This is a genomic window from Neobacillus sp. B24, from assembly GCF_055381825.1.
Map to the genome: position 1 here is coordinate 4,527,247 of NZ_AP035777.1, position 57,671 is coordinate 4,584,917.

A 57,671-nucleotide genomic window follows, 5' to 3' on the forward strand; every position below is an offset into this window, starting at 1 on the left:
AGAAAAGCAGAGATGAAAATTTGTCAAATCCAATAACTATTAAGACGGAAAAAGCCAATAAAATAAAAGTAGCTTTCGACCAAGCCTTATATCTGACAATAAAATAAATAGGAATTAAAACAAGTGCACTTTCGTGTAAAGTTGAAGCTAACAAGACAACTAAAATATATTTAACCCAGTTTCCTTCAATTAAAAATTTGGTTGCAGTAAAAATAATTGCAGCGGTCATAACCTGCCTTATCCCATTCATAGAAACAATATACAAACCACCTGTAATATAAACAAAAGTACTTAGTTCAAACATTCTAGAATACTTATAAAAAATGCAAATGATTAAAACATTAGTAATAATTGCAGCAGATAAAATTAATATTTGAGGGTCTTCCGAAAGGTTCTTTAAAATCTTTTGGAATAACCAAAACCCTATATTGTCCTGATCACCAATTTGATCCCAATTAAAATTATTTACCATATAGGCGTGTTTGTAAAAATATGTATCACCAATGTTAGATCTTAGGCCAGAAACTAGCATTAATGATAGTAATGCTCCAATACTCAATATTATATTGGGACGATTATAAGGTAGTACTGATGTGAAATTTGGTGTAGAAAAGTACCTGGCAAAATAAGAAAATATAAAAACCATTAGAAGGTTAATCCATAAAATCGTCATTATACATTTCCTTTCATATGAAAATAAAAAAACTGCCTTTTGAGATATTTAAGCAGCTTTTGTTTTCGTATGAATATAATAATATAATAAAAAACCAAACGGGATAGCAAGGGTAGTAAGCCCTTTCTGAGGGCTCTCTAAGATAAAACGCCAATTTTTTAACATTAGGTTACTTGAGACATAATGAATCGCCTGTCTAAATTTAAAGGATGTACTAGTAAATGGGAGCTTCATTAATTCCTTGCGATAAAAAGAAAATCCTTTAGGATTTTTACGATACTGATTAAACATATTTAATGATGAACCATCAGGAAGGTACTCTACACAGCATAGTACTTCATTCAATAGTAGCAGTTTATAATCTTTATCAATCATGTAATACTTGTATGCAAGACCGACATATTTTTCACCATAAAAAATTGGATATGGATAATTTTTTGTTATTTCTGTTCTATAAACTAATTTTTTATCACCTTCTACACCATATTTATAATAAAGATCAAATAATTTTGATGATTCAAGTGTCTCAGGAAGTTTGGTTCCTATAATCATTCCTTCCGAATAGCTATCAAGACCAATGATTCCTGCTACTTTATCATTTCCCGATTTATTCCACTTCCAAAGAATTTTTTCAACTGCACGCTCCGGCATATAATCATCCGAATCAATACATACATTCAGCTCTGTTTTAATAAGCTCATAGGCTGTATTATGGGCACCATGCATTCCTTGATTGTCTTGGTAATAGTATTGTATTTCAATATCCTTTTCTAGAATCCACTTTTCAACTAATAATCTTGTGTCATCGGTCGAACCGTCATCTACAATTAACCAAATAAACTCCTTAGATGTTTGTCCCTTTAAACTCCCATACAATTTAGGGAGACAGTATCCACGATTATAAGTAGGTGTAAAAATAGTTATTTTTTTCATTCGTTCACCCCGATACATCACTATAAAAAACTTGTAATTGTTTAGTAGCTTCCTTTATATCGTACCCTTTATCTGATAAAGCATTAATGGATAAGCTACGATTATTCCACTGCTTTTCATTATTTTTCACTTTTTCAACCCATAACCTTTTATTTGACAATGGGATAAAGTCAACAAGATTTAACCCCAAATCCACTTCACGTGTGATAGAGTCGGAAACTAAACAATGAAGTCCCGCTGTCTGTGCCTCCACTAATGTAACGGGCAACCCCTCATACAAAGATGGAAATACGAAAAGATCAAATGCTTGTAATAGATTATCTACATCATTTCTGACACCAAGAAATTTTACTTTATCTTTTAAATTGTATTCTAAAACTTTATTTTTTATTTCTTGGAGCAACGGTCCATCCCCAACTAAGAGTAATATAGAATTAGAGTGATTTTTTTCTATTTCCTTAAACATCTCAATTAAAAAAAGATGATTTTTAGGGTGGGAAAACCTTCCGACGTGTCCCAACACTAAAGCATCATCATTAATTTCTAATTTTACTCTTACTTGATTTCTAATACCCTCTGAAAATTTAAACTTCTCGAAATCAATTCCATTCTTTAAAATTTGAGCTTGATTTGCCTTACCTAAAAATAGCCAATTTGCTGATTCGGTTGAACAGGCCATTAGGTTTGTTGCATAAAAAAATATCTGTTTTCCAGCATACCATTTATAACATCTTGCAACAAAGCTCCCTTCACTTCCTGTACTGTGACTATGAGAAATTCGAATTGGGATACCGGCTTTCTTAGCAGCTCGAAGGACGAATCCACTCATTTTATCCATATGGGAATGAATTATTTTATACTCCTTATGGGCAGAAAAAAACTGCTTAAGTTGTTTCATATACCCGAAATGGCCTACATCGGAAATATAAGAAATTCTATAGACTTTTCCTCCATATTGAGTAATTTCATCGTCAAATATCCCCTCTTTACATGTTAAAAAATCAAATTGAATCTTTGAACGATCAATATTCCTATAGAGGTTCATCAATAACGTTTCTGCTCCCCCTCTATTCATATTAACAACCACATGAAGTATCCTTATGGGGCAGCCCATATTACGTCCTCCAATTCTCTCATATAGAATTTATAAATAATGCTTTGTTCCTCTAATACTTTTTTTTCACTATACCTTTGTAATATCACATTTCTTCCACCGTCTCCCATCTTTAACCTTAATTGTTGATCTAAAGCAAGTATCTTCATTTTCTTAGAAAATTCTTTTGGATTCAAGTTATCAATGACCCAACCAACTTTATTGTTAATAATTAATTCTTTATGCCCACGATTTTCACTTGCTATAACGGGTAAACCGCAAGACATTGCCTCCATGATATTTACCGGTAGCCCTTCACGTAAACTTGAGGCCACAGCAGCGTCGGAGATTTTCAGCAATTGCTCAATATCTTCCCGAAACCCTAGGAAATTAATACTATCAGCAATTCCAAGATTAAGTGCAATTTTTTTGCATTCCCCTAATGTTGGTCCATTCCCTGCAAGTAATAGTTTAATTGCAGGAATTTCCTTTTTTAATAAAGCTATGGATTTTATTAGGAGCTTTTGATTTTTATTTTTATTAAATTCTGCAGCATAGAACATAATAAATTCACCAGGGGAGAATCCATATTTCTCTCTTAGTTCCTTTTTTTCTTCATAACTAATAGGACTAAATTCTTCTGTGTTAACACCAACACCATGAATATGCTCTATCCTCCTTGCATTAAAACGGTGTTTTACAGCTAGTTTATAATCTTCTTCATTAATCGTGATTAAACAATCAGTAAATCTTGCTAACCATCTCTCAATTGGATAATAAATCATCCAATTGATTTTTGGTGACCCTTTGCAAAAATGAAAACCGTGAGCAGTATATATTACCTTTGTTCCTTTTTTTCTTGCTTCTCGTGCAGCAAGGCGGGAAAGTACTCCCCCAACCGGTGTATGGCAGTGGATAATCTCATAATCATTTTTTTCAATAATATATTTTAATTGTTTATATGCTTGAAGGTTTTTTGAACTTATAGGAGAACGAGAAATAGGGATATTATACTTATAATCTACAAAAGGGAGTTCCATATTTCCTGATGCTACAACATGAACCTCCCAGCCCTGCTCCTTAAACCATTTCATACATGGTAAATGAAAGGCATTAAAGTGAAAATCAACAGTTGCACAAAATAATATTTTATTACGCATCAATTTTCATCCTTCGTCTCTATTTATTCCGAAAGGGAATTACGCAACCCACGATTGTTACATACATCCTTTTAGACCGGTACAGATAGCTTTGGTTTCGCTATTACTTTATAATTTGCTAAATTTATTAGTTTTTCCCTTATCTCTTCTTTACTCAGACTCTGAAAGGTTCCGATTATCCCTTCAATCTCTCCAATTAAAAGTTCAGACGTCTTACCAACATAAATCTTAGGATAAATTTGCTGTTCATGAACCTCATCTGCCTTTAATAATTCCTCAAAAAGCTTCTCTCCGGGTCTTATTCCTGAGAATTCAATTCCTATTTCATCAATTGAATTACCGGAGAGTTTAATCAAGTTTTTCGCGAGGTCTACAATCTTCACTGGGTCACCCATATCTAAAACAAATATTTCCCCTCCCTCTGCAAGTGCCCCCGCTTGAAGTACAAGTCTCGAGGCTTCGGGGATAGTCATAAAATATCGAACCATTTCTGGGTGTGTCACTGTTAGAGGACCGCCCCGTTCAATTTGCTTTTTAAAAAGCGGGATTACACTTCCCCTACTCCCCAACACATTTCCGAATCGAACCGTTACAAATTTCGTATCACTATCTCTATCCATATGTTGGATGATCATTTCTGCGAGCCTTTTTGTCGATCCCATAACACTTGTTGGGTTTACCGCTTTATCTGTTGAGATCATGACAAACGTACCAACTTCACTCCAACTGGCCGCTTTTGCAACATTCATTGTCCCAATAATGTTATTTTTAATCGCCTCTTCCGGATTCTCTTCCATTAGCGGAACATGTTTATGCGCAGCAGCATGGTAAACAGTATCTGGCTGGTATGTGTTCATAACAGACATCATTTTCTTGGCATCCTGGATGTCCGCTATAACCGAAATAAATTTAATTTTCGTATGTTTATATGTTTCCTTCAATTCCATTTCAATGGAATAGATACTGTTTTCTCCATGACCCAACAGTAAAAGCACACTCGGGTTAAAATTAGATATTTGTCTGCAAATTTCAGAACCAATAGAACCGCCTGCTCCTGTTACCAATACAACTTTATCCGTGATATTTTCAGAAATACTTTCCATATCTAGCTCAACCGGTTCTCTTCCCAGTAAGTCCTCGACTTGGACATCACGAAATTGGTTCACTGCAACTCTTCCAGTCATCAAATCTTCTAGTTTGGGCAAAATCTGTGTTTTTGCTTTTGTTTTGGCACACTCCAGGAAAATAGTATTTAATTCCCGTTTACTAAGTGACGGAATTGCTATTACAATGTTATTAATATTCAATTTTGAAACAGCAACTTCGATTTTGTTTATACCACCAATAACCGGAATTCCTAATATATCAAGCTTATATTTTCTTTCATCATCATCTATAAAAGCAACAGGAATTAAATCTGCACCGTTATTATTTATTAACTGCCTGGCCACCATGGTACCTGCAGAGCCTGCCCCAATGATTAATGTTCTTTTTTTGTTACTATTTCTATAAAAATGAAAATCACGTAAAAGCCTCCACAAGAATCGCGAGCCGCCAATTAATGACATATTCAGAAGCCATGCTACAGTCAGTAATCGGAAGCTGATTTCTTCTAAAATTATTTGCTGCATAAATCCTGCAATAATAACTGAGGCAGTAACAACCTTTATTATGGAAAATAATTCTCCAACACTAGCATATTCCCAGGCCTTATTGTATAAGTGGAATTTAAAGGATAAAAAATAATGACTAATAAGTATAACAATAGAGCTTATCACCATAGGTAAAGTAATGACATGTACCGTTCCATTGACTAAAAAACGACTGATAAATACAGCCGCTAATACAATACATGAATCAATAAAAATAAATAAAGATAACCTTTGTCGGTAGGTCATGACTTCAATCCTTTCTGAGAACATTACTAATTTTACCTTTGAGATCTTATTTTAATTGCATAATCAATTAATCTTTTAATTTCCGGTAATTGTTCTTTTGGAGCTTCCTGTTTAATATATCTCACGGCTTTTTTAATTGACTTTGGAAAGTGATCCATTTTTTTCATTTAGACAACTCCTTAAAAGTGTTAAGTATATGTACTTCTTAGAAGAGCATATACTTAACACTTTTAATTGAAATTGGGCATCTAACCCGCCCTCACATCACACTCTCGACGACGAGCGTCTAAGGTCTTACAACCCACAGCATGACCGAGTGCCTCCATTGATACTGGAAAGGAGACATCTCCAGAAAAAAAACGCAACATAAAAAGCACTAAACGTTCCCAATTAAGAACAAAATGACGCAACAAAACACTCTTTTTCCTTTTATTGTATTATTGATTTAAAATTGCTCCCACAAGTCTTGCCTTGGCAAACTCTAATACCTTCCTAGACTCTGAAGCTTTTTCCAGCTTAGTTTTCCCATTTTTAATAACCAGGATTACCCCGTCACAAATATTAGCCAAAAGCTTGGTATCTGTAACCTCTAAAACTGAATTTGAATCTAATAATACAACATCATATATTTGCTTGGCCTTCTTTATCAAATCATGCATCATTTGTGAACCTAATAATTCAACTGGATTCATTGGAACCCTTCCGCTTGATAAAAGATCAAATCGCCATATTTCTGTATGATGAACAGCCTCCGCCAATGTGATTTTTCCCGTAAGTACATCTGATAGACCAGTAGAGTTAGAACAATTAAAAAAAGAATGTAATACTGGTTTTCGCAAATTAGCATCAATTAGGAGTACCTTTTTCTTTTGTTGCGATATTGAAACTGCCAAGTTTACTGCTATAGTTGACTTTCCTTCTCCATCCCCTGGAGATGTTATTAAGAAGGTTTTACTGTTTAGTTCAGAGATCATAAATTTTAAATTTGCATATATCATCCTGTATTGTTCTGAAATAATTGATTCCGGGTGAGAGTAGGTAGTAATAGATTTATTTTTCTTCGATTCTTTTCTTTTATTTTGTACCAATTGTCTCACCTCTTAAATCTATGTCATGAGCAAATTTCCTCATTCTTTTTTTGACATTTCTCCTGTTTACTTTAGGAACCCTTCCTAATACAGGTAAACCTAGTTTTCCTTCAATCTCTTTTTTCGACCTAATCGTGTCGTCCAATGTTTCTAATAAAAACGCAAACCCTATTCCAATCACTGCACCGCCTATAAAGGCGATTAATATTTTATTATTGTTTTTTGGATTTATTGGGGATGAATTTACCTTAGCACTCGATAATAAACGCACATAATCTTGACCAACGATTATCGGCACCTGCTCCTTAAAAATTTCAGCTGTGGTATCGGCAATTTTAGCAGCCTGGACTGGGTCACTATCAATAACAGAAATACTTACAACCTGACTACCATCTACACTGTTAACAGTAATTTGCCCAGCAAGCTGGTCGGATGATTTATTAAGCTTCATCTTTTCAATCACTTTATCCAATATTATTGAATCCCTAACAATAACCTGGAGTGTCTTTTGAGAATCTGCATCGGCTCCTATTATAATTCGGGATGAAGCTTGATAAAGTGGAACAGTAGTAGAATTATTCAGAACTACACCGATTGTTGTTGCAATAATAGTTAAAGCAGCAATAAGCCAAAGTCGACGTTTAAGGACAAGAAATAGCTCCTTTAAATTAATTTCCTTCGCTACATTTTTAGATTGATTCACATTATCACCTTTTAATGGTATTTTTTAAAACTAGTTCTAAATAAAGAACATTGATAATAAAAAAAATAATTATGCCCAATTTATTCCCCTTTTGCTCTCTGAGAAATAAATTATTAAATATATTTTAGTTCTTTATAGTGAACATGTCAATACCATATGAGAAATATCTCTTTAAACACTTACACCCAATTGTTTTCTAAGCAAGGTATTAAACATTCCCTTTTTATCGATGGCCAGTTGATTGTATTGTCCTTGTTGTATTATCTCTCCTTGATCTAAAACGATTACCTGATCAGCATTCCGTATAGTCGATAAGCGATGGGCAATAACTATAATCGTCATGGACCCCTTAAGCCTTTCCAGCGCTTTTTGAATTTTAGACTCGTTTTCTGTATCAAGGGAGCTTGTTGCTTCATCCAAGATAAGAATAGCGGGTTTACGTAAAATAGCTCGAGCCAGAACAATACGTTGCCGCTCTCCTCCAGAAAGCCTAATACCTCTGTCTCCAATAATTGTGTCGAGTCCATTCGGTAATTGATTTACAAATGAAGCTGCAGCAGAAAATTCCAAAGCTTCCCAAAGCTGTTGTTCAGTTGCAGAAGGTTTTATTAATAAAAGGTTGTCTCTAATACTTCCATTAAATAGAAAAGGGTCCTGAGGCACGTAGCCGATTAATCTTCTAACTGATAATAAATTCTCTTTATTAAGGGGTGCTCCATCAATTAAAACGTTGCCAGACTCTGGTTTATTCAACCCCATTAATATATCAATTAATGTACTTTTACCTGCACCTGATCGCCCAACTATTGCTGTCATAAAGTTTATTGGGATTTTTAGATTAATATTATTTAAAGCATAATATTCTTCATTTTTATTATAACGGAAACATAAATTATGACATTCTATGCCTTTTTTAAGATTTATTTCTTTAATATGATTCTGAAAACCAATTTCCGCTTCTTCTGTGCATTCCACTTTTAAATCTATTAATTTTTTAAATGCTGGAATTGAAGAGGCTAATTGTTCTAAATTGGATTGTATTCCCGTCATACGGGGCCACAACCTTGAAAAAATAACTAATACAAGTAAAAATTGGTCGGGTTTTGAATGAAACATCTTAACAGAAAAAAATATAAAAAATGCAATAATTAAGGTAGAAAATACCTTATAAAAAAGTTGAGAGGATGTTTTTAATCGTATATGCTCTAGTTGCTCTTCAAATAATTTATTGGTTAACGATTTTAACCAAATCATTCGAGAATCCTCAAGATTATTACTTTTAATATCTTTTATACCATTAAGTTGATCGGTTATCCCTGATAGATATTCCTCAGCTAGTTTTGATGTCTTATTTCCCAATAATTTTGATTTTTTTATAAATCTGCGCGAAAAAAAGGAAAGAAGTAGTCCGCATAAAATCATAAAAATGGTTATACTTGGCGAAATCCAAAATGCAAGCCCTACTTGAATAAGTGTAAATATTGCTGACGATACTAGCTGAAGGAAAGTGTTTATCCCTCCAGTAACTCGTGGAATTTCTAGAGTCAACACATTAATCAAATCAGAATTTCTTTTCCTCAGAAAAAAACTCCAGCTGGCTTTTAATAATGATTGATAATTTTCCAATCTAATATTATTCATAAATCCGGATATTATTTTTACATTCCGTATTGTTAAATTTCGCTGTAAAAGGTATTGACCTATATTTAGAACAATGAAAATCATTAATATTAATGGTAGTAAAGCACTTACAGGCAAGCTTTGAAAGCCCTTTAGAAACTCGAAGAGAGGGTTTTCTATATTAAATTCTCCCAAGAACCCTCCAAAGGTTAACATCGGAATCAACAAGAATATCCCAATTCCATCAAGAAAGCTAACTAATCCCATTCCTAATAGATTAAAGTACAAAATACTTCCAGAATAAGAATGCAATCTTTTTATAAAATAAAATATATATTTCACTTTTATATCCTCCTAATTGGCCCCAAGTTTTTAGTAACTCTCCACGCACATAAGAAAGGGCGTAAAGGGAAATATAAAGGATGTAAAAATTTTGGTAAAGGTAAAGTTTCTGCATCAATAGGATAAGGGTAAAGAAAGCTAAAAATAAATAATAGTTTTTGCCTAAAAGACATTAATGAAAACAAGTGTTTTTGGTGAAACGCTCCTACCTCTGTTGGAAGTGGATATGAATGGAGGTTAATAGTTTGTCTAATATAAAATAAAGCTTCCTGTGCTAAGTATTTCGGTCTATTTCCTTTAGTTAATCCCTTCCAATCTTCTTCAATTTCTGTCCCTAATAGGTTTGAGGATAATAAAAGTGCTTGGCCCCCTAATTGTGAAAATTGATATCTCCTTAACAAAAAGAGAATTAGGCCCTTATCAAGTTTTTGTTTACTTAATTGGTCAATATCCTGTAACCATCGTAATCTTGACCATCCATGACGTGCACCATGCGAAACTAAAAATATAAACAAATCCTCTCTACTTAATATATGTACTGGAAAATTAGTAAGTTTACTAACTCTCTTGCGTTCCCACAAGTCATTAAAGTTGGGCTCTTTTGAAGGGCCAGGGTTCAGTCTCCAGTGAATTTCAACCTTAATATTCTTTTCCTTGTGAACAAATGTAAAATGATGGTGTCTCCATTTCCAATCTCCTAATACAGTTGATATATAATCATCTTTTACATAACCATTTTGTAAAAGAAGCTTTTCAGCTTTTTTAAGATCTTTTAAAGGGATAAGTATATCTAAATCTGAAGATGTTCTTAAGGATATATCACCATAAAGGTCTAAACCAAGAACTGGACCTTTTAAAAAGATTAGTCGAATCCCATTACTTGTAAAAATTTTGCTCAATTGTTCTATATCCCCACCCAAATATAGCATCTGAATTCTATTTAAATGATATAGTTGTTTAAGTTTTAAAAAAACCTTTCGTGGAATCTCTTTTTCTAGTTTTCTTAGATTTGAATAAATTACCGGATAAACTCGATGATGTTTTACAAGTCTAATGAATTCTTCCCAGTTAACATTATCAACCAAGTATTTATTTCCAAATGCTCCCTCCGTGTTATTACCCATTTTCAAAATCTCTAGTAATAACCTTAATTCATTAGAAAGTTCGGAAGTATTTATCAAACAATTCCCCATGAATATCCCCTTCATTTTAGGCAAACAGTTTCTTCGCAAATTTACTAACTTCATTAAACCGTCTCAACTCTTCAGCACCTGTTATATATAATGGACCACTTCGAAGCCATGCGTGTGCAATCATTTTCCCTTTGTCATCTTTGGCAATACCAAAATAAATGGTACTTTCAATATGACGCCTTTCTAACATCTTCATCCCTGCAATAGCCTTTACAATACATTTACTATCCCAAAAAGTATAATTGCTCATTATTGATATAGCATGCCTTATATTCTTTAATATCTTTTCATTATTAGGATTTATGTTGATAGCAGTTTCCTCCATTTGAACGCCTAAAAGAGGAGATATTTTAGAAAATGGAAAAGCAATAAGAATCCGTGCCCCACCCAAAAAAATAAATGCCTCAAATAATAATAACTTAGTTTTCATGTCTAAAAAAATGAAATATTTGATTTTTTTTAAAATCATTCTCCGCTACATTCCTTTAATGGATATTCTATATACCTATAATTATTTGAATGTAATTAACTTTTCAGTGAATAATTGTTGTAAAAAATCCTCAACATGTTCCTCACACTCATGTTTCTGTACTTCAAACTCATTTACTAATAAATTTACTAAATCATTACCCGATATGGGAGTATTGATTAATTCCCAAATACGCCCTCCAATGCTGCCAAGATTATAATATTTTCCATTCGGGACACTAAATATGACCTTTTCTCCATCCATATCGCTTACGATATTTCCATGATTTTGAGTAATTATAGAATTTAAATTAATCAAAGTAGGATTCATTGCCTAACATTCCCTTCTTTTATTCGCTCTAAAATTATCAAGGCTAACTCGTCGGCAGAATACTTTGTGCTCGGCCGTTGAATCTGATAGAAATCAATTTTATTAATAAATTTCGATAAGTTCTCAAAATGCCAATCCATTAGTCCTAATCTCGGAATTAAAAAATTCCGGAAGGTGTGAAGATACAATTTATGGAATCTTTCTAGATTTGATACTTGCTTTATTATGATTGTTTCTTCATTATATTTTTGCAATTCAAATATTCCTGCCAATGGCAAGGGTTTATTTTGAAACTGCTCTTTAACTGGGATTGAATATTTTGTTTCTCTATCAAATAGCGGAGTAAACTTACTACTTTCCATCCCTAGAAAATTCAAGCTATCCTGCCATAATTTCTGTTGTGGATACGATGGAGTTACATAAGGTGTGGATTTTTCCGTGAAAAGGGATACAGCAATAACATCATCACTTAGTAGTTGGTATCCTTTATCTAAGAATATTGATGCTAACGTTGATTTCCCAGCACCCGAATTACCAACAAAAGCATAAGCTTTTCCATCAATTGCAATAGCACTTCCGTGTAACGGTAAAACTTTTCTTTGCATTAAAATGATGCTCATGCACGTACCAAGAAGATAAAGGCGTATTCTATCCTCACTAAATTCTTTTAATGGTGAAACAAGAACTCTCTTCCCACCTTGGACACAGATTATTGCAATATTCTCTATTTCAAAAAGAACATTTTTATCATTAACAATAAATTTTTTTTTAACTCCAATTTCATTCCATAAAGATGTTAAATCTACTATTTTAAATAATATATCCATATTGAGATCATCAATATTACTTTTTAATAATTCTGGGAACTCAATTTCACTTATTATATTTAAACCAAAAGCCTTATAAGCATAATTATTAATAGTTTGTAACATTCTTAATATCACTCCAGATGTTACGTGATTTTTAAAATAAAGCCCTTAAACACATCTCTGCGGATAAGGGCATGTTGAATAAATTTATAGCTTAAATTAATGTTTAGCTATAGTGGTCTCTTTCTTCTGGGTCTGGATCATCATTATAATCATCCGCATATCTAAGCCCAGGACCTGCCATTGTCATACTGATATCAAGTACTTCAAGTGATGGAGTTTCCCATGGTTTTTTCATTTTATCACCCCCTTTCAAATAAACGTATTGTAAAAACTTTTATAAGAAATAGGCTATAGAATCCTATTATAGAGGGCTTTATAAGCAAAAAAATTGCCACCCCCTGAAATCTAAGGATAATTGAGGTTACCACACTCTCAACAACCTAGATAGGAAGTGACAATTTGTACCCTCAAATTATAACCTATTTATTAACTTTTATTAAGTACCAAGAACAAATAATTCGAACATTACTTACCCTTCTTATTGGGAAGGGGATGTTTGAAAAGCCTGAGGAAAAACCTGTAAATAAACCTTATCGTAAACTCCAGGTGGATGATCTTCCGATCATCGAAACCATTCAGAAACTTGATTACCGAAGCCTCCTAACCGAATACCTGGAGAAGAACGGTAAACAACTAAAACCTGTTCAAAGGCGTTCGAATACAAAGGCATGTGTGCCCAAGTCAATGAAATGTCCGCAGTGTGGTGCTCCAGCGGATTATCTTTATGCCAATAATGGAGGCAAAGGACAGTTTCAATGTAAGGTGTGTGCCTGTCTTTTCAATGATAAAAATCGCTATTCGAAGGAGGCTATTTTGAAGTGTCCTCATTGTTCTAGGACCCTTGAGAAAGTCAAAGAGCGAAAAGACTTTGACGTGTACAAGTGTAAAAATAATGACTGTTCCTACTACCAGCAGAAACTGAATGGCATGTCTGCGAAAGAGAAGAAACAGTTTAAAAAGGATCCACAAGCCTTTAAATTAAGATATATCTTCCGGCAGTTCCACATTGATTTTCAGCCATTGTCAAAGGCTTCTCCTAAGAAACCAAAGGTTGACTTGGCCAGGCTTTATGTGTCGCCACATACATTGGGGCTTATTTTAACCTATCACGTTAACTATGGCCTTTCGGCCCGGAAGACAGCTGCACTCATGAAAGATATCCATGGTGTTTCTATATCGCATCAAAGCATTTTAAATTACGAGAACGCAGTTGCATTAATCCTTAAACCTTACGTAGACCACTATCCCTACGAGCTTTCTGATCAGTTCTGTGGGGACGAAACCTATATTAGGGTTCAAGGTCGTTGGCATTACTTGTTCTTCTTCTTTGATGCGGTAAAAAAGATCATTCTGTCTTATCCAGTGTCAGCAAATCGAGATACAGCGACAGCAATCCGTGCCATTGATGATGTCCTAATGAAATTTAAAGAGATTCCGGAAGATCTTACATTTGTGGTGGACGGCAATCCGATATATCTCTTAGCCCAACACTTTTACGCCCAGCATGATATTCACTTTGACATTACTCAGGTCATTGGGCTTACCAATGAAGATCCTGTATCAAAGGAGTATAGGCCTCTCAAACAAGTGATTGAAAGACTCAATCGCACATTTAAGGGCAATTATCGCTCAACACACGGGTTTGGGTCCGAACATGGGTCTGTTTCGTTTGTGACGCTTTTTGTGGCTTACTTTAACTTTTTACGGCCTCACTCAGCGTTAGAAGGTAATGTGCCAGTGGTTAATCCAGAGCTCTTACTGCGACCGAATATGCCTGCACGCTGGACTAAATTAATAGGTTTAGCTCAAGATTGGATCATTGAACAAACAGTCTAACTTTTTGTTTAGCAGAGCCCTTGAACCCACTAGCAACCGGCGAAGCGAACTCTTGACAAACCGAACTTGCCAATGGTTTAAAATGGAAATACCAAGGGCTATTTGGCATGCCTTCTTTTTGTCCCCGTCGCCCTTGATAAAGGAATCTCAAACCATTGGCGTGTTTGTCAAGAGCGGTTGCGGGGCCGACGCACCCAATATGTGGAAAGGAACCTAACCCCTTAAGGAGTTTTCATAGAACTTTTGACACTACCCAAATAAATTTTTTTATAAATCTTGAAACAATTAGACTTCTCATTAATATTTTAAAGTCAGCATGGTATGCAAATTCTGGACGTGCTTCATCTTGAAGATTTAGAATTGCGTTTTCAATAATAGGTACATTTAAGATTCCCTTTAAATCCTTGTCTAATATAATCATTTTTATTTCTTCGATAAATTTGTTCCAATGAGGTTTCATTCTATGCACCCCATCAGCAGCCTGTAATCCTCTAACACTATAATTTAATCTTACGTTGTCAGGTAAATAATTTTTCGTTACTCTCCGTATTAACGCTCTATCCAGTCCATTCTGAACATATTGTTCCTCTGGAATTGACAGGCAAAACTGGATTACTCGTAAATCGTTTGTCGGATCTCGGTCCCATACAGAGTAAGGCAAAGATAATTTAGCCCTGCTAGTTCCATTTAAATTCCAAGAATTTGACCGTTCAAATTGACGTTTCCTTGCTTCATAGACACTTAACCTAAATGAACCGTCAAGACCCGAACTTTTTAATTTATTTAACACATCTGTTTTCTTCGCGAATTCAGGATTTATTAGCATTGGAAATTCATAGCTTTCTTTAGTTCCCTCAATAAATGGAAATGTTATTTTCCCAATTTTTGATACGACTTCCTTTCTCCCAATTTTTCGATTATTACTAAATAAATTAATTTCTTTATATAATCGAATGAAATTCATTTGTTTTAATAGTATAGAATAAAAATCTAATGCTGGACCCCAGGATATCGTATAGTTCCCCCTACTTCCGTTTAATAAAACTCTTATTCCTCTAACATGGGCCTCTTCGATAATACCTTTAAGCCAAAAGGAATTTTCAATAAATTTATATGGCATTTCCATAATATCTAGTAAATCATTTATCTCTGTATAAGCGCTTTTTCCTTCAAAATCCAAATAATTATCAGAAATATTCCCTACATATTTTACCGTTGAGTTAATAAACGGTCGTTCATCAGGTAGTCTGCTTTTCGGAGTCCAATCAATAAAATCATTTACTGGTATATAACTAAATGTGTGTAATTGTTTATTTTCTTTAGAAAGTGCCTTTGCAGCAAAACTAGTAACCGCTCCAGAATCCAGACCCCCACTTAGGCGTGAGCCTACTGAAGAGCATGATCTTATTTGCGAGGAAACTGCCTTTTGAAATACCTCTTTGAAAGCTTCTTCGTATTCATCATTGGACTTAAAAACCATCTTATTGGTAGGGAAGAATTTGAAATACCTAGAAAATTTTACTCTACCTGATACAACTGAAATACTATGAGAGGGTGGCAACTGTTTTATATTTTTATAGACAGTACTCTCAGGATCTAAAGCATCAGTTACACCCGGTATTGCTAAAAATTCGGCAAGCCACTGTTCATTTAGGTTTTTTTCAACAAATGGCAAAGCCAAAAGAGGGCGGATGGCAGTACAAAAAACTACCCGATGTTGATCTATGTAATAATAAAGCGTCCGACTCCCTGAAAAATCCCTTGCCCCAAATAGTTTTTGTTCTTTTGCATCCCAAATTATGAAAGCAAAATCCCCAACCAAATACTTAGGTGTATCTTCCCCCCATTTATCATAAGAAAGTAGAATTAATTCACTATCGGTTATTGTCTTTTGTTTTGATTTTTTTATTTGAAGCTTCTCAAACAAATCTTCCCGATTATCAATAATCGCATCAGCGGTAATTGCTAACTTTCTTTCCTGATCGTAGTAAGGAAGTTTTTCACCAATGGATTCCGGCGTAATCCATTGTGCATGGCAGCCAAGAAAGACTTTGTCACTATTCCAGGTTTGTACATCATCAGCAGGGAACTTCTCAAGTTCCTTCATCATTCTTCTGCCATGATCAAGATTAATTGGTTCACCGTTTAAGTGATATATACTAGCAATAGCGCTCATTGGGTCCTCCTGCTAAAAGAAAGGTCTATTAATGGAAAATACAATCCCTTTCTCCTACATAGTGGTGATTAGTCATTCAGTAAATTCTATAAAAAGAACGATAGAATCATAGTTAATTTAAGGAATATTTCAATCCCCTTATTACCCATATATTCTTATGTATAAATACCTAATTCGGAAGCCATTTTCCTCAAACAAAAAAGTTATTAGTTCTTCATCAAGAACATCTTGTAAAGTAATAATATAATCTAATAGTCTTAGTGTCAACCATTTTCCAATTTACAAAATGCTACATATTCTGCAATTATCAAAAACTTATTGACACTTCTATATAACTGTAGTAAATTTTATAAATAATCCAAAATATTAATTTTCTTATCAAGAGAGGTTGAGGGAAGGGCCCGAAGACGCCTCAGCAACCTTCAATGACTTAGTTCATTGAAACGGTGCTAAGTCCTGCAAATTATGACTAATTTGCGAGATAAGAAGAATGACCTTGTTAATCGTACTTACAAAAGTCTTCTTCTTATAGAAGGCTTTTTTCTTTTATCATCAGGCTTTATTACCATAATGTGTTAAAGCTTTAAAGTTATCTTACACAAGGAGTGTGCATCATGTACAAAATTGATACGAAACTTGCTCAAATTGGAAACCGCAGTGAAACTACAACAGGAACCGTCAATCCACCCGTTTACTTTTCAACAGCCTACCGCCATGAAGGAATTGGGCAGTCAACCGGGTTCGATTATACACGGACGGGGAACCCGACGCGTCAGCTCCTAGAGAAAACTATTGCCGATTTGGAAGGCGGCGATCAAGGATATGCCTGCTCCTCAGGTATGGCAGCAATACTGACAGTTCTTTCATTATTTCAATCCGGTGATGAATGGCTGGTCAGCGAAGATCTATATGGCGGTACCTACCGTCTTCTTGAAAAAGGCTATAGAAAGTATGGCTTAACGACCACATATGTTAATACCTGTTGTCCAAAGGAGATTGAACGTAAGATTACCCCACAAACAAAGGCTATCTTTCTTGAGACTCCTACCAATCCCCTCATGCAGGAATCGGATATCGCCGCAGTTGCACAGATTGCCAAAAGACATGGGCTCCTGCTGATTGTTGACAATACATTCTACACACCGCTGTTGCAGCAGCCGATTGCACTAGGCGCCGATATTGTCATCCATAGCGCGACTAAATACCTTGGCGGACACAATGACGTCCTTGCTGGCCTGGTTGTTGCCAAAGGGAAGGAACTTTGTGAAGATTTGGCCCTTTACCATAATGGTGCTGGCGCAGTGTTAAGTCCCTTCGATTCTTGGCTGTTGATGCGCGGCATGAAGACCTTGTCCCTTCGAATGGAACGCCATGAAAAAAATGCGAAGGCAATCGTTGAATTTTTATCACAGCATGAAGATGTTACCGATGTTTTATATCCTGGGCGCGGTGGTATGGTTTCTTTCCGCATCAAAGATGAAATCTGGGTAAATTCATTTTTACAGAACCTAAAGCTAATTTCCTTCGCGGAAAGCCTTGGCGGCACTGAAAGCTTTATAACTTACCCGGCAACACAAACACATGCCGATATTCCTGTTGAAGTTCGAACAGCAACAGGCGTAGATAACCGCCTATTGCGTTTCTCCGTCGGCATAGAGGATGCAGAGGATATCGTGTCCGACCTCGAGCAGGCGTTTGCCAATATTCATGAAGGAGTGAGAGTGTAATGGTTACCGAGAACTATAGTTTTGAAACGAAGCTGCTGCATAATCGTCATAAAGTGGATGCTAGAACTGGTGCGGTCAGTGTTCCGATCCAGCACGCTTCCACCTTTCATCAGTTTGATATTGACCAGTTCGGAAAATATGATTATGCCCGCAGTTCAAATCCAACAAGGGAAGCATTGGAAGATGTGATTGCTGAATTAGAGGGCGGCGTAAAAGGATTTGCTTTTTCATCAGGAATGGCAGCCATTTCCACCGCATTTCTTCTCCTTTCTTCTGGTGACCATATCGTAATCACCGAGGATGTGTACGGCGGAACGTTCCGGATGGTTACCCAAGTGCTGTCGAGATTGGGAATAGAACATACTTTTGTCGATATGACAGACCTGGAACAGGTGAAACAGGCGATTCGCCCGAATACTAAAGCCTTTTATGTAGAGACTCCATCTAATCCCTTGCTGAAAGTAACGGATATTGCAGCTATTAGCGAATTGGCGCAGGAAGTTGGCGCCCTTACCTATGTTGACAATACATTCCTGACTCCAGCCCTGCAAAAACCTTTGGAGCTTGGAGCGGATATAGTCCTTCACAGTGCGACCAAGTTCTTGTCAGGCCATAGCGATGTCGTCGCTGGACTTGCCGTCGTGAAAGATGAGGATTTAGCAAATCGGCTTTACTTTTTACAAAATTCCTTTGGAGCGATTCTCGGTGTTCAGGATGCTTGGTTAGTGTTACGAGGTTTGAAGACACTTCATGTCCGGTTAAAACAGTCACAAGAATCAACCTTAAAAATTGCGAGATTTCTAGAATCCCATCCACTTGTAGAAAAAGTCTACTACCCAGCTCTGGAAAATCACCCGCAGCGCCTATTGCAGGAAACTCAGGCGAGCGGTGCTGGTGCAGTACTTTCCTTTGACCTGGCTGATGAGGATGCAGTTCGTACCTTCGTTTCAGAAGTGGAAATTCCGGTGTTTGCTGTCAGCCTTGGTGCGGTAGAATCCATTTTATCGTATCCAGCAAAAATGTCGCATGCAGCGATGCCGCAGGATGAACGAGAAAAACGTGGCATTAAAAACAGCCTGCTTCGGTTATCGGTCGGATTAGAAAATCCTGACGATCTTATCAAAGATTTTTCCAAAGCTTTTGAGAAACTGCAAGAAAAGAACTTAGTCCTCCAGCAAGGAGAATGAGTATGAGCTTTTTAGAAAAATTAAAAAATCAAATCTTAATTGCCGATGGCGCCATGGGAACGCTGCTGTATTCATATGGAACCGATTGCTGCTTTGAAGAATTGAATTTGTCTCAGCCAGAGCAAATCCAGCATATCCATCGGGCTTATATTGATGCCGGGGCAGACGTCATTCAGACCAACAGCTATGCGGCTAATTATTTAAAGCTTGGCCGGTACGGTCTCGAGGATTCGGTTAAGGACATCAATAGTGCGGCAGTCATCAATGCGAAAAAGGCTGCTGGGAATACTGCTTATGTGCTGGGAACGATGGGCGGAAACCGCGGTATTAAACCAAACTCGATTACAATAGAAGAGATTAAGCGAAGCTTTCGCGAGCAGCTTTATTGTTTGTTGTTAGAGGGCGTAGACGGAATTCTGCTAGAGACCTTTTATGACTTAGAAGAGCTTGAGACGGTGCTGGCGATTGCCAGAAAAGAGACAAAACTGCCGATTATTGCGCAAGTGTCGTTGCAAGAACCAGGTATATTGCAAAACCTGACACCAGTTAATGAAGCTTTTAATACCTTGGAGACACTTGGCGCAGATGTGGTCGGCCTCAATTGCCGGCTTGGTCCGCATCATATGCTGCTTGCCCTTGAACAAATTGAATTGCCGCAGCATGCGTTTCTTTCTGCTTATCCGAACGCCAGCCTTCCTGCTTATACGGACGGCAAGTTTCATTATGACGGAGATGCCGATTACTTCCGAAGATCCGCAGCCGAGTTTCGTAACCAAGGCGTTCGGCTCTTGGGCGGCTGCTGCGGGACTACGCCAGAACATATCAGGGCGTTTGCTTCAGCACTAAAGAACAGTGCCCCGATTACTGAAAAAACTGTAAAATTGAAAACAGAGAAGATTACCGTAAAAGAGCAGATTGTAAAAAGTGACTTCGTTCCTCTGCAAGAAATTGTAAAAGAGCGGCCATCCGTGATTGTAGAGTTGGACCCGCCAAGAAAATTGGATACGAGGAAATTTTTTGAAGGTGCACGGGCTCTCAAAGAGGCAGGAATTGATGCCATTACATTAGCTGATAATTCTCTGGCAACAGTGAGGATTTCCAATGAATCATTAGGATATTTAGTAAAAGCAGAATTGGGAATGCGACCGCTGATTCATATTGCCTGCCGTGACCGTAATATTATCGGTTTGCAATCACATCTAATGGGCTTGCACACACTGGGAATGCATGATGTGCTGGCGATTACTGGCGATCCGGCCCGTGTTGGCGATTTCCCAGGTGCTTCTTCCGTATATGATGTTTCCTCTTTTGAACTGATCCAAATGATTAAACAATTAAATGAAGGTTTATCTTTTTCCGGAAAAGACCTGGGACAGAAAACGGCGTTCAGCATTGCCGCCGCTTTTAACCCAAATGTCCGTTCACTAGAAAAAGCAGTGAAACGACTTGAGAAAAAAATCGCCTACGGGGCCGATTACTTTATCTCCCAGCCGGTTTTTTCTGAAGAAAAGCTGCTCGAGATACATGAACAAACGAAACATCTGGATGCACCGATTTACATTGGATTGATGCCGCTAACGAGCAGTAAGAATGCCGAGTTCCTTCATAATGAAGTCCCGGGTATCAAGATTGCCGATGCAATCCGCGAACGGATGGCGCTAAGTACTGACCCTGTTGTCGCAGCACGGGAAGGAATTGCGATTACAAAATCACTTATCGATACGGCACTGAATTTATTTAATGGAATCTATTTAATCACACCATTTTTACGCTATGAATTAACAACGGAGTTGGCGATTTACGCCAATCAGCGCGCACGCGAACTGAGGGGGAACAGCTATGTCGAGACCACTATTTACTGAGCAATTGAAAAAACGCATCCTCGTCATGGACGGTGCAATGGGAACGATGCTGCAGCAAGCTGAGCTTACACCAGATAATTTTGGCGGCGAGGAATATGACGGCTGTAATGAAAATCTGAATTTGACAGCGCCTGACGTGATTGCCAGAATTCACCGTGAATATTTAGAGGCGGGGGCCGATATTATTGAAACCAATACGTTTGGGGCAACCAATCTTGTTCTCGACGAATACGGACTCGGCTATAAAGCATATGAAATCAATAAAATTGCCGCGATGATTGCTGTCAGGGAGGCCTCGAAAGCCTCAACTGATGAATGGCCCCGGTATGTCGCAGGTTCGATGGGACCAACCACAAAAACATTGAGTGTAACCGGCGGTACCACCTTTGATGCCCTAGCGGCCGCTTATGAAGAGCAGGCACTTGGTTTGATTGACGGCGGCGTCGATTTGCTGTTGCTGGAAACAAGCCAAGATATGCTGAATGTAAAAGCTGGTTTTTCCGGAATCAAAAATGCTTTTGCCAAAACCGGCAAAACCCTGCCGCTGTTTATTTCCGGTACGATTGAGCCAATGGGAACCACCCTTGCCGGCCAAACAATAGACTCCTTTTATATATCAGTTGAGCATATGAAGCCGGTTGCTGTTGGCTTGAACTGCGCGACCGGTCCGGAATTTATGCAGGATCATGTTCGCTCTTTGGCCAATCTCGCTTCCGTAGCCGTCAGCTGTTATCCAAATGCCGGGTTGCCTGATGAGGAAGGACATTATCATGAGACCCCTGAAACATTGGCGAAGAAACTGGCTGACTTTGCTGCACATGGCTGGTTGAATATTGTCGGCGGTTGTTGTGGAACCACGCCTGATCATATTCGCGCGATTGCTCAGGCAATGAAAGAATATAAACCTAGGGAATTTTCATCAAATACACTTCACATGGTTTCCGGAATTGAACCGTTTATTTACGATGATCCGACACTAAGACCGATTATGGTCGGTGAACGGACAAATGTGATTGGCTCCCGTAAATTTAAACGTTTAATTGCTGAAGGGAAATTTGAAGAGGCTGCTGAAGTTGCCCGGGCACAAGTAAAGGGCGGTGCACATGTCATCGATATTTGCCTCGCCGACCCTGACCGTGACGAGCTCGTGGATATGGAAAACTTCATTAAAGAAGTCGTCAAGAAGGTCAAAGTTCCTTTAGTCATTGATTCTACCGATGATAAGGTCATTGAAAAAGCACTGAAATTCTCGCAGGGGAAAGCGATTATCAACTCGATTAACCTCGAGGATGGTGAAGAGCGTTTTGAAGCGGTTGTTCCGTTAATTCATCGGTACGGTGCAGCGGTCGTTGTCGGTACCATCGATGAAAAAGGAATGGGCGTCACCGCACAGAAGAAGTTGGAAATAGCTCAGCGTTCGTATGACTTACTAGTAAACAAGTACGGTCTGAAGCCGCAAGACCTTATTTTTGACCCATTAGTTTTTCCAGTCGGAACCGGCGATGAACAATATATTGGTTCTGCCAAGGCAACGGTTGATGGAATTAGATTAATTAAGGAACAGCTACCTGAGGTGCAAACGATTCTTGGAATCAGTAATGTTTCGTTTGGACTGCCGCCGGTTGGCCGCGAAGTCCTAAATTCAGTTTTCCTTTACCACTGTACGCAAGCAGGTCTCGACTACGCGATTGTCAATACGGAAAAACTTGAGCGATTCGCTTCGATTACAAAAGAAGAAGTGGCGCTTGCCGAGGCTCTTCTTTTTGATACAACTGATGAAACCCTGGCAACGTTCACTGACTTTTATCGTGATAAAAAGAAGGAAGCAAAAGTAACTACAACGGATATGCCGCTTGAGGAACGTCTCTCCTATTATGTGGTCGAAGGCACAAAAGAAGGACTCTTGCCCGATTTAGAATTAGCTCTCGCTGCTTACACTGCCCCACTGGATATTATTAATGGACCATTAATGGACGGGATGAAAGAAGTCGGGCGGTTATTCAATGATAATCAATTAATTGTCGCCGAAGTGCTGCAAAGCGCCGAAGTCATGAAGGCCTCGGTATCCTATCTGGAGCCGTATATGGAAAAAGGCGATGTTTCTGCTTCAAAGGGGAAGGTTGTATTAGCAACCGTTAAAGGCGATGTTCATGATATCGGAAAAAATCTGGTTGATATTATCCTTAGTAATAATGGCTACAAGGTCATTGACCTTGGAATTAAGGTAGCACCTGCAGAGCTGATTAAAGCCATTCGTGAGGAAAAACCGGATATCGTCGGGCTGTCTGGACTGCTGGTGAAATCCGCACAGCAAATGGTGTTAACCGCCCAGGATATGAAGGAAGCAGGAATTGACCTGCCGATTATGGTTGGCGGTGCTGCTCTGTCACGTAAATTCACCGATACGAAAATTGCCAAGGAATATGACGGACTAGTACTATATGCAAAAGACGCCATGACCGGGTTAAGTTTGGCCAATCAAGTGCAATCACCGGAGGGGCTTGAAGAGCTAGTTGCCGAAAAACAAGAAAAGATGGCTAAATTGGATGTGCCGGTAGTTGTACCAAGCAGGTCGAATGTTTCGGTTGCGGTTAAGCCAAAATCGACTGTGTCGACGACAGTGCCGGTCTTTGTTCCGAAAGATACAAAACGTCACGTATTAAAATCCTATTCTTTATCCCATGTTGAACCGTATATTAATATGCAAATGCTGCTTGGCCACCATCTTGGGGTAAAAGGAAAAATTAGCAAGCTGCTGGCTGAAAAAGACGAAAAAGCTTTGAAGGTTAAAGAAATGGTTGATCAACTGTTAGCGGATGCCAATGTGAATGGCTGGATTAAGCCTGCTGCGGTATATCAATTTTTCCCGGCGCAATCTGATGGAAATAAGATTCATATTTATGACCCAGAAAACCATAGCACAATAATTGAAACGTTTGACTTTCCGCGGCAGGAATCAAGCCCATATCTCTGCTTGGCAGACTTCTTAAAGCCAGTTGACAGCGGTGTGATGGATTATGTTGGGTTCTTTACGGTAACAGCAGGTCGAGGGATTCGTGAGGTTGCTGATCGTCTGAAAAATGATGGCCGCTTCCTTGAAAGCCATGCGCTTCAGTCGCTTGCATTAGAAAGTGCTGAGGGTCTAGCGGAGTTAATCCACCGGCAAATGCGCGACCGCTGGGGTTTCCCGGATCCGCTGGAGTTTACGATGCAGGAACGGTTCGCTGCCCATTATCAAGGCCAGCGCTTCTCATTCGGCTATCCGGCCTGCCCTGAATTAGAGGATCAAAAAAGGCTGTTTAAACTAATTGGGCCGGAGGAAATCGGCGTGAATCTGACTGATGGCTGTATGATGGAACCGGAAGCTTCGGTCTCGGCAATTGTATTTGCCCATCCGGAAGCTAGGTATTTTAATGTTTTGAGATAGCTTCAAAAAAGTATGCCGTAGGATTCGTCCTGCGGCTTTCTATTTGTTCTTTTCGCCGATTTCTAAGTTTATTTCGCCGAATTTTGATTACATTTTCGCCAACCTGGATGGGCATTTCGCTAAACTTAGGCAACATTTCGCCGAATACAAGGACTATTTCGCCAAATCAATTTTCGCAGACCTAAATTTGTGAACCTTCCTTGACAATTTTCACTATATCCATTATATTTACCTAGGTAACTAATTTTATTAATGGAGCGTATTATGCTTAGCCACGAACTTTTCCATACACTTCACCAGCTTTCACGCCGACTCACCAATAAACTAAATGAAGCACTGAAACCAACTGGATTATACGGTTCGCAATGGGCCGTTATTTTTATTTTAAAAAAGAAAGATTCATTAACCCAAAAAGAATTATGCGAATATTTGTCGGTTGAAGCCCCGCCGATGACCCGGACGATTCAGCGTCTGGTTAAACAAGGTTATGTCAAACAGGTTCCTGGTCAACATGACAAACGTGAAAAGCGCGTTGAATTAACTGACCTAGCTTTAACACGATATCCTGAATGGGAACAAATTGTCACAGAAGTAAATCAGTCCTTGTTAAGCCACCTTCCTGAAGATAAACAGGAGCAACTTTATAAACTGCAAAGGAGCTGGCTTGAACAGCTGAACTAAAGGAGTGCATCTAATGAGTAAAACCAAATTATGGACAAAGGATTTCATCAGTATTTCTGCAAGTAACTTTTTCTTATTTTTAACCTTTTATATTCTGCTCGTGACCCTGCCAAGCTATGCGTTGGACGAATTGCATACTAGTGCAACCCAGGCGGGTCTGATGACGACGATCTTTCTGCTTTCAGCAATCGTCTCACGTCCCCTTGCCGGCCAATGGCTTGAACGGGTAGGAAATAAAAAAGTGCTACTCACATCACTGATTCTTTTTGCTGTGGCAGCACCTTTATACTTAATCCCGAAAACTGTCATCGGCTTCCTAGTGATTCGCCTCCTGCACGGAGTAGGCTTTGGTATGGCGACCACTGCCGTAGGAGCCATCGTAGCCGATATCATCCCTGCTGCTCGCCGCGGGGAAGGCATGGGATACTTTGTATTATCAACTAACATGGCTATGGTTTTAGGTCCCTTTGTCGGTTTAATGACCATTCAACAGTGGGGCGCAAAAACCATGTTTATCCTCAGTATTGTGGTAGCAGTCGGGGCTTTGCTGACTGGTTTATGCGTCAAGCTAGCCACTCCGGAACAAGACAATCAAATCGAAGTGCTGTCAAATTTTTCGATTCGCGGCTTATTTGAAGCATCCGCTGTACCAATCGCAATTGTCGGCAGTTTTATGGCTATCGTGTATTCGGCCCTGCTTTCATTTGTTTCCATCTATGCAGCTGAAATTCATGTAGAAAATGTTGCCAGTCTGTTCTTTGTTGTCTATGCAGTTGTGCTGCTGATTTCAAGACCGTTTACCGGAAAATGGCTCGACCAACACGGCCCAAACGTCATTTCTTATCCATGTATTATACTGTTTGCCATCGGTATGTATGTATTAAGTCAAAGTGAAAGCGTAGTTACCTTCCTTGTATCTGCCGGACTAATCGGTTTGGGTTGGGGAACGCTGTTTCCAACGTTCCAAACGATCGCTATTCAAAATGCTGAGCCCCGAAAAAGAGGGCTTGCAACAGCGACCTTTTTATCAATTTACGATACAGGTATTGCACTCGGATCATTTTTAGTAGGAATCATTGCGGCAAAAATGGACTATAGCTCACTTTATTTCCTTTGCTCGTTCTATGTATTGATTGGATTGGTTCTCTTTTATTTTTTCCATACGAAAAAGAAGACACCTGCAAAAAAATTGGAACAACACACCAATGTTCAGGAACTTTCTTAAATTACCTTTTATAACACTCCTTGGGATGGTATAATATCTCCAACCAATTTGGAGGAGTGATTTATAATGGCAAAATCAAAAGCCAGAAAGCTTCGTGAAAAGCTTGTACGTGAAGGAAATCTGAACCCGGAAACAAGACGAAGTCCCTTTGTTTCTACTGACATGAGAACCCGGATAACAAAAACGAAAAAGGATCATTTATATCAATTCAAATACAAGAACCATCAATCACAAGACGGAAATGATGGTTCTTTTTATTTTGCTTCTGCAAGGTTCCATCAGCCATTAATATTTCGTAACGCAAATATTTCAAATTAAGCAATTTATTTTACTTTCATTGTTACTTTGGCTATGCTAATTATTGAAAAATAAGTTTTTGGAGGTAATAAAATGTTTGATGTCGTGATTATTGGTGCCGGTCCTGCTGGCGCAAGTGCAGCCATTTTTACTGCAAAGGCTGGAAAAAATACATTAGTGATTGATAATGATAAAAGCGTTACCAAGCGGGCTTGGATTGAAAATCATTATGGCGTTAAAGAAGCTGCCGGCCCGGACCTAGTTGAAACCGGTAAAGAACAAGCCCGTAAATTCGGCGCTGAATTTACTACTGCAACAGTGACTAACATTAGCAAAACTGATGACGGTTTCAAAGTTGAAACTGACGGTAAGGAATATGAAGCAAAACATGTCATCGTGGCAACCGGAATGCTGGCCGACCTTGCTGAAAAAGCTGGGTTAAACACGAAACCAGGTACAGAACCAAGAGTAAAAACAATTCTTGATGTTGATGTTAACGGTAAGACTAATGTTGACGGCATTTGGGCAGCTGGCACAATTGCAGGCGTCTCCATGCACACGATTATTACAGCAGGTGACGGGGCAAAAGTTGCGATCAACGTAATCAGCGAATTAAACGGTGAGCGCTATGTTGATCATGATGTATTAAAAGCGTAATTGTATTTTATTAGAGCACTGATTCCATTTGGAACGGTGCTTTTTTAAATTCGCGGATTGCATCGCTGAATTCGCGGATTAAACTCTTTGATTCGCTGATTGAAGCCTTTGATTCGCGGATTGGTGTACAAAACTCGCGGATAGAATCATTCCGAAAACTATATTTCAGCCTATTTGCTAATACAACGAGAAAAGGACGCGCTTTTTTGCGTCCTTCTCTGTTTTTATACCTTTAAGTCCTTGCCTTCTTCAACGATATGGAATAACAGATGGGCTAAATGATGAATCGGGCCATATGCTTCGTCATCATCCTCATCTAATTCCTCTGCATAGCCAATTTCATTTAAGTAAAGGGCCATGAATTCATAAAAATCCTTTAACTGAAATGAATAGTAAGCGTGTGGCTCTTCGCTATTCTCTTCATACTGCACAACCATATAGGAAAGAGCGCCATCAATATCTTCTGCATCGAAAAATACGAACAAGCCAATGTTGGTATCAAGTTCGAAGAGGTGGCGTGTGCCGCCTTCTGACGCTTTCTCAAATTCAGCTTCGTTTAACCTTTGAACCTGCATCGTATCGACATTATCTTCCTGGTGGAAACTGACAACAAATGATTGCATGATAATCCTCCTTTAAGCCTAATCCGTATCACCCCATAGTATAACCAAATTCCCGTTAATCCTTACTCTGTTTCGGGTCCTCTTGATAATGTTCATTTAAGTATGGATTTTCCGTGGTTGCGAAACTGACTGACAGTAAGCTCATTTCCGGATCGATTCCATAGAGCCCTTTGGCCAGTTGTTCAAGCTCTTCTCCACTTTGAAATTGCGGGTCTTTTTCCTTTTCCATTAAAGTCACCTGCTTTTTCTCAATAATATGTATCGGAAAAGGCTAATCTATCCTAAAAATTGAAAATCCCCCTGATTTCAGGGGGATTTTCTCATACTGGAGGCAAAATTGGATGACCAGCAGTGTTTGTATCTTTTGCTACGGTAACCTGTACTGAATCGGCAGGGGCTGAAAAAACAAGCAAACCTAGTGCAAATATTGCAATAATAGCTTTTTTCATTGTGGTTTCCTCCTTTATCTAATTTTATTTAAATAGTTAACTGCCTCCAGATACATACCTTGCTCAGTATAAAAATCTGAAAGCATTTTGTAAAAGCGATTTAGGTCATTATGATGTTCATTGGTCTCTTCCAAATAAGGAATGACTTTTGTGGCCAAATATTTAAATGCCTTTTCAGCTGTCACCATATGAATTAAGTAAAAGTCTGCTAACAGCCGATATTTTTTTATACTATTTTCTTTAGCCAATGAACTGACAAGTTGAAAACATTCCTTAGCCTTGTCTGTCTCCTGAAGCGAAAACTGTATTTCCCCAATAAGGTACAGAGTAATCAGGTAATGGGGATTATTAATTGGCTGCAGGGCCAAGCTTTTCTGAAGATACACTAACGCCTCTTTTGGGTTATTTCGTTTATTCTGTAAAAATCCCATATTGTGGTAGATTTGTGGAAGCAGCTTTTCTTGTTTTAATATTTCTGCATTACGGATCAAATGCCGAAAACACTCTTCTGCTTCTTCGTATATATTTGAATGAGTGTAATTAATTCCTAACAACATAAGGGTATGAAGTATGCGCAAAAAATTATGTTCATTCATAAACTGCTGCAGGGCTATCTTGCCAAAGTGGATGGCGTGACCCGACTGCTCAAGCGCCGCCATTACTAAAGCTCGATGATAAAAAAACTCGGCACTGGATGAATAATTACCTGGATCAACATTTAATACATCCAGTATTTCATCCGCGGCTTTATAATGTCCCTTTAATATTAAAAATACCGCATTAAAGTAATTATATAAATACTCTTCATGTTGGGAAAAATTTATCCGCTGCTTAAATAATAAATCCTTTTGTTTCTCTGCTTCGGCTAAATAGCCCTTAAATAATAGATAACGATATTTATAAAGTTCATATGTATAAATGTGTTTTGAGAACGGAATAATATGCTCAATTTCTTGGAGGTTACGATATGTTTCATCGATTTTATCCATTAAATAATAATTAATCTTCTCGCCCAACTCACCAAGTAAACTCTGAATTAATCCCTCTTTCTCTTCCATTTCCTCGAGGTTAACGTTTAAACGGTCCAGCAAAAGCGAAATGGTTTCCGCGTTTGCTTCTTTTGAGTTGTTTTCAATTTTGCTTAAATGAGGGACAGAACAAATTCCTTTGGCAAGCTCAGCTTGGGTTATTCCTCTTTGAGTCCGATAGTATTTAATCATTGCCCCAAATTCCATTTTATCACCCGGCTATTCTCTTTTTTCTTATTTTACCTTAACGGTGCCGGTTTAGATAGAATTTTGTCTGATTATTTCAAAATTTCGCGAATGACACATAGTTCCATTACAATTGGCACCTATAAACCAAAAACAGTCAACCTATTCATGTTGGGAAAATTTTTATTTTCCTTATATACCAACCCAACAAAAAGAAAAATTTTTTATGTAAAAGCAGGAAAAAACCGCCCCTTCATCAAAAGGAGCGGTCTTATCTATTCATCTAATAATCTAGAAATATCTCTTTTTCCAAAAAATAAACGCTGTAATTGTCGACAGGACGCTACAAATCACCAGTGCGATTAAAAACGCATGCGGGCTGTGCTGGAATGGCAATTTGACGTTCATTCCGTACAAGCTGAATACCATTGTTGGGAATGATAGAATAATAGTGATCGAGGTTAAAAACTTCATCACGATGTTTAGGTTATTGGAAATAATCGAAGCAAAGGCGTTCATCATCCCGGTTAAGATGGTGTGATACGTTTCAGCCATTTCAATTGCCTGTGTGATTTCAATGATTACGTCCTCTAGTATATCCTTATCTTCCTCATACATCCTGACATAGTTAAACCGCAGTAACTTATCCATCACGACCTTGTTTGATTTAAGTGAGGTTGTAAAATAAACCAAGCTTTTTTCCAAGGCCAAAAACGCGTATAGTTCTTTATTTTTCAATGATTGATGGACAACACGTTCAATTTCATTTGTTTTCTTATTTATTTGCTTTAAGTAACGAAGGTAATAAGATGAAATCAAAAATAATAATTGCAGGGCAAAGCGCGTCTTTTTAAACGTAAAAAATTCTTTCACCCGGTTTTTTCGAAATTCTTCAATGATTGGGGAATCCTTTAGGGAAACAGTAATAATATTTTCATCTGTTAAAATAATTCCGATTGGAATCGTTTCATAAACATCAAGACCCGTCTCATCCCGGACAATATAAGGAAAGTCAACAATGATATAAACACGGCCATCATCACGCTCAATCCTTGGACGCTCTTCATCGTCCAACGCGTCTTTAATAATATCGATATCGACCTGAGCATCATTGGACACTCTGGCGATTTCCTCGGCTGTCGGCGCGAATATATTGACCCAGCAGCCCTTAGAAATAAATTCGACTTTTTCTAGAATTCTAGTTTCAGTGCTTTTAAAAATCTCCAACATGTTAAAACCTCCCCACCGCTTTTAATTGAGGAAGCCAACCATCCTTTGCAGAGTTGATATTCTTGCAGCAGACAATTCAATCAAGTCCAAGATTAGATTGACTTCCCCGGGACTACTTGGGTCCGGATCCATTGAATAACTCAACAATATCAACTCCTTCTTTCAACCATTTTATATTTAATATTAGCCGTCATCTCCTTGATAAGCAGAGAGCCGCTAATGTCCATTACCTATGATAAACCCAAACTTCATAAAGTACAAACCAGATTTTTTGGAAATTACGTGTCTTCCGGAAAATAAGGGTTTAAATGAATTAAAACCTCCCTAATATTATCGTAATGATCCATCATGTTTCGTTTAATTGACTTGGCTAGGTCGTGTCCTTCCTTGATTGTTTTAAAATGATCAATGGAAATCCGCAAATCCACTAGAATGTAATGTCCATGTTCTCTTGCCCGGAGGCGGTCGATTCGCTTTACTTCGGGGAATTCGTCAATAATAGCAATATATTCTTGAAGTGTATCATTGTTAATATTTCGTTCAAGCAGGATATCAAATGCTTCCGTCAGCATTTCTTTAGCTATTTTAAAAATAAGGTAGGCAACAAAAATACTGGCCACTTTGTCTCCGTAGAGCAATAAATGAATATCAAATCTGACACCCAATATCGACAGCAGAACCCCAACAGCGGCGGCAAGTGAGGCCACAATATCCGCCTTATGGTCAAAGGCAATCGCTTCAATCGCTTTACTGTTATTCTGTTTTGCCACTTTTAATGAGCTTTTATATAAAATTAATTTTGCAATGAAGGAAAACAAGGCAACCCACACTGCCAACATGCTTGGTAGTTCCACTTTATGAAAGAAACTGGCAACTCCTTCATAAACCACATAAATCGATACGAGAAATAGCAGGATTCCGACAATCCCTGATACAATAACCTCTGCCTTTCCATGTCCATAGGGATGCTCTGCATCTGGTGGTTTATTGGCTAATTTAATCACTAAAAGGACAATGACAGAGGCAAATACATCCGCTGCGGAGTGGATTCCATCGGCAAATACCGCATCACTATTTCCAAACCAGCCAATCACCATTTTGCCAATTGTCAGGATAATATTGCTTATTAAGCTTATCCAGGCTATCTTTTTTGCCAACACTTCTCTTACTACCATGCTTCCCCATCCTTTTACAAAAAAAACTTAAAGCGGTACATATCAAATACAATGGTGTAATATACTTTTGTGGCGCCCCGCCCCTTTTCTCCAAGTCCACCTTATTGTTCATTCCCCTCTTCCTCTTTTTTATTCATTTCCATTTCTTCTAATACAGAAATCTTATTAATTTGGTCGTGCAAAAAGTGAAAAGCCTGATCCAGTTCCTCCCGAGACGGGAAATCGTTTTGTTTCTTCATAATTGAGCTGCTCCCTTTCAAAGAAAATTTTTGTAAGAGTAATCTTTTCAAAAAAACAAAAAATACTGTTGTATCGATTACAAAAAGGAGTGTTGACGCATGGAAAAAAAGGATCCGAAAAAAGGTACTGAGGTCGCTGGCAGCTTCTTTCATCCAAGCTATTATCACAACAGCGATGAACTGTCCCAGGGCTTTGCCACCACTCACGAGCAAGTAAATGACGTTTATGCCGAAGGTGAAATCGGTGCCGTCGTGGAAACTGATAGCGGAGAAGAAATCCCGTTACATTCCTCAAAAGAATAAGCCATAGAAAACAGCTCTCTTTTTAGAAAGCTGTTTTCTTTTTTTGCCTCTTATTTATCATCTTCCTCAACATATGGGTCATGTTCATATGCCGGTAAATCCCCAAAACTTGTCATGATTCCTTCCTCGTCCAAAGCTTCTTCGTATTTTTCATGTTGTGGATTTGGATAGACAGTGAGATTTTTTCCATACATATCATTGCCGACGAAATTTTCATAATCCTCGACATAGCCAATATTCTCATCTGCTTCTACATAAGCATCCTGGTAATCATCCTGCGGGAATGCCAAATCAGACGGGGTTTCGGATGTTCCCCACTGGGCCACTGTTTGCCAGGTGTCCTCTGCATCAAAGGCGACATTTTCGTCCTTTTCATCCATGTCAAACTTTCCGAATGGCGGCATTAAAACACCTTCTTCCACCGGGCGGTTGTGAGAAGTGGCCTGGTCAGGGCTATGTTCAATGCAGTAGGTGGTATTAGGCAGGGCCTCCAAACGCTCTAGCGGAATCTCGCTACCGCACACTTCGCATTTTCCATATGTCCCCGTTTCCATGGCATTCAAAGCCTTGTTGATATCGTCTAACTGGAATTTATAGTGCTCCAAGAGTGCGTTGTCCTTTTCACGTTCAAACAGCTCTGTTCCTTCGTCGGCAGGATGGTTGTCATAGCTGGATAACTCGCCCATTGATTCATGGGAAAACCCTCTGTCAAAACCTAAATTATCGTTTTGGTCCAAATGCTCCTCTAATTCAGCTTTTTCCTTTAATAATTGTAAGCGCAGATTTGATAACTGCTCTGTTGATAACATAGTTATACTCCTTTCAAGACAACAGTGACAGGCACGATCCAAATTTTTCGAGAAAATAACTATTTCTCCTATAGTTTCATTTGTTTAAGCGCTGTTTATGTAATAAAAAAATAATTCCATAAAAAACCTAACTGATGCTTTGCCAGTAATCCGAATAAGAATGGTGTTTACGAGTATCTTAAAGAGTAAATCTTGGCGTGAAAAGGGGAGTTTATTGTGGTAAATCAAAACTTTGATAAATTCAGGAAGGTTCAGAAGAATCATGAGGGGGAGTATTTAGGGAGTGACAGAAATCAACCACCTGGCCTAAATGACCGCGACTACAATAATCAAAGCAACACCGATAAATCTGTGGGAGCTACCGGACGAAATCTATAAACCACTTTCAGTTAAGGTTGGGGTTAGTTCCCTCAACCTTTTTAAATGTCCAGTCAAGGAGGATTCATTTTCATGGGTAAATCAACGTCTGGCGACCTTAAATGGTGGCAGCTTTCCTTATTTGGGGTTGGCTGCACAATTGGAACGGGTTTCTTCCTAGGATCGAGTCTGGCCATCAAGATGGCAGGGCCTTCGATATTAATCGGCTATTTCATTGCGGCCATTGGCACGTATATTGTTTTTGATGCCCTTTCAAAAATGACCGCGAAAGAACCGCTCGAAGGCGGCTTCCGCTCTTATGCCAAGAAGGCGTACGGAAAGTGGGCCGGATTTAGCAGCGGTTGGGTTTACTGGTGCTCCGAAGTGCTGATTATGGGCAGCCAAATGACGGCACTGTCGATTTTTTCCCGCTTTTGGTTTCCCAAGGTGCCGCTTTGGCTATTTGCGGCTGGATACGCCATTTTGGGGCTAGTGGTTATTTTAATCGGTGTTGGGATTTTTAATAAGCTCGAAAACATTCTGGCCGTTTTAAAGGTGTCCGCCATCTTCATGTTTATTATTATTGCTTTATTAGCGATTTTCGGGGTAATTGATGGTGACCGTCCGATTCAGTATCCCGATAGCAAAAAGGATTTCCTGCCAGGCGGTGTGGTCGGATTATGGTCCGCGGTCATTTTTGCTTTTTATGCCTTTGGCGGGATTGAAATTCTCGGCTTAATGGCCACAAAATTAAAGAATCCAAAGGAGGCACCAAAAGCAGGCCGGGTTATGCTGTTTTCTCTTATGTTTATCTATGCCGTTTCAATTGGTCTGGCAGTGACAATGGTGCCGTGGAATAAATTCAATGCCAAAGAAAGCCCGTTTGTCATCGCCCTGGATGCATTCAATCTTTCATTTGTGCCGCATATTTTTAATGGCGCGTTGATTATTGCCGGGTTTTCGACGATGGTGGCTTCACTTTACGGTGTCACGAGTGTACTGGTGACCTTAGCCAAAGAAGGTGATGCTCCCAAAAGTTTTGGGAAAACAGGGAAGCTGAAGGTGCCTCTGCCAACGTTGATTTTGACGATGCTTGGAATATCTGCCTCAGTGGTTTCCGCGTTGGTGATGCCAAACCGGATTTACGAGTATATAACAACAGCGGCCGGGTTAATGCTTTTGTATAATTGGATGTTTATTTTGTCTTCTCCGAGGAAAGTATTAAAAATTAAGAAGCGGGATTCTATCAAGTATTACCTTGGCATCATACTGATTCTGATCGCTGTAAGCGGCACCTTGTTCCATGATTCAAGCCGACCGGGGTTCTTTATCAGTTTGGCGTTTCTCGGTGTTATTGGGACGATTACATTAATTATGAATGCGAAATGGAAAAAGCATAAGAAACAGGTACTGAAACCTTGGCCGACAGCTTAATGTCGTAAGCTTAGAGAATCAAAAGGTGCCTGTAAAAAATGGTTTGGCGAAATATATGGTGGGTATCGCGAAATAAATCCCCATTTCGGCGAAATGTTGACTTAGTTTAGCGAAATACACCTAAATGTTAGCGAAATAACACGTGATTTCGGCGAAATCTAAAATATATCATAAAAAGGCTGGCAGCCTAAGTAACCAATTTCAACCTGCCAGCTTTTTTCATTACCCAAATAGTGTTTGAAACGCCTGCACACCGAAGTAAATACCAAAACCGATCATCGAAATGCCTGATAAAAGGGAAATCCCAACTAACAGCCGTGACGTAAGAAATTTGCGAAAGCTGCTGGCAACCCCGGCCATCGTGATATCCCAAAGCAATAAACCGATAAAAATGGCACTGCTGTAAATCACCAATTGGCTGGTGTCGTACGTTGCTGCTGTCTTGGCTAAAACAGACCCGTAGATACCCAGCCAAAACAAGATCGTTAATGGATTGGAAATGGACATTAGAAATCCTGTCAGAAATGACTTTAGTAACGGTTCCTTTCCCCGGTATTCCGACAAATGAACCTTTCCCGCATTTAGAATCGCTTCTATCCCTGTATAACTGAGTACAAAAAAACCAAACAGCCACAAAAATGTCTGCATAAATTCCGTTTTTAGAAAGCTGACCACACCTATGTAAACAATTAACATGTAAACACCGTCGGCAATAACGGCGCCAACGCCTATTAGCCATGAGTGCATAAAGCCGTTGCGAATTCCACGGTCAATTTGTGCTGCATTAATTGGACCAATTGGTGCAGCCAGCGATAATCCCAACAAAATATAACTCAAAAATACGTTCATTCTCAATCAGCCCCCCCCAATAGCCTGTCTACAAATATGTATTCAGAAACAGGGGGTTGTACGACAACAAAATTAAAGAGCCTCCCGCCTAGGAAGCCCTTATTTCACTATTGATTTGTTTCCGATATTTTTCGATAGTCAAGCTGATGGAACAATTCATCTTGCTCCAATAAATGCCGTCTTGGCACCGGCAGATTTAATGTATCAATATCAACGATAAATTTCGGCCGCTGCTTTGTTTCCTTGTATATTTTTCCGACATACTCACCAATCAAGCCGATGGCAATTAACTGCAGGCCGCCTATTAGCCAAATCGAAGTAATCAGCGATGTCCATCCTGTCTCGGTATTTCCGGTAAATTTCAGCATTAAAAAATAGCTGCCAAACACGAGACTCATCAAAAAAGACACAAAGCCGACCACCAACACCAGTCTGATTGGGGACACTGAAAACGAAGTAATCCCGTCAAAGGCAAAGGCGAGCATCTTTTTTAATGGATATTTGGTTTCACCTGCCTGCCTTTCCAAGCGGTCATAATACACGACGCTCGTCCGAAAGCCAATCAGCGGAACAATGCCGCGCAAGAATAAATTCACCTCTTTAAAACGCTCCAGTTCATATAATGCCCGCTTACTCATTAACCGGAAATCGGCATGATTGTAAACCAGGTCGACACCCAGCTTCTTCATGATTTTATAAAAGCCTTGCGCGGTGCTTCGTTTAAAAAATGTATCACTTTCCCGGCCTTTGCGGACACCATAAACAATGTCACAACCTGAATGAAATTTAACCATGAACTCACGGATGACCCCAATATCATCCTGCAAATCAGCATCAATGGATACGACGCAATCGGAGCGTTCCTTAGCCGCCTTTAATCCTGCCAACAGAGCATTCTGGTGACCGACATTGCGCGCCAGTTTCAAGCCGCGGACAAAATTATTTCGCAATCCCTCTTTATAAATCAATTCCCACGTTATATCCCTACTTCCGTCATCGACAAACAGAAGCTTGCTTTGCCCGGAAATAAGTGACTCGGCAATCAAATCTTCCAGCAATTGCGTCAGCGCCGCCATAGTCATCGGCAAAACAGCTTCCTCGTTATAACACGGTACAACAATCGTAAGGACAGGCTCCGTCATTTGCTATTACCCCCGATGTTAAAAAGTCTTATACAAGTAAATCTTCCAGGCTGATGTTTTTGACTGGAACACTCTCTCAAGTGTTAGTTGATTTTCTGCAGCATTATCGATTGGCAGTGCGGAAAAAATATAGCGGCCGCCCATTCCCTTAAATACATCCATATTGAGCTCTAAATTTTTTAGTCTCCGTTTGGAATCCTTTTTAATCATATAACGTTTTCCAAGTTGGGCCGTAAAGATATAACAGCGGCCGCCCCACTTGTCAAAATATTTTCGAATCGTTTTATTTTTTGCCAATTCCTTTTCAATTATTTTCCGGAATTGATGTTTATAGCTTAATGGATAAAAATTATTGTAGGTATCGAGAGTGTAAAAGCCGTTAAACTGCGCAATGGCCGGATGAATGCCGATGCTTGCTACCCGGTATTCTTCCTGAGGCAGTGCAATATGCTTTTTGATTTCAGTGAACAATTCTTCTGCGTAAAACTCTTTAACCGAGGGCTTTTCCCTGTAGAGTATTTCGTCATTAGAAAGTCCAAGAAGCACAATTTGCAGAACTGCCACCCACTTGGCTGTTTTCCTCCAATGAATTCCTTGAAGCATGATGATTTTTAATGCTAGCGCAAAACTTGCGTAGATCACCATCGGCCGTAAGAAATGATAACGGGCAAAATTAAATGTATCCATGAAATGAAATCTCTTCGTCAGAGGCTGCCAGCCCTCATAAAACCAAAATGCATACCAAAGTGACAAAAGAATATTCAACAAGAATAAAAACACAAAAATCCGTTCCTGCTGCCAAAGTTTTTTAGAAATAATAAAGTAGATGGCGATGAATGTGGCAGGCAGGATAAATAAGGTATGCATTGTTAGCACATGGGTATGGCCAACAACATAGTTTTTAATCGCCAACCGTACTGCACCCCAAAAAGGCAGATGGGCATGAAAGTATTCATCGCGGCTATTAGGCTCTCCCTTAAACAGGAACGAGTAAACCAATCTGTATTCCACCAGCATAAACACAAACGTCATATAGGCAATGGCGGCAAGGAACGGCAGGTTCCAGCCCTTTTTTCGGATGACATCTGTCAGCCAAAAAACCCCCATGGCACTAAGGAAAAAGAAAAAACCTAACACAATACTTGCATAAAGTGGGATGAGTGTGAGCACAACATAATCTCTCATCGACCCTTGACCACACCGAATATTTAGCAACGCCCAAAGCGCAAGCGGCATCCCCAATGTGCTAAGCATCCCCGATGGCCAGAACGGGGTCAAAGCAAACGCTAGGGCGGCCATAATATTGACTGCTGTCCATCTCTCACCAGGGAGCAGATGCTGTTTCAGGAGCAAATACATTCCAAAAAAAGCGGCAGCTCTCGTCAATGCCTGGCTTACTCCATAGGCAATCATGGTCGGAAGGAGGGAGTGAAGCCATACAATTATGCTATATTCCGTTCCAAATGCATTCCGTGACAAAACGCCATTAATGATTTGCGGAATTACCCCTTCGACACCGCCAAATATTTCCCCGCTTCGCGATAGCACCTTATACCATGCCAAATTTGAATCGAGATTGTCATGGACGCGGATATGGGCATTCTCCTGCAGAATAAATAACGGAGAAAGATAGACTGCCAGAACTAGCAGGGCAAAGAGGATATACCTTTTCTCTTTGTTTGTTTCCATAATCACTTCGCTCGCACCTCATAACAGAATGGTTCATTTTCCCTTTAAAGTTTGCTTAACCACTGAAAATTATTCCTTTGCAGAGGCATAAAAAAACCTTCCCTAATGATGGGAAGGTTTTTCATTTGACTGATATGTATTTAATAACGAATCAAGTTTCTGACTGCATTGGACAACGGTTGGATTGGAATACCCAAATTGAAAAGCCAGTTGTATCATTTCCGTTCTAGTTTTTTCAATGCTACTTAACAGGGGATTCATACTAGCTTCCATGTCGCAACCTCTTCTCCTATTATGACTATTTACATGTTACTAAACATAATTTACAAGTTTTGGACAGTTTATACAAGGTACTTTTTTTAAAAATATTGAAGGTTTTGTGACAACCACCATTGCCGAAAAATAACTCTCGAACATTATTAGATGGGATTTTTTCGTAAATAATAATGAGGTGACGTTAGAAATGAGGTGCACCTTTGACAAACCGTTTGTATATTCACTTTCTGCGTATGCCGCTACTTGTGCGAATCCTGCTAATTGCTATCCTGGTATTTTTGATTTTCGGCATATCGATTCATTTCTTGGAGCCTGATACCTTCCCAACGATTTTTGATGGGATTTGGTGGGCCATCATTACTGCTTCAACTGTCGGATATGGAGATTTTGTGCCGCACTCGTTTTTAGGAAGAGTGACTGCCTTAATTTTAATCTTGTTTGGTGTCGGCTTTGTATCTTCCTATTTCGGGACGTTGGCTGCTGCAGCTGTTAAAAAGCAGGACGCTTTTGCCGAAGGGAAAATCCCGTTTAAAGGTAAAGGCCATATTATTATTATCGGCTGGAATGAACGGTCGCGGGAGTTGGTTAATAAGCTGACAAACCTGTCTTATCCGCAAATGATTGTTCTCATTGATGAAACATTGGAGGAGAATCCAGTGCCTTCAAGATATGTCCACTTTATCCAAGGAAAGGCACATGTGGATGATACAGTGATGAAAAGTGATATTAAAAATGCAGAAAAGGTGCTTATCACCGCCGACCGCGGCAACAACGAACTGCAAGCCGATATGAATAGCATTCTTACCCTATTGACGATAAAAGGTCTATGCCCCAATGTAAAATGTATTGTCGAGATTTTAACAGCTGAGCAGGTTGTAAATGCAAAAAGAGCTGGGGCTGATGAGGTAATTCAATCCAATAAATTAACGAGTGTTTTCATGGTTAACAGCCTGCATTCCAATGGAGACGGGCTTCTCTCAGATATTGTCAATCAATTGGAGGAAAGCCGGGTAACGACCAAGTCTGTTTCCAAGGAGGAAATTGGGAAATCCTTTAGATTATTGTGTGAAGAGAGGTTAGCGGAAGGGTTAGTTGTACTCGGTATTAAAAGAGGAGAGGAAACCATCTTGAATCCTCCCCATACGATGAAACTTGAAGAAATGGATCAGCTTTTAACAATAAAATAATGTTAATCCGATAGAAGAACTGACTCCAATTCAGCAACAAGCGTTTGACCAATTTCTTTGTAACGGTCAGGAAGATTAGCATCCTTGTCTTCAGGCTCTTGAAACTGGCTAAAGCTTCCTGAAAAAACGCCGGCAGTGCCCTGCTGGTCGATTCCTGCCTCAAATTGGTGAGATAGCAGAAACGGCCTGCGTAGCTCGACCGTGCAGCCCCGCACATCCAACTGGCCATCGACGGCATGAAACGGCAGCCTTAAATACTGATAGCCATCATGCTCATTGATTTTGTAATCAAATGATCCATTGTCATAGTCCCAATTACCGCCAATCGAATACCCGATTGGTTTTAATTTTTGTTCGAGCTTATACAAATCAAACTGCTTGCCTTCCACTTTTGATGGTAATTCAATCATTTTACGATACCCCCTTACATAATTCATTTTAGTTTTCCCAAAATGGAAATTAAAAAAAGTGCTGACCTAAAATGGTCGAGCACTTTCTCAATATTTTTATTTTAACCGTTTTTCAAGCTCTGCCTTTTTCTCTTCAAAACCAGGTTTACCAAGGAGGGCAAACATGTTCACTTTGTATGCCTCTACGCCCGGCTGGTCGAATGGGTTGACTCCAAGCAGATAGCCGCTCATGGCGCATGCTTTTTCAAAGAAGTAAACAAGATAGCCGAAAGTATATTCATCCATTGCTGGAATATTCACGATCAGATTTGGCACGCCTCCGTCGGTATGAGCAAGCATCGTGCCTTGGAAGGCTTTATTATTAACAAAATCCACGGTCTCACCGGCAAGATAATTCAGTCCATCGAGGTCATTATCCATTTTTTCAATAGTCAGTTCATGACGCGGCTTTTCAACCTTAATGATGGTTTCAAATAAATCGCGGCGCCCTTCCTGTATGTATTGGCCCAATGAGTGAAGGTCGGTAGAAAAATTAGCCGATGAAGGGAAAATACCCTTTTGGTCTTTGCCTTCACTTTCACCGAATAGCTGCTTCCACCACTCGGAGAAATATTGCAGCCCTGGCTCATAGTTAATCAGCATTTCAATTGTTTTTCCTTTGTTGTAAAGGGCATTTCTTACAGCGGCATATTGATAAGCAAGATTATCCTCAAGCTCGGAATGTCCGAAATCTTCCTGGGCCTTAGCGGCACCTTCCATCATTTTTTCAATGTTGGCACCACTGACGGCGATTGGCAGCAAGCCAACTGCAGTTAACACGGAATAGCGGCCGCCAACATCATCAGGAATGACAAATGTTTCATAGCCTTCTTCTGTTGCCAGTGTTTTCAACGCGCCCCTTGCTTTGTCCGTTGTGGCGTAAATTCGTTTACGAGACTCTTCGACACCATACTTTTCTTCCAATAGCTTGCGGAAAATCCGGAAGGCAATTGCAGGTTCTGTTGTTGTACCTGACTTGGAAATGACGTTAATTGAAAAATCTTTGTCATCAAGGAGATCCATAATATCTCTCATGTATGTAGAGCTAATATTATTTCCGGCGAAAATAACTTGCGGAGTGGAGCGCTTGTCCTTTGGCAGGGCATTGTAGAAGCTATGCTGAAGCATCTCAATCGCAGCCCGTGCCCCCAAATAGGAGCCGCCGATACCGATTACAATCAGGATATCGGAGTCTGACTTAATTTTTTCCGCAGCTTTTTGGATTCGGGAAAACTCTTCCTTGTCATAGTTTGTTGGCAGTTCAACCCAGCCTAAAAAGTCATTACCTGCCCCTGTTTTTTCATGCAGGGAATGATGTGCCACTTTGACGGCATCGCGTAAGTATGTAAGTTCATGTTCTCCAAAGAAGGAGAGAGCTTTTGAGTAATCAAAACGAACGTGTGTCATATATGATCCTCCATTCTTTTATTTACTATAATCACTTTATACAATGAGAGAGAGATAATCAAGGCGAAGCCCCTTATGTAAGCGTACCCAATTTCGATAAAATATTTACAAAACCGAAGCATGACTCTCGTTTAAATGAATTTTACTCTCGGATAAGCGGATTTTACTCTCGTATAAGCGGATTTTACTCTCGCATAGGCAGTTTTTTCTCTCGATTCCCATTTAAAAAGGCCCAGACTAACCAGCCTGAGCCCCATTTTTATAGGGATGCCCGGTAAATTGCCAGGCAATCGTCTTTATTCAGTTTGGTGAAATTACCAAATTCTCCGTTGACCATTGCACGATCAGCCATTAATTCAAGCTTACTGTCATCAATATCGTAATCCGCCAGCCTTGACGGAGCCTCAATACTGTTCCAGAACTCGCGGAGTTTACGAATGCCTTCCAGACCTGTTTCTTCTGCAGTCTTACCTTCCGGATCAACACCAAATACCCTCACAGCCAGCTGTTGGAAACGTTCCGGCTTCACATGAAGATTGTGTTCCATCCAATGCGGGAACAGGATTGCCAGTCCGCCGCCATGCGGAATGTCATAAACAGCAGAAACCGCATGCTCGAGATTATGGGTCGCCCAGTCACCCCGATAACCCATGTTTAGCATTCCATTTAACGCCATTGTCCCGCAATATAGTACTGTTGCTCGATGATCGTAGTTTTCCAAATCCTCAAGCAGCTTAGGCGCTGTTTCCATAACGGTGATTAGCAGCGATTCACACATTCTGTCTTGAAAATCTGTTTTTTCTTCCAAATGGAAGTAGTGTTCAAGAACATGTGACATCATGTCTACAATTCCATAGATAGTTTGATTTTTCGGAACAGTAAAGGTGTTTACCGGGTCAAGGATTGAAAATCTTGGGAAAGTCAGCGGGCTGCCCCAACCGTATTTTTCATTTGTTTCCCAGTTGGTAATGACAGAACCGGAGTTCATTTCCGAACCGGTTGCCGCCAACGTTAACACAGTACCAAATGGAAGTGCTTCTTTTGCAGCAGCTTTTTTAATTACGAGATCCCATGGATCGCCGTCATATTTTGCACCGGCAGCAATCAATTTTGTACAATCAATGACACTGCCGCCGCCCACTGCCAGGATAAAATCTACACCTTCCTGTTTGCAAATTTCAACACCTTTTCGAGCCGTTGATACACGCGGGTTAGGTTCCACTCCAGGAAGTTCAAAGACTTGTGCTCCAATTTCATTTAATAGGGCCAGCACCCCATCATAAAGACCGGACCGCTTGATGCTGCCTCCGCCATAAACTAACAGTACTTTGTTCCCGTACTTCGGAACCTCTGATTTTAAAGAAACGAGCTGGTCTTTTCCAAAAATTAATTTCGTTGGATTTTGAAAAACAAAGTTTTGCACATTCAACACCATCCTTCGTTTACCATTATCATTGCAGAATCCTCTAATTGCAAAATTTCCGCTTATTACCGATCAGGGAAACTTGCCTCGACCAGGTCATATTTTAATCTTTCCTCAAAAAAATATTATACCCAGCTGCGGAAAAACGAAGCTTCTGCCATTTTTCTAACACCGGCCATGTATGCAGCCAGCCGCATATTGACATTACGTGTTTTAGCCAATTCGTACACGACGTTAAAGGAAGTAACCAGTTTTTCCCTCAATCGTTCGGTGACCACTTCCTTCTCCCAAAAATAGCCTTGATTGTTTTGGACCCATTCAAAGTAAGAAACCGTTACTCCGCCGGCACCTGCTAGCACATCGGGAACAAGCAGAATTCCCCGTTGGGATAGTATTCTTGTAGCTTCCAGTGTTGTCGGACCATTGGCTACTTCCACAACAATTTTTGCTCTTATGTTAGCAGCATTGTCAGCAGTAATTTGATTAAAGACGGCCGCAGGAACCAAAATATCACAGTCCTGTTGCAGTAGTTCCTCATTGCTTATTACTCCATCAAAAAGGGTCGTCACTGTACCAAACTGGTCACGTCGCTTTAACAAATACTCAACATTTAATCCGCCAGGTTCATAGAGAGCGCCGTATACATCAGAAATACCGACAATGATGGCCCCTGTTTCATGCAGAAACTTGGCAATAAAGCTGCCGGCATTCCCAAAGCCTTGAATAATGACCCGCGCACCCTTTAATTTTATTCCCTTTTTCTTGGCTGCTTCCTCAATGCAGATAGCAGCCCCCTTTGCTCCGGCGATTTCTCGGCATTCCGAACCGCCAAGAACAAGAGGCTTCCCGGTTATAAACCCGGAAGAAGCATATTGGCGCAGGGCGCTGTATTCATCCAACATCCAGGCCATAATCTGTGAATTTGTATATATATCAGGTGCCAGGATATCCTTAGTCGGGCCGATAACCTGGCTGAGAGCCCGAACGTATCCCCGGCTTAACCGTTCCAGTTCCCCCATCGACATGGTCCGAGGATTGCAAATAATTCCGCCTTTTCCTCCTCCAAATGGCAAGTTGGCAATTCCACATTTCAGGCTCATCGTCACTGCTAATGCTTTAATTTCCTCTTCGCTTACCCTTGGATGAAACAGGACTCCTCCTATTGTCGGCCCTAACGCATCAATATGCTGGGCCCTAAAACCGGTAAACAGCTTCGTCGAACCATCATCCATCTTCACAGGGATTCTGACCTTAATAGTTCTCAGCGGTTCGGCGAGTATATGATACATGTCCTGTTTGTAACCAAGCTTTGTTAATGCATCACGTACCACAACCTGTGTTGATGTAAGAAGGCTTAACGTCTCTTTCTCTTTTCCATCTCCATCAAGATTCCCCATATTGGCACCCCTGGTTTATCCGCGATTATTTTTCAACTATATTAGGGATGTTGCCCTAACAAACTTTATCCTAATACCTTCTTAATCCGTTCAATTGCCCAGTCAAGCTCTTCCTTGGTGATTACTAGTGGTGGTGCAAACCGAATGACACTGTCATGGGTTTCCTTGCATAACAGCCCAAGGTCTTTTAATCTTTCACAATATTTACGGGCAGCCTCAGTAAGTTCCACCCCGATAAACAATCCGCGTCCCCGCACTTCTTTAATAATTGGATTGTTGATCTCCTTTAATTTACTAATAAAGTATTCACCAAGCTCCAATGATCTTTGGGGAAGTTTTTCATCAACAAGGACATCCAGCGCAGCTATCGATACTGCACAAGCCATTGGATTCCCGCCAAACGTTGACCCATGAGAGCCTGGATTAAAGACACCCAAAATATCTTTGTCTGCAACCACACAGGAGATTGGAAAAACCCCGCCTCCTAACGCTTTACCGAGAATATACATATCCGGTTGGATGCCTTCCCATTCACAGGCAAACATTTTTCCAGTCCGGGCCAGACCAGCTTGAATTTCGTCCGCAATAAACAACACATTGTTTTCTTTGCAGAGGTCATATGCTGCCTTAATATAGCCTTCCGGAGGAATGACAATTCCGGCTTCTCCTTGAATCGGTTCCACCAAGAATGCTGCAGTGTTTGGGGTGATTGCCGCTTTCAATGCCTCTAAATCTCCATATGGCACTAGCTTGATGCCTGGCAGCATTGGGCCAAACCCGCGTTTATATTCCTCTTCAGAAGACAATGACACCGCTGTCATCGTACGTCCATGGAAGTTGCCGATACAGCCGATTATTTCCGCCTGATTTTCTGCAATCCCTTTTACATCATAGCCCCAGCGCCGCGCTGCTTTAAAGGCGGTTTCGACTGCTTCTGCACCAGTGTTCATAGGCAATGCCATTTCTTTATTGGTCATTTTGCAGATTTTTTCATACCATGGACCAAGCTGATCATTATGGAATGCACGGGATGTTAAAGTCACTCTGTCTGCCTGTTCTTTCAATGCCTGAATGATTTTCGGATGACGGTGTCCTTGGTTGACTGCTGAATAGGCGCTTAGCATATCCATGTATTTATTGCCTTCCGGGTCTTTCACCCAAACACCCTCCGCACTTGAAATCACGATTGGCAGCGGATGATAATTGTGGGCACCGTACTTATCCGTTACTTCAATTATTTCTTGTGAATTAATCTTTGTCGCCATAAAAAATCCCCTCCAAATTGAACTTATTTATGTACACACATATTTATTGTAGCCTAGCAGAACAAAAGAATGAACAGTTCACAAAACTTTTTAAATTTAAAAAAAGCCTGACTCCCCACTGTTTAGGAATCAGGCTGTAATCATTTATTTTTTAATTTCTTCACGCTGTGATTGGTCAATCCATTCTTGAAGTTTATCCTTTAAGGTGTTGAAACCTTGCTGGCCTTCAAGTTCTGGAACGATGGCAGCGGCTTGGCGCTTTCTTGGGCGCTTCGCTTTTACTACTTGTTGTACAGGTGGTTCTTCGGTTGCCTTAATGGACAGGCCGATTTTTCCAGCTGCTTCATCAACTGATAATACCTTAACCTGTACTTCGTCACCTACTTTTAGATGGTCATTAATATCCTTTACATATCCGTGCGTGATTTCCGAAATATGAACAAGTCCTTGCGTATTTCCGTTCAATGCCACGAACGCTCCATACGGTTGAATTCCTGTAACTTTACCCGTTAATATACTTCCAGTTTCGATTTTTTCTGTCATGAAAACACTCCTAGTAAATAAATTTTAGTACCCTTTTATACGCATTATAAAATTATATCATATTAAGCTGTTTGAATCAAAAAACAATCAATGCTAAAAGTGATAAAAACAGGAAGTGTCAAAAAAGCTTAACACAATGTTCAATTTGAGAATGAAAAAACAAACTGTTCACATGATAAAATAATAGTGAGAAACTATCTTTTATAAAAGAGGTGGACAGGATGAGATCGATCGGTCAAATTATTAAAGAAGAACGGAAACGTCTTAACTTGACCCAGGAGGAATTAGCCCAAAAGGTTAGGGTAGGCACGCACACGATCGAGAAGTATGAATCTGGAGAACAAATTCCAAGTACTCAAACAATCTTAAAATTGTCTACTGTTTTAGATATACCTGCTGCCGAGCTTTTAAATAACCAACTACAGTAATATCACATGATTAACCTTGAAAAGCGGAAAAAATATCCGCTTTTTTATTTTTATAGAGTATAAGGGAGGGAAAATCTGGATAACCTGATGTCATAAGCTTTCTAGTATTCCCCCCTTTTTGAGCGGACTCACCATAATGGTTTGTCCGCTTTTTTTTGCCCTTACATGGAGCAGGAGTCATTTGCCTTAATGATTAACAGTTGGTCCGCTGCCTTCCGACAGTTTTCAAGCGGAATTATTTTTTCAAACGAAAATTCATAGATACTTTGGATTCTTCGTGCCAGCTTAGCCGGTTCGTCTAATTCATGAACCGCTTGAATAACATCGGCTATTTCTGTTTCATAACTGCCATTTCCCAGTCGGAATGGATCCCACTCATTTAAAATATCAACTAGCTGTAAATTCGTTTCCACTTCTTTTCTCATGTTTTAGCTCCTATTATTTTTCCATTTGATAAAAATATCTTATCATAGGAAGTAGAGGGTTTTAAATTATTTCAGGTGGTGGATCTCTAATGTCAAGGTTTGATGAAAAGGTTAACAGACTCCAGACGTCATCCGTCAAATGGGAGCTTACGAAAGAAGTCTTTGGGGAAGCCGATTTATGGCCAATGTGGGTAGCCGATATGGACTTTAAGCCGCCGCAGGCCGTTATTAATGCTTTACAAAAACGGGTCGAACACGGAGTGTTTGGCTACACCTTTGTTTCTGTCTCTACAGCAACGGCGATAACAGACTGGCTCGAAAAACGGCACCAGTGGAAAATCGAGCCTTCTTGGCTCTCCTATTGCGGCGGGGTTGTTCAAGCAATTAGTACGGCGATTCAGTCGTTTACGAACGAAGGGGATCGAGTGCTGCTGCAATCTCCCGTTTATACCCCATTTTTCAATATGATTGAAAAAAATAACCGTGTCGTTGTCAATTCTCCTCTTGCACTCGAAGGGGATAGGTACAGTATTGATTTTAATCACTTTGAGAATGCACTAAAGGAAGGCTGTAAACTATTCTTGTTATGTAATCCGCACAACCCGGCTGGCCGTGTCTGGACAAGGGAGGAGCTTCAAAAAATTGGTGAATTGTGCCTGCAATATGATTGCTTAATTATTTCCGATGAAATTCATTCGGACCTCATCTATAAGCAATACAAACATATTCCAATCGCCTCCTTAAATGAGCAATTGGCTGAAAAAACGATTACCTTTATTGCGCCAAGCAAAACGTTTAATCTCGCTGGGCTGCAGGCATCTGCTGCCATCATTAAAAACGAGAATTTACGGAAACAATTTAATGACACATTAAACCGTCATGGGGCTTTTTCGTTAAATGTCTTTGCCAGCACTGGAATGGAAGCGGCTTATCGTGAGGGCGAGGAATGGCTTGACGAGCTTATTGATTATTTACAAGAAAACAAAGACTATTGTTTATCTTTCCTGCAGGAGCATCTTCCGGAGATTACCTGTATTGAAGCAGAAGGAACATATCTGCTATGGCTCGATTGCCGTAAGCTCGGGTTAAGCGATGAGCAGCTGCGAGAGGCGCTTATCCAAAAAGGTAAACTTGCACTTGAACCGGGGCCAAAATACGGGCCAGGTGGAGAAGGCTTCGTAAGAGTAAATATCGCCTGTCCAAAGGCAGATGTAATCGAGGGAATGAAGCGGCTTAAAAAAGCATTCAAATAAAAAGCAGAACCCGCATAGTCAATATGCGGGTTCTTTTCAATCTTATTTTTCCAGCCATTCTGTATGGAAGGTACCTTCTTTATCGACACGCTGATAAGTATGGGCCCCAAAATAATCGCGCTGTGCCTGAAGCAGGTTTGCCGGCAGCACTGCAGTCCGGTAGCTATCGTAATATGCCAATGCACTTGAAAGTCCCGGAACTGGAATACCGGCTTTAACCGCAGTTGCTACTACCTCCCTCGCTGCATCCTGATAATCAGCAGCAACCGATTGGAAATAGCTATCTAGCAGCAAATTATCCAAATCTGGATTTCGGTCATAGGCATCCATAATATTTTGCAGGAAACCAGCCCGGATAATGCAGCCACCCCGGAAAATCTTCGCAATTTCGCCCGGTTTTAAATTCCACTCATATTCCTGGGAAGCGACCTTGAATTGTGTGAAGCCTTGGGCATAGGAAATAATTTTGCTAAAGTACAAGGTTTTGCGAATTAATTCAATAAACTCTGGTTTATTGCTAACGAACTTATTCTCGCTTGGCCCCTTTAAAACCTCACTTGCTTTCACCCGCTCTGCCTTCATCGCGGACAGGAACCTGGAGAATACCGATTCGGTAATCATTGATAATGGAACACCAAGGTCTAGCGCACTCTGGCTGGTCCACTTCCCGGTCCCTTTTTGGCCGGCCGTATCAAGAATGACATCGACCAATGGCTTCCCGGTTTCCTTATCCATTTTTGTAAAGATATCAGCGGTGATTTCAATTAAATAGCTGTCAAGCTCACCCTGATTCCAGTCTTTAAAAACCTCATGAAGCTCATTCGCTGACAACCCGAGCAGAGATTTCATTAAATGATAGGACTCGCAAATCAGCTGCATATCACCGTATTCAATGCCGTTATGAACCATTTTCACGTAATGTCCGGCCCCATTTGGTCCAATATATGTACAGCACGGCTCCCCGTTTACTTTGGCAGAAATTGCCGTCAGCAGTGGGCCGACATGTTTATAAGCTTCCTCCTGTCCGCTTGGCATAATCGCCGGGCCTGTCAGCGCTCCTTCTTCACCACCGGAAACCCCGGCGCCAATAAATAGAATTCCTTTTTCAGCAAGCTCTGTGTTGCGGCGGATTGTATCTTTGTAGTAACTGTTTCCGCCATCAATTAGAATGTCGCCTTGATCCAAATGTGGCAGCAGCGACTGAATTGCTTTATCGGTTATGACACCGGCATTGACCATTAATAGGATTTTCCGTGGAGTCTCCAACGACTGTATAAATTCTTTGATATCAGCTGTACCGACAATATTTTTCTCGTGATGGTGCTCCAAGATTTCATTAACTCTCTCGGTGGAGAGGTCATAGATTGCGACTGAAAATCCTTTGCTTTCAAAATTCAAGGCAAGGCTTCGACCCATGACGCCGACTCCGACAACACCTACTTGTTGTTTTTTCAATCTGTATCATCCCTTCAAGGTGCTAATAGATCCTTCATAAACTCATATTATAAGTGAAAACATTTCATTAATAAAACGATAGCACTTTTACCTATAGTATTTACCCAGTTTGCAAGTTCATCCGGCAATCTTACCGTGAAAACTCCTTCAACGACTCCAATAATTGGCAAAGAAGCTCAGAACCAGAGACTACTGCAGGCCCTCCGCCCTGTGCAAAGGAATCATTGCCGCCGCCCTTTCCATTAATCAGCGCAAATGATGATTGTGCCAAGTTCTTCATGTTTTCTGTTCTAGCTGAACCCCTGGCGCAAACAAGCTGAAGCCTGTCATGTTGCTCCGAAACAAGTAAAACGATAGCCTGTTCATCCCTTGCTATTACCATTCGGGCAAGCTTTTGTAATTCCTGAATGGTGCGATTTTGAAAAACTTCCTTGATGACCTGGGTAGGCTTATGTTTTTCAATCAGGTCCTTTGCTTCGTATTCCAGCAGCTCCTCTTGAAGCTGTTCTACTGATTTCTCAACTGCCTTCCGTTGTTCCAACAGCCTGATTACTATTTGTTCCATGTCTTGTTCTGGCGCGTTGAGGAGCTTTGTCAGTTGGAGCAGCAACTTTTGTTTTTTACCGAATTGGTTAATTACACGGTCACCACAAATAAATTGCAGCCTTACCTTTTTCTTTTGCCGTTCCCAGTCGAGGACTTTTATTGCCCGAACCTCTCCTGTGCTTTTCGGGTGGGTGCCGCCACAGCCGTTATAATCAAATTCAGGAATGATGACAAGCCGGATATTCTCTTTGACCTTTGTTTCTTTCCGAAGCGGATATTGGGTTAATTCTGCCTGTGTCACCCATTTGACCTCAACTGGCCTGTTTTCCAAAATAATCTGATTTGCCAGTTCCTCAACTTTTTCAACATCTACTTCTGTCAGTACATCGGTATCAAGATCGATGGTTACAATCTCGTTTCCCAAGTGGAACCCGATTGTTTCGTAATCAAATAATTGCTCAAACGCCGCCGATAAAATATGCTGGCCAAGGTGCTGCTGCATATGGTCAAATCGCCGGTCCCAATCAACCATTCCTTCAACCTGTTCGTTTACGTTTGCTGGGGGCGCATTGAGATAATGGCGAATCTCGCCGTCTATTTCTTCGACATTTATAACACTTTGGCCAGCGATGGTTCCGGTATCAAATGGCTGACCGCCTCCGGTTGGATAAAATGTCGTTTGATTTAAAACTACATACCAGTTGCCTTCCTGATCTCTTTCCTGCTTTAATACTTCAGCATGAAATGTATTTATGTATGGGTCCCGATAATATAATTTTGCATTTATCATATTTTTCTCCTATCAAAGTTATATACCCTCATTTTCAATAAAAAAAGAAAAGAAATCAAGCTTAAAAACCTGTTCCCGTGTTAGAGGAACAGGCAAATACGTTACCTGGATTTAAAAGTTCATATTACTTCTTATCTTTTTTTCGCTGTCCCATGGATGGATTCATCATTTGGCCCGGAAACCCTTGTTGGAAACCGCCGCCCATTTGTTGCGGAAAGCCGCCCATTTGTGGGTAACCATGCTGACCGAAGCCTCCCATATGCGGGTAGTGGTAGTGGTAACCTCCCATTTGCGGATATTGCTGAAAACCGCCCATTTGTGGGTAGCCCCCCATTTGCGGAAAGCCCGGCTGTCCGAATCCACCCATTTGTTGTGGAAAGCCCATTTGCATTCCTGGCATAGCACCAAATTGTCTTTTTTCCATTAAAGATCCCTCCTATTAAGTCTCAATGGTAGTGTATGTACCATTTTTGGGATAAGCATAGATTGATACCTATAAACAGAAAAAAGGGCTAATCCCTACCGGAAGCTTAAAAGATATATTTAGATTCATTTGGAATGACCCGGCATGTGACTATTGAAAACACAATAATGCAAAGAAAAAAGAACAGCGCTATTAACTGTTCTTTTGTGTGAATTGATTTTTTTTAATTTGCTCTTCGAGTTCTTTTGCTTTTTCAGCTTCCCGTTTCGAAATCTTGATGATGAATTTCATCGTAAAAATGCAGGCAATAAAAAAAATCGCAAAGCTGATGGCAGCTGGAATATATTCAGACTTATCTTCTGGGAAGTATAAGAACAGTGACAGAACTAATGACTGAAACATGTTATCTTTCCTTTCTTTAGAGAGACGTGCTCTAAAGAAATTATAACAATAAAAAGGGTTCAGACCAATTATTTTAATACCTTAATACCCTTAATAATTACATCAGTCTCCGGCTTGTCCTTTCCGTCAACTGGAGTGTCAGCAATTTTGTCAACAACATCCATTCCCTCGATGACTTGTCCAAACACAGTATGACGATGATCAAGCCACGGCGTACCACCTAGTTTCTCGTAGGCAGCAATAATCTCTTTTGTATAGGTATCAATTTGTTCCATTTGGGATTTCATAGACGGATCAAGCTTATTGCTTTGGACGATAAAAAATTGGCTGCCGTTTGTGTTTTCACCGGCATTGGCCATCGACAAAGCGCCGCGAATATTGAACAGATTATTGGAAAATTCATCTTCAAACGGTACGCCCCAAATGCTTTCTCCGCCAGTACCGTTCCCATTTGGGTCGCCGCCTTGAATCATGAAATCCTTGATAACTCTGTGAAAAATCTGACCATCATAATAGCCTTCTTCGCTATGCTTAATAAAGTTTTCCACGGCCTTTGGCGCGCCTTCAGGGAATAGCTTTATTTTTATATTTCCCATTGAGGTTTCCATTTCCACAAGTCTTTCATTTTCGGCTACTTCCGTTGAAAGCTGTGGATAGACAGTATTCGCCACTTGCTGATCTCCTCTCTTTTGTTCCGTTTTAGGAGAAGCACTTTTCTGCTTCTGTCCATCTTCCTTTTCAGCAGTTCCGCATGCTGCTAACATCAGAACAATGGATAGTAATACAAACAACATCTGTAAATACTTTCTCATTTATCTTCCCTCCATTTTTTCACTTTAATCGAAATGAAAAATTTTTGCACTATGTTTTTAATTTAGTCTTTTTTACACTAAAATGGAAGAAGAAACAAAATGATTGGGAGTGTGAGTTGTGACGGAATTTCAAATAGGTGATAAAGTAACAGGGATTTATAAAACAGGGAAATATATCGGGGAAATTACCGATGTGCGTCCGCAGCATTACTTAATAAGGGTATTAGCGGTAGCCAAACATCCAATGCAGGGCGATTTACATAATCCAAAAGATGCTGATGTTCTAATTTTTCATGAACGAAAGGCGTTAAGTTATCGGGAGCAGGCAAATATTCCAAAACAAATGGTTAAACCTTATGATGAGGAAATCCCGGACTATGGACAATCGTTACGAGAAGCAACCGAGAAGATGCGAAATGATCTGCAGGAAATGGGCACGAAATGGGCGGAGATGAGTTTAACCGCACTCGCATCATTAGAGAAGGATTATTTTAAACAGTAAATAATTTTGGCCAAATCGGGTTAAGTGATTTGGCCTTTTAAGCGAATTCATTTAATAGTTTAGAAAAATCAATTCGGTCGCCAATTGTGGTTGGCTTGGGTTTCTCCAAATAGCGTTTATCCTTTTCCACCAACTTGAATATATTGTAGGTAGTCAAGGCATCATCAAGTGCCCGGTGGTGCCTTCCTGTTCCTTCTTTCCCATATTCCTGAACCGCCTTCCAGAGACCCGTTTGATTCTGGTCGCCAAAAAATCTTTTATATTCCATCGAAAGATCCAATTCATGGGCATTAAACGGAAATGCTACCCCTGCCGCCAAACAATTTTGGCGCAGCACCTTCATGTCCATATTTCCCCAGGTAATGATGGTGGTTTCAAGATTGGTTTTATTAAATTCTTCCAGTTTGCGGATAAACTCAAAAAACGATAGCCCCGTGTCGACTTGCTGCTGAGAAATATGTAAGAATGACTTACAACGTTCGGATAGCTTTGGGAATTTAAGCGGAGTTACAAACGAAGAAAACTGCTCGATCACCACATCATCAACAACGGCAACAATCCCAACCTCGATTATTTCCGCAAAGAAATCCTTCATTCGGCCATTTCGCTCCGGCATTGTAAATTCAAAATCAATAAATAAATGCTGCCGCTTTGCCATCTCCTTGATTCACCACCTTTCCTTAAACTAAGTTTATTACATTATATAGAGAAACCTGTACAAAAAATTGTGCTTATACCATACATTATACCACGAAATGCAAGTAAATTTTTTAAATTTTTACACAATATAAATGACAACTTGCCGATTGGCAAGTCCGTTAGGACGAAGACAGAAGCTTAGTTGAATTTATGCGTTAGGAAGAATTAAATTTGGAAAATTTAGTTCTTCCTATTAGCTAAGGAAAAGGGAGGAGGAAAATTTATCCACCCCCTTTGTGTTAGTTTTTCTTTTTTATAACAGCCATGGTACATCTTGAAACACAAATTAGGCGGTCCTGTTCATCCGTAATTTTAATATCCCAAACCTGTGTTGTTCTGCCTTGGTGGAGTACGGTTCCGACCGCTGTAACAATTCCTTCACTCTTTGAACGCACATGGTTTGCGTTAATTTCAAGACCGGCGACAATTTCTGTTTCCTGATCAACCAATTCAAATGCTCCCATACTTGCCACTGTTTCGGCCAGCGCAACGGATGCTCCGCCATGAAGGATTCCGTATGGCTGGCGGGTCCGTTCATCCACTGGCATGGTGGCAACTACTTTTCCCTTTTCATAATGGGTAATTTGAATCCCTAATGCTTGAATTAATGTGTTTTCAATCATCCTTTTCCCCTCCGCTATGTAGTTTGCATAGTATATGTATTCTCTTACTTTCAGAATTTTCCTGTTTAATATGCAGAAAAAACAGCCCTGCCTGAGCTGCTTTTTCAACAATTAGTAATAATATGGTGCGCCGAATCCTGGTGCTCCAAATCCTGCCGCACCGTAGCCTGGGTATCCGAAGCCCGGATAGCCAAAACCCGGATAATATGGAGGACGTATAGCTAATGAAGCACCTAGACCGCCGCCAATTAATCCGCCTAAAAAGCTAAGCCCGCCAATTGCTAGCGGCAAGCCAAATCCCCAGCCTCCGATAAATCTTTGATCGTGGACCGGATATGGGCTTCGATAATAAGGGTACATGAAGGCCTAACCTCCTTTTCTAAGCTGTTTGCCTACACTATTTCATATGCGAAAGAAAGGGGTTTTGAGTGGGCGGGCTTAGCCTAAGAATTTTTATTTACGCTCTTGATGGTTTTATTTGCGAATTTCTACCTCTTATTTGCGCTTTTCACCCTTTTATTTGCGAAACTCACCGTTTTTAATTTGTGAATCTATTTTTCAATCGGTTCGAACCGCTCCACAAACAGCGCTAACGTACGAGTCATAACACCAGTTGCTCCCTCTGGTCCAAGGTCATGGGCCTTGGACGATGTTGCTGTTCCGGCAATATCCAAATGAACCCACGGGGTGTCCTCTGCAAACTCACCAATAAAGGCACCAGCAACAATGGCATGCCCCTGGCTGCCTGGTGAATTGTTTAAATCAGCCACCTTACTATTACGAACCCGTTCTTTCTCGCTTTCGAACAGCGGCAATTGCCACATTTGTTCCCCAGCCTCATGGGCAGCTTCCAAAACCTGTTCATACAGTTGTTCGTGATTGGTCATCGCACCGGTAGTATTAACCCCAAGCGCGGTAATCACACCGCCAGTTAGCGTCGCGACATCGACCAAATAATTGGCACCATGATGTTTAGCATAGGTCACCGCATCTGCTAGCACTAAACGGCCTTCGGCATCTGTATTTAATACCTCAATCGTTTTTCCGCTCATTGAGGTGATCACATCATCTGGCTTGAACGCATTACCGCTGATCATATTATCGGTTGAAGGAATAACCGCAACGACGTTCTGCTCCGGTCTGGTTTCACCGATGATCTCCATCGCACCAAGTACCGCGGCCGCTCCGCCCATATCTGTTTTCATGCCCACAATTCCGGCTTTCGTTTTAATTGAATAGCCCCCAGTATCAAAAGTAATCCCTTTACCGACTAAACCAATGACGTCTTCCCACTGTTCCTTACCTTGGTATTTCAAAACAATCATCTTCGGCGGCTCAGTTGACCCTTGGTTCACCGCAAGAAACGCACCCATTCCCAGTTTTTCAATCTCCGTTTTATCGAGGATTTCCACTTCAAAATCATACTTCGCTGCCAGTTCAACAGCATAGTTTGCCATATCCGCAGCAGTCAGCATATTCCCTGGTGTGTTAACAAGTGTCCTTGCCGAATTGGTCCCTTTTCCAAAGGCATAGCCTACGGTCAGCGAAGCTGTAATCTCGTCTTGTGCAGCACAATCACAATAAATTGTCATATCCGTAAGCTTTCGTTCCGGTTCATTTGATTTTTGCCGATAGCTGTCAAACTGATAGGTAGCAAGGGCAAACGCTTCACTTAATGCATGAGCAGCATCAGAACCATCGATTTTTTCTGTTAAAAAAGAATCCAGATATACAGCCGCTTCTTCAAGTTTACTGCCCTTTAACTCTTTAAAAAGCTTCCCAAACGCTTTTTCAAGCTTATGAAACGTTATTTCCTTTTCTTTTCCAAGGCCAACAAACCAAATCCGCTTGGCGCCGATTTTTCCAAAACTATGTACTTTACTAATGGAATTTAATTTTGCAGAAATGTCTCCCGCTTTGACTAGCTCCGTCAGCTGCCCTGAAAATTGTTCATCCAACGCGGCCAACTGCCCCGAAAATTTTTCCGGCTTATCAAATAACCCCACTACTAAGCCTTCATGCACTAACTGTTGCTCCCATTGTTTTTTTACTTGAAACATCGTTGCAAACACCTCCGTATTTTCACAAATTTAATTATATCGAATACGTTAAAATATTTCGACTATCTAATCATCCTCGAGATACAGAACTAATTCAGGCAGCTTAGGGAGTTCATTCACCTGCTCGAACGGTACCCGGTCAATATCCAGTGGAAAGGTCATAAGGGATTGTTCTATAAAGGGGTAGACCTTCTCCAAATCCAGCCCCCAATATTTGGGACGATAGGTTTGCAGATAATTATAGGCCGTAAACATCATCATTCTAGCGCCCTTTACATTTCCG

59 protein-coding genes, 1 pseudogene and 1 riboswitch (2 of these 61 only partly in view) are annotated in these 57,671 nt (G+C 40.0%); of the genes and pseudogenes, 15 read left to right on the forward strand and 45 right to left on the reverse strand.

The genetic code is table 11. From position 1 onward, the window contains the following. From ACZ43M_RS22520 to ACZ43M_RS22585, 14 genes are all read right to left on the reverse strand, one after another. A protein-coding gene (locus ACZ43M_RS22520) for an EpsG family protein (protein ID WP_464504743.1) crosses the window boundary here: on the reverse strand, positions 1-673 show its 5' portion. Its footprint begins 398 nt before the window's first position; 673 of the gene's 1,071 nt are visible here — the first part of the coding sequence; its start codon is at positions 671-673; its stop codon lies off the left edge, out of view. A gap of 48 nt (positions 674-721) precedes the next feature. Next, positions 722-1,606 carry a glycosyltransferase family 2 protein gene (locus ACZ43M_RS22525; protein ID WP_464504744.1) on the reverse strand — a complete coding sequence of 295 codons (885 nt, stop codon included), beginning with the start codon at positions 1,604-1,606 and terminating at the stop codon, positions 722-724. Positions 1,607-1,610: 4 nt separating this feature from the next. Further along, positions 1,611-2,720, reverse strand: coding sequence for a glycosyltransferase family 1 protein (locus tag ACZ43M_RS22530; RefSeq protein WP_464504745.1), 1,110 nt, complete (start codon positions 2,718-2,720; stop codon positions 1,611-1,613). Further along, positions 2,705-3,862, reverse strand: coding sequence for a glycosyltransferase family 4 protein (locus ACZ43M_RS22535; RefSeq protein ID WP_464504746.1), 1,158 nt, complete (start codon positions 3,860-3,862; stop codon positions 2,705-2,707). The genes ACZ43M_RS22530 and ACZ43M_RS22535 overlap by 16 nt, the downstream gene beginning before the upstream one ends. Before the next feature lie 68 nt (positions 3,863-3,930). Then, the gene (locus ACZ43M_RS22540; RefSeq protein WP_464504747.1) at positions 3,931-5,757 is read right to left on the reverse strand and encodes a polysaccharide biosynthesis protein; all 1,827 of its coding nucleotides are present in this window, start codon (positions 5,755-5,757) and stop codon (positions 3,931-3,933) included. Between the two features lie 32 nt (positions 5,758-5,789). Next, positions 5,790-5,924 (reverse strand): hypothetical protein, encoded by a 135-nt coding sequence (locus tag ACZ43M_RS22545; RefSeq protein WP_464504748.1) that lies wholly within the window; start codon positions 5,922-5,924, stop codon positions 5,790-5,792. A 270-nt stretch (positions 5,925-6,194) separates the two neighbouring features. After that, on the reverse strand, positions 6,195-6,845 hold the full coding sequence (locus ACZ43M_RS22550; RefSeq protein ID WP_464504749.1) for a CpsD/CapB family tyrosine-protein kinase: 651 nt from the start codon (positions 6,843-6,845) through the stop codon (positions 6,195-6,197). Next, on the reverse strand, positions 6,832-7,548 hold the full coding sequence (locus tag ACZ43M_RS22555; protein WP_464504750.1) for a YveK family protein: 717 nt from the start codon (positions 7,546-7,548) through the stop codon (positions 6,832-6,834). The genes ACZ43M_RS22550 and ACZ43M_RS22555 overlap by 14 nt, the downstream gene beginning before the upstream one ends. 171 nt (positions 7,549-7,719) lie before the next feature. Next, positions 7,720-9,510: an ABC transporter ATP-binding protein gene (locus ACZ43M_RS22560; protein ID WP_464504752.1), complete on the reverse strand. Its 1,791-nt coding sequence runs from the start codon at positions 9,508-9,510 to the stop codon at positions 7,720-7,722. Positions 9,511-9,512: 2 nt separating this feature from the next. Next, positions 9,513-10,703: a nucleotidyltransferase domain-containing protein gene (locus ACZ43M_RS22565; RefSeq protein WP_464504753.1), complete on the reverse strand. Its 1,191-nt coding sequence runs from the start codon at positions 10,701-10,703 to the stop codon at positions 9,513-9,515. A 16-nt stretch (positions 10,704-10,719) separates the two neighbouring features. Beyond that, the gene (locus tag ACZ43M_RS22570; RefSeq protein WP_464504754.1) at positions 10,720-11,172 is read right to left on the reverse strand and encodes a lasso peptide biosynthesis B2 protein; all 453 of its coding nucleotides are present in this window, start codon (positions 11,170-11,172) and stop codon (positions 10,720-10,722) included. Between the two features lie 42 nt (positions 11,173-11,214). Next, positions 11,215-11,502 carry a lasso peptide biosynthesis PqqD family chaperone gene (locus ACZ43M_RS22575; protein WP_464504755.1) on the reverse strand — a complete coding sequence of 96 codons (288 nt, stop codon included), beginning with the start codon at positions 11,500-11,502 and terminating at the stop codon, positions 11,215-11,217. Further along, positions 11,499-12,434 carry an aldolase gene (locus ACZ43M_RS22580; protein ID WP_464504756.1) on the reverse strand — a complete coding sequence of 312 codons (936 nt, stop codon included), beginning with the start codon at positions 12,432-12,434 and terminating at the stop codon, positions 11,499-11,501. Before ACZ43M_RS22580 ends, ACZ43M_RS22575 begins: the two co-directional genes overlap by 4 nt. A gap of 103 nt (positions 12,435-12,537) precedes the next feature. Further along, positions 12,538-12,669: a paeninodin family lasso peptide gene (locus ACZ43M_RS22585; RefSeq protein ID WP_464504757.1), complete on the reverse strand. Its 132-nt coding sequence runs from the start codon at positions 12,667-12,669 to the stop codon at positions 12,538-12,540. Between the two features lie 164 nt (positions 12,670-12,833). On the opposite strand from ACZ43M_RS22585, the gene ACZ43M_RS22590 reads away from it, so the two are divergent. Beyond that, the gene (locus ACZ43M_RS22590) at positions 12,834-14,270 is read left to right on the forward strand and encodes an IS6 family transposase (protein ID WP_464503290.1); all 1,437 of its coding nucleotides are present in this window, start codon (positions 12,834-12,836) and stop codon (positions 14,268-14,270) included. 232 nt (positions 14,271-14,502) lie between these two features. Here ACZ43M_RS22590 and ACZ43M_RS22595 read toward each other — a convergent pair whose 3' ends face one another. Continuing rightward, positions 14,503-16,446, reverse strand: coding sequence for an asparagine synthase-related protein (locus ACZ43M_RS22595; protein WP_464504758.1), 1,944 nt, complete (start codon positions 16,444-16,446; stop codon positions 14,503-14,505). 372 nt (positions 16,447-16,818) lie between these two features. Beyond that, positions 16,819-16,934, forward strand: a riboswitch (SAM riboswitch). 126 nt (positions 16,935-17,060) lie between these two features. Between ACZ43M_RS22595 and ACZ43M_RS22600 the strand changes: the two genes are divergently transcribed. The 8 genes from ACZ43M_RS22600 (at position 17,061) to ACZ43M_RS22635 (ending at position 27,509) form a co-directional block, all read left to right on the forward strand. After that, positions 17,061-18,173 carry a methionine biosynthesis PLP-dependent protein gene (locus tag ACZ43M_RS22600; protein WP_464504759.1) on the forward strand — a complete coding sequence of 371 codons (1,113 nt, stop codon included), beginning with the start codon at positions 17,061-17,063 and terminating at the stop codon, positions 18,171-18,173. Next, positions 18,173-19,360: a cystathionine beta-lyase gene (metC, locus tag ACZ43M_RS22605; RefSeq protein ID WP_464504760.1), complete on the forward strand. Its 1,188-nt coding sequence runs from the start codon at positions 18,173-18,175 to the stop codon at positions 19,358-19,360. Before ACZ43M_RS22600 ends, metC begins: the two co-directional genes overlap by 1 nt. Positions 19,361-19,362: 2 nt before the next feature. After that, positions 19,363-21,222, forward strand: coding sequence for a bifunctional homocysteine S-methyltransferase/methylenetetrahydrofolate reductase (locus tag ACZ43M_RS22610; protein WP_464504761.1), 1,860 nt, complete (start codon positions 19,363-19,365; stop codon positions 21,220-21,222). Continuing rightward, a complete protein-coding gene (gene metH, locus ACZ43M_RS22615; RefSeq protein ID WP_464504762.1) occupies positions 21,200-24,649 on the forward strand; it encodes a methionine synthase in 3,450 nt (1,149 codons plus the stop codon). Before ACZ43M_RS22610 ends, metH begins: the two co-directional genes overlap by 23 nt. A gap of 264 nt (positions 24,650-24,913) precedes the next feature. Continuing rightward, positions 24,914-25,330, forward strand: coding sequence for a MarR family winged helix-turn-helix transcriptional regulator (locus ACZ43M_RS22620; RefSeq protein ID WP_464504763.1), 417 nt, complete (start codon positions 24,914-24,916; stop codon positions 25,328-25,330). A gap of 13 nt (positions 25,331-25,343) precedes the next feature. Then, positions 25,344-26,555, forward strand: coding sequence for an MFS transporter (locus ACZ43M_RS22625; RefSeq protein WP_464504764.1), 1,212 nt, complete (start codon positions 25,344-25,346; stop codon positions 26,553-26,555). 66 nt (positions 26,556-26,621) lie between these two features. Beyond that, positions 26,622-26,873, forward strand: coding sequence for a hypothetical protein (locus tag ACZ43M_RS22630; RefSeq protein ID WP_464504765.1), 252 nt, complete (start codon positions 26,622-26,624; stop codon positions 26,871-26,873). Positions 26,874-26,945: 72 nt separating this feature from the next. After that, positions 26,946-27,509: an NAD(P)/FAD-dependent oxidoreductase gene (locus ACZ43M_RS22635; protein ID WP_464504766.1), complete on the forward strand. Its 564-nt coding sequence runs from the start codon at positions 26,946-26,948 to the stop codon at positions 27,507-27,509. A gap of 224 nt (positions 27,510-27,733) precedes the next feature. On the opposite strand, the gene ACZ43M_RS22640 is transcribed toward ACZ43M_RS22635, so the two are convergent. From ACZ43M_RS22640 to ACZ43M_RS22675, 8 genes are all read right to left on the reverse strand, one after another. Next, positions 27,734-28,132, reverse strand: coding sequence for a cytosolic protein (locus ACZ43M_RS22640; RefSeq protein WP_464504767.1), 399 nt, complete (start codon positions 28,130-28,132; stop codon positions 27,734-27,736). A gap of 55 nt (positions 28,133-28,187) precedes the next feature. Further along, on the reverse strand, positions 28,188-28,361 hold the full coding sequence (locus ACZ43M_RS22645) for a hypothetical protein (RefSeq protein WP_464504768.1): 174 nt from the start codon (positions 28,359-28,361) through the stop codon (positions 28,188-28,190). Between the two features lie 91 nt (positions 28,362-28,452). Next, complete coding sequence (locus tag ACZ43M_RS22650) at positions 28,453-28,581, reverse strand: hypothetical protein (RefSeq protein ID WP_464504769.1); 129 nt, start codon at positions 28,579-28,581, stop codon at positions 28,453-28,455. 14 nt (positions 28,582-28,595) lie between these two features. Next, entirely contained in the window at positions 28,596-29,816 is a 1,221-nt protein-coding gene (locus tag ACZ43M_RS22655) for a helix-turn-helix domain-containing protein (RefSeq protein ID WP_464504770.1), read from the reverse strand. A 270-nt stretch (positions 29,817-30,086) separates the two neighbouring features. Further along, entirely contained in the window at positions 30,087-31,025 is a 939-nt protein-coding gene (locus ACZ43M_RS22660; protein WP_464504771.1) for a magnesium transporter CorA family protein, read from the reverse strand. A gap of 21 nt (positions 31,026-31,046) precedes the next feature. Then, complete coding sequence (locus ACZ43M_RS22665) at positions 31,047-31,169, reverse strand: hypothetical protein (protein WP_464504772.1); 123 nt, start codon at positions 31,167-31,169, stop codon at positions 31,047-31,049. Positions 31,170-31,303: 134 nt separating this feature from the next. After that, on the reverse strand, positions 31,304-32,200 hold the full coding sequence (locus ACZ43M_RS22670) for a cation diffusion facilitator family transporter (RefSeq protein ID WP_464504773.1): 897 nt from the start codon (positions 32,198-32,200) through the stop codon (positions 31,304-31,306). A 101-nt stretch (positions 32,201-32,301) separates the two neighbouring features. After that, positions 32,302-32,439 carry a hypothetical protein gene (locus tag ACZ43M_RS22675; protein WP_464504774.1) on the reverse strand — a complete coding sequence of 46 codons (138 nt, stop codon included), beginning with the start codon at positions 32,437-32,439 and terminating at the stop codon, positions 32,302-32,304. 99 nt (positions 32,440-32,538) lie between these two features. Here ACZ43M_RS22675 and ACZ43M_RS22680 point away from each other — a divergent pair, with 99 nt between their 5' ends. Beyond that, positions 32,539-32,742, forward strand: coding sequence for a DUF4025 domain-containing protein (locus tag ACZ43M_RS22680; protein ID WP_464504775.1), 204 nt, complete (start codon positions 32,539-32,541; stop codon positions 32,740-32,742). 50 nt (positions 32,743-32,792) lie between these two features. Here ACZ43M_RS22680 and ACZ43M_RS22685 read toward each other — a convergent pair whose 3' ends face one another. Continuing rightward, on the reverse strand, positions 32,793-33,551 hold the full coding sequence (locus tag ACZ43M_RS22685) for a TraR/DksA C4-type zinc finger protein (protein ID WP_464504776.1): 759 nt from the start codon (positions 33,549-33,551) through the stop codon (positions 32,793-32,795). Between the two features lie 450 nt (positions 33,552-34,001). Here ACZ43M_RS22685 and ACZ43M_RS22690 point away from each other — a divergent pair, with 450 nt between their 5' ends. Then, on the forward strand, positions 34,002-35,342 hold the full coding sequence (locus tag ACZ43M_RS22690; protein ID WP_464504777.1) for an amino acid permease: 1,341 nt from the start codon (positions 34,002-34,004) through the stop codon (positions 35,340-35,342). A gap of 222 nt (positions 35,343-35,564) precedes the next feature. On the opposite strand, the gene ACZ43M_RS22695 is transcribed toward ACZ43M_RS22690, so the two are convergent. From ACZ43M_RS22695 to ACZ43M_RS22710, 4 genes are all read right to left on the reverse strand, one after another. Further along, complete coding sequence (locus ACZ43M_RS22695; protein ID WP_464504778.1) at positions 35,565-36,191, reverse strand: LysE family transporter; 627 nt, start codon at positions 36,189-36,191, stop codon at positions 35,565-35,567. A gap of 107 nt (positions 36,192-36,298) precedes the next feature. Next, the gene (locus ACZ43M_RS22700) at positions 36,299-37,333 is read right to left on the reverse strand and encodes a glycosyltransferase family 2 protein (protein ID WP_464504779.1); all 1,035 of its coding nucleotides are present in this window, start codon (positions 37,331-37,333) and stop codon (positions 36,299-36,301) included. A gap of 18 nt (positions 37,334-37,351) precedes the next feature. Next, entirely contained in the window at positions 37,352-39,022 is a 1,671-nt protein-coding gene (locus ACZ43M_RS22705) for a DUF6044 family protein (RefSeq protein WP_464508094.1), read from the reverse strand. Between the two features lie 102 nt (positions 39,023-39,124). After that, the gene (locus tag ACZ43M_RS22710) at positions 39,125-39,295 is read right to left on the reverse strand and encodes an aspartyl-phosphate phosphatase Spo0E family protein (protein WP_464504780.1); all 171 of its coding nucleotides are present in this window, start codon (positions 39,293-39,295) and stop codon (positions 39,125-39,127) included. 203 nt (positions 39,296-39,498) lie between these two features. Between ACZ43M_RS22710 and ACZ43M_RS22715 the strand changes: the two genes are divergently transcribed. Then, positions 39,499-40,485 carry a potassium channel family protein gene (locus tag ACZ43M_RS22715; protein WP_464504781.1) on the forward strand — a complete coding sequence of 329 codons (987 nt, stop codon included), beginning with the start codon at positions 39,499-39,501 and terminating at the stop codon, positions 40,483-40,485. A 2-nt stretch (positions 40,486-40,487) separates the two neighbouring features. On the opposite strand, the gene ACZ43M_RS22720 is transcribed toward ACZ43M_RS22715, so the two are convergent. From ACZ43M_RS22720 to yugI, 6 genes are all read right to left on the reverse strand, one after another. Beyond that, the gene (locus ACZ43M_RS22720) at positions 40,488-40,895 is read right to left on the reverse strand and encodes a YugN-like family protein (protein ID WP_464504782.1); all 408 of its coding nucleotides are present in this window, start codon (positions 40,893-40,895) and stop codon (positions 40,488-40,490) included. A gap of 96 nt (positions 40,896-40,991) precedes the next feature. After that, positions 40,992-42,341, reverse strand: a complete 1,350-nt coding sequence (locus ACZ43M_RS22725; RefSeq protein WP_464504783.1) for a glucose-6-phosphate isomerase — start codon at positions 42,339-42,341, stop codon at positions 40,992-40,994. A 259-nt stretch (positions 42,342-42,600) separates the two neighbouring features. Beyond that, positions 42,601-43,764, reverse strand: coding sequence for an iron-containing alcohol dehydrogenase (locus ACZ43M_RS22730; RefSeq protein WP_464504784.1), 1,164 nt, complete (start codon positions 43,762-43,764; stop codon positions 42,601-42,603). 125 nt (positions 43,765-43,889) lie between these two features. Continuing rightward, complete coding sequence (locus tag ACZ43M_RS22735) at positions 43,890-45,161, reverse strand: Glu/Leu/Phe/Val family dehydrogenase (protein ID WP_464504785.1); 1,272 nt, start codon at positions 45,159-45,161, stop codon at positions 43,890-43,892. Positions 45,162-45,226: 65 nt separating this feature from the next. After that, positions 45,227-46,426: an ornithine--oxo-acid transaminase gene (locus ACZ43M_RS22740; protein WP_464504786.1), complete on the reverse strand. Its 1,200-nt coding sequence runs from the start codon at positions 46,424-46,426 to the stop codon at positions 45,227-45,229. A gap of 144 nt (positions 46,427-46,570) precedes the next feature. Further along, a complete protein-coding gene (gene yugI, locus ACZ43M_RS22745) occupies positions 46,571-46,969 on the reverse strand; it encodes a S1 domain-containing post-transcriptional regulator GSP13 (RefSeq protein WP_464504787.1) in 399 nt (132 codons plus the stop codon). Positions 46,970-47,172: 203 nt separating this feature from the next. On the opposite strand from yugI, the pseudogene ACZ43M_RS22750 reads away from it, so the two are divergent. Further along, positions 47,173-47,379: pseudogene (locus ACZ43M_RS22750) on the forward strand (helix-turn-helix domain-containing protein); the annotation flags it as partial. A gap of 179 nt (positions 47,380-47,558) precedes the next feature. On the opposite strand, the gene ACZ43M_RS22755 reads toward ACZ43M_RS22750, so the two are convergent. Continuing rightward, on the reverse strand, positions 47,559-47,822 hold the full coding sequence (locus tag ACZ43M_RS22755) for a DUF1871 family protein (RefSeq protein ID WP_464504788.1): 264 nt from the start codon (positions 47,820-47,822) through the stop codon (positions 47,559-47,561). 89 nt (positions 47,823-47,911) lie between these two features. On the opposite strand from ACZ43M_RS22755, the gene ACZ43M_RS22760 reads away from it, so the two are divergent. Further along, positions 47,912-49,075, forward strand: coding sequence for a MalY/PatB family protein (locus ACZ43M_RS22760; RefSeq protein WP_464504789.1), 1,164 nt, complete (start codon positions 47,912-47,914; stop codon positions 49,073-49,075). Between the two features lie 42 nt (positions 49,076-49,117). On the opposite strand, the gene gndA is transcribed toward ACZ43M_RS22760, so the two are convergent. The 5 genes from gndA to ACZ43M_RS22785 all read right to left on the reverse strand — a co-directional run bounded on the left by gndA (position 49,118) and on the right by ACZ43M_RS22785 (position 53,504). Then, a complete protein-coding gene (gndA, locus tag ACZ43M_RS22765; protein ID WP_464504790.1) occupies positions 49,118-50,530 on the reverse strand; it encodes an NADP-dependent phosphogluconate dehydrogenase in 1,413 nt (470 codons plus the stop codon). 130 nt (positions 50,531-50,660) lie between these two features. After that, positions 50,661-51,866, reverse strand: a complete 1,206-nt coding sequence (locus ACZ43M_RS22770) for an alanyl-tRNA editing protein (protein ID WP_464504791.1) — start codon at positions 51,864-51,866, stop codon at positions 50,661-50,663. Positions 51,867-51,990: 124 nt separating this feature from the next. Then, positions 51,991-52,290, reverse strand: coding sequence for a hypothetical protein (locus tag ACZ43M_RS22775; RefSeq protein ID WP_464504792.1), 300 nt, complete (start codon positions 52,288-52,290; stop codon positions 51,991-51,993). 192 nt (positions 52,291-52,482) lie between these two features. Next, the gene (locus ACZ43M_RS22780; RefSeq protein WP_464504793.1) at positions 52,483-52,692 is read right to left on the reverse strand and encodes a hypothetical protein; all 210 of its coding nucleotides are present in this window, start codon (positions 52,690-52,692) and stop codon (positions 52,483-52,485) included. Positions 52,693-52,760: 68 nt separating this feature from the next. Further along, complete coding sequence (locus ACZ43M_RS22785) at positions 52,761-53,504, reverse strand: peptidylprolyl isomerase (RefSeq protein ID WP_464504794.1); 744 nt, start codon at positions 53,502-53,504, stop codon at positions 52,761-52,763. 118 nt (positions 53,505-53,622) lie between these two features. Here ACZ43M_RS22785 and kapB point away from each other — a divergent pair, with 118 nt between their 5' ends. Beyond that, entirely contained in the window at positions 53,623-54,006 is a 384-nt protein-coding gene (kapB, locus tag ACZ43M_RS22790) for a kinase-associated lipoprotein KapB (RefSeq protein WP_464504795.1), read from the forward strand. A gap of 37 nt (positions 54,007-54,043) precedes the next feature. Here the strand turns inward: kapB and kapD are convergent, their stop codons facing one another. The 5 genes from kapD to ACZ43M_RS22815 all read right to left on the reverse strand — a co-directional run. Then, entirely contained in the window at positions 54,044-54,664 is a 621-nt protein-coding gene (kapD, locus tag ACZ43M_RS22795; RefSeq protein WP_464504796.1) for a 3'-5' exonuclease KapD, read from the reverse strand. 280 nt (positions 54,665-54,944) lie between these two features. Then, positions 54,945-55,328 carry a hotdog fold thioesterase gene (locus tag ACZ43M_RS22800; protein WP_464504797.1) on the reverse strand — a complete coding sequence of 128 codons (384 nt, stop codon included), beginning with the start codon at positions 55,326-55,328 and terminating at the stop codon, positions 54,945-54,947. Positions 55,329-55,439: 111 nt separating this feature from the next. Continuing rightward, positions 55,440-55,688 (reverse strand): hypothetical protein, encoded by a 249-nt coding sequence (locus tag ACZ43M_RS22805; RefSeq protein WP_464504798.1) that lies wholly within the window; start codon positions 55,686-55,688, stop codon positions 55,440-55,442. 191 nt (positions 55,689-55,879) lie between these two features. Continuing rightward, a complete protein-coding gene (locus ACZ43M_RS22810; RefSeq protein ID WP_464504799.1) occupies positions 55,880-57,388 on the reverse strand; it encodes a leucyl aminopeptidase in 1,509 nt (502 codons plus the stop codon). 66 nt (positions 57,389-57,454) lie between these two features. Next, positions 57,455-57,671, reverse strand: partial view of a DUF309 domain-containing protein gene (locus ACZ43M_RS22815; RefSeq protein ID WP_464504800.1) — the 3' portion only. The gene runs 161 nt beyond the window's last position; the window shows 217 of its 378 coding nt (coding positions 162-378); its start codon lies off the right edge, out of view — the gene reads right to left on this strand; the stop codon is at positions 57,455-57,457.

What these genes read in the sequence shown, in the direction of transcription:
- ACZ43M_RS22700 (WP_464504779.1), bottom strand. Translation starts at nt 37,333, where the DNA reads ATGACGGAGCCTGTCCTTACGATTGTTGTACCGTGTTATAACGAGGAA.
- ACZ43M_RS22670 (WP_464504773.1), bottom strand. Translation starts at nt 32,200, where the DNA reads ATGGTAGTAAGAGAAGTGTTGGCAAAAAAGATAGCCTGGATAAGCTTA.
- ACZ43M_RS22755 (WP_464504788.1), bottom strand. Translation starts at nt 47,822, where the DNA reads ATGAGAAAAGAAGTGGAAACGAATTTACAGCTAGTTGATATTTTAAAT.
- ACZ43M_RS22770 (WP_464504791.1), bottom strand. Translation starts at nt 51,866, where the DNA reads ATGATAAATGCAAAATTATATTATCGGGACCCATACATAAATACATTT.
- ACZ43M_RS22810 (WP_464504799.1), bottom strand. Translation starts at nt 57,388, where the DNA reads ATGTTTCAAGTAAAAAAACAATGGGAGCAACAGTTAGTGCATGAAGGC.
- ACZ43M_RS22720 (WP_464504782.1), bottom strand. Translation starts at nt 40,895, where the DNA reads ATGATTGAATTACCATCAAAAGTGGAAGGCAAGCAGTTTGATTTGTAT.
- kapD (WP_464504796.1), bottom strand. Translation starts at nt 54,664, where the DNA reads ATGGCAAAGCGGCAGCATTTATTTATTGATTTTGAATTTACAATGCCG.
- metC (WP_464504760.1), top strand. Translation starts at nt 18,173, where the DNA reads ATGGTTACCGAGAACTATAGTTTTGAAACGAAGCTGCTGCATAATCGT.
- ACZ43M_RS22760 (WP_464504789.1), top strand. Translation starts at nt 47,912, where the DNA reads ATGTCAAGGTTTGATGAAAAGGTTAACAGACTCCAGACGTCATCCGTC.
- ACZ43M_RS22630 (WP_464504765.1), top strand. Translation starts at nt 26,622, where the DNA reads ATGGCAAAATCAAAAGCCAGAAAGCTTCGTGAAAAGCTTGTACGTGAA.
- ACZ43M_RS22595 (WP_464504758.1), bottom strand. Translation starts at nt 16,446, where the DNA reads ATGAGCGCTATTGCTAGTATATATCACTTAAACGGTGAACCAATTAAT.
- ACZ43M_RS22675 (WP_464504774.1), bottom strand. Translation starts at nt 32,439, where the DNA reads ATGAAGAAACAAAACGATTTCCCGTCTCGGGAGGAACTGGATCAGGCT.
- ACZ43M_RS22655 (WP_464504770.1), bottom strand. Translation starts at nt 29,816, where the DNA reads ATGGAATTTGGGGCAATGATTAAATACTATCGGACTCAAAGAGGAATA.
- metH (WP_464504762.1), top strand. Translation starts at nt 21,200, where the DNA reads ATGTCGAGACCACTATTTACTGAGCAATTGAAAAAACGCATCCTCGTC.
- ACZ43M_RS22680 (WP_464504775.1), top strand. Translation starts at nt 32,539, where the DNA reads ATGGAAAAAAAGGATCCGAAAAAAGGTACTGAGGTCGCTGGCAGCTTC.
- ACZ43M_RS22650 (WP_464504769.1), bottom strand. Translation starts at nt 28,581, where the DNA reads ATGAAAAAAGCTATTATTGCAATATTTGCACTAGGTTTGCTTGTTTTT.
- ACZ43M_RS22705 (WP_464508094.1), bottom strand. Translation starts at nt 39,022, where the DNA reads ATGGAAACAAACAAAGAGAAAAGGTATATCCTCTTTGCCCTGCTAGTT.
- ACZ43M_RS22635 (WP_464504766.1), top strand. Translation starts at nt 26,946, where the DNA reads ATGTTTGATGTCGTGATTATTGGTGCCGGTCCTGCTGGCGCAAGTGCA.
- ACZ43M_RS22640 (WP_464504767.1), bottom strand. Translation starts at nt 28,132, where the DNA reads ATGCAATCATTTGTTGTCAGTTTCCACCAGGAAGATAATGTCGATACG.
- ACZ43M_RS22545 (WP_464504748.1), bottom strand. Translation starts at nt 5,924, where the DNA reads ATGAAAAAAATGGATCACTTTCCAAAGTCAATTAAAAAAGCCGTGAGA.
- ACZ43M_RS22690 (WP_464504777.1), top strand. Translation starts at nt 34,002, where the DNA reads ATGGGTAAATCAACGTCTGGCGACCTTAAATGGTGGCAGCTTTCCTTA.
- ACZ43M_RS22625 (WP_464504764.1), top strand. Translation starts at nt 25,344, where the DNA reads ATGAGTAAAACCAAATTATGGACAAAGGATTTCATCAGTATTTCTGCA.
- ACZ43M_RS22610 (WP_464504761.1), top strand. Translation starts at nt 19,363, where the DNA reads ATGAGCTTTTTAGAAAAATTAAAAAATCAAATCTTAATTGCCGATGGC.
- ACZ43M_RS22580 (WP_464504756.1), bottom strand. Translation starts at nt 12,434, where the DNA reads ATGTTACAAACTATTAATAATTATGCTTATAAGGCTTTTGGTTTAAAT.
- ACZ43M_RS22585 (WP_464504757.1), bottom strand. Translation starts at nt 12,669, where the DNA reads ATGAAAAAACCATGGGAAACTCCATCACTTGAAGTACTTGATATCAGT.
- ACZ43M_RS22725 (WP_464504783.1), bottom strand. Translation starts at nt 42,341, where the DNA reads ATGACACACGTTCGTTTTGATTACTCAAAAGCTCTCTCCTTCTTTGGA.
- ACZ43M_RS22805 (WP_464504798.1), bottom strand. Translation starts at nt 55,688, where the DNA reads ATGTACCCTTATTATCGAAGCCCATATCCGGTCCACGATCAAAGATTT.
- ACZ43M_RS22775 (WP_464504792.1), bottom strand. Translation starts at nt 52,290, where the DNA reads ATGGAAAAAAGACAATTTGGTGCTATGCCAGGAATGCAAATGGGCTTT.
- ACZ43M_RS22740 (WP_464504786.1), bottom strand. Translation starts at nt 46,426, where the DNA reads ATGGCGACAAAGATTAATTCACAAGAAATAATTGAAGTAACGGATAAG.
- ACZ43M_RS22565 (WP_464504753.1), bottom strand. Translation starts at nt 10,703, where the DNA reads ATGGGGAATTGTTTGATAAATACTTCCGAACTTTCTAATGAATTAAGG.
- ACZ43M_RS22620 (WP_464504763.1), top strand. Translation starts at nt 24,914, where the DNA reads ATGCTTAGCCACGAACTTTTCCATACACTTCACCAGCTTTCACGCCGA.
- ACZ43M_RS22780 (WP_464504793.1), bottom strand. Translation starts at nt 52,692, where the DNA reads ATGTTTCAGTCATTAGTTCTGTCACTGTTCTTATACTTCCCAGAAGAT.
- ACZ43M_RS22530 (WP_464504745.1), bottom strand. Translation starts at nt 2,720, where the DNA reads ATGGGCTGCCCCATAAGGATACTTCATGTGGTTGTTAATATGAATAGA.
- ACZ43M_RS22540 (WP_464504747.1), bottom strand. Translation starts at nt 5,757, where the DNA reads ATGACCTACCGACAAAGGTTATCTTTATTTATTTTTATTGATTCATGT.
- ACZ43M_RS22785 (WP_464504794.1), bottom strand. Translation starts at nt 53,504, where the DNA reads ATGAGAAAGTATTTACAGATGTTGTTTGTATTACTATCCATTGTTCTG.
- ACZ43M_RS22685 (WP_464504776.1), bottom strand. Translation starts at nt 33,551, where the DNA reads ATGTTATCAACAGAGCAGTTATCAAATCTGCGCTTACAATTATTAAAG.
- ACZ43M_RS22600 (WP_464504759.1), top strand. Translation starts at nt 17,061, where the DNA reads ATGTACAAAATTGATACGAAACTTGCTCAAATTGGAAACCGCAGTGAA.
- ACZ43M_RS22570 (WP_464504754.1), bottom strand. Translation starts at nt 11,172, where the DNA reads ATGATTTTAAAAAAAATCAAATATTTCATTTTTTTAGACATGAAAACT.
- ACZ43M_RS22800 (WP_464504797.1), bottom strand. Translation starts at nt 55,328, where the DNA reads ATGATTGAAAACACATTAATTCAAGCATTAGGGATTCAAATTACCCAT.
- ACZ43M_RS22525 (WP_464504744.1), bottom strand. Translation starts at nt 1,606, where the DNA reads ATGAAAAAAATAACTATTTTTACACCTACTTATAATCGTGGATACTGT.
- ACZ43M_RS22645 (WP_464504768.1), bottom strand. Translation starts at nt 28,361, where the DNA reads ATGGAAAAGGAAAAAGACCCGCAATTTCAAAGTGGAGAAGAGCTTGAA.
- ACZ43M_RS22735 (WP_464504785.1), bottom strand. Translation starts at nt 45,161, where the DNA reads ATGGGGAATCTTGATGGAGATGGAAAAGAGAAAGAGACGTTAAGCCTT.
- ACZ43M_RS22660 (WP_464504771.1), bottom strand. Translation starts at nt 31,025, where the DNA reads ATGTTGGAGATTTTTAAAAGCACTGAAACTAGAATTCTAGAAAAAGTC.
- ACZ43M_RS22695 (WP_464504778.1), bottom strand. Translation starts at nt 36,191, where the DNA reads ATGAACGTATTTTTGAGTTATATTTTGTTGGGATTATCGCTGGCTGCA.
- ACZ43M_RS22710 (WP_464504780.1), bottom strand. Translation starts at nt 39,295, where the DNA reads ATGGAAGCTAGTATGAATCCCCTGTTAAGTAGCATTGAAAAAACTAGA.
- ACZ43M_RS22575 (WP_464504755.1), bottom strand. Translation starts at nt 11,502, where the DNA reads ATGAATCCTACTTTGATTAATTTAAATTCTATAATTACTCAAAATCAT.
- yugI (WP_464504787.1), bottom strand. Translation starts at nt 46,969, where the DNA reads ATGACAGAAAAAATCGAAACTGGAAGTATATTAACGGGTAAAGTTACA.